Genomic DNA, 49216 nt, shown 5'->3' on the forward strand with positions numbered 1-49216 from the left:
TGACTAATGACTAATGACTAATGACTAATGACTAATGACTAATGACTAATGACTAATGACTAATGACTAATGACTACCCTTCGACTTCGCGAGCGGGTAAAATGACTGATGACTAATGACTAATAACTAATGACTAATGACTAATGACTTCTTCCTTCTGGTATAATCGTGGCAAAATAGGGAACATTGGTATCCGCACTGTTAAGATATGTACGAAAAAATTGTAGCCCCGACAACTGGTTCTAAAATTACATTCAAAGACGGTTTGCCGATCGTCCCCAACGACCCAATTATTCCCTTCATACGCGGCGACGGTACGGGCGTGGACTTGTGGCCAGCATCGCAGAAAGTCATGGATGCCGCAGTAGAACAGGCTTACGGCGGCCAGCGAAAAATTAACTGGTTCAAGATTTACGTAGGCGACGAAGCCTGCGATGTCTACGGTACATACCAATATTTGCCCCAAGATTCCCTAGACGCCATCAAAGAATACGGAGTCGCCATCAAAGGCCCGCTGACAACCCCAATCGGTGGCGGAATTCGATCGCTCAACGTAGCATTGCGGCAAATCTTTGACCTCTACGCCTGCGTGCGGCCATGCAAATATTACGATGGAACCCCATCGCTGCACAAAACTCCTGAACTGCTAGACGTAATTATTTACCGGGAAAATACAGAAGATATTTACCTCGGAATTGAATGGGCAAAAGGCAGCGAAATCGGCAAGAAATTGATTGAATACCTCAATAATGAGTTAATTCCCGCCACACCAGAACACGGCAAAAAACAAATTCGCCTCGATTCTGGAATCGGCATTAAACCAATTAGCAAAAGCGGTTCCCAGCGTTTAGTGCGGCGGGCTATGACCCACGCTTTGCGGTTGCCAAAAGACAAGCAACAAGTAACCTTGGTGCACAAAGGCAACATCATGAAATACACCGAAGGAGCTTTCCGAGATTGGGGTTACGAACTAGCAACCACCGAATTTCGGAACCAATGCGTGACAGAAAGAGAATCTTGGATTCTGGGCAACAAAGAACGCAATCCCGAGATTAGCTTAGAAGACAATGCCCGCCAAATCGATCCGGGATACGATGCCTTGACTCCCGAAAAACAAGCTAAAATCCGCCAAGAAGTTGCCGACGTTCTGTTTGCAATTTGGGACAGTCACGGTAACGGTAAGTGGCAAGAAAAAATCATGGTTAATGACAGAATTGCTGATAGTATTTTTCAGCAAATTCAAACCAGGCCAGGCGAATATTCGATTTTGGCAACCATGAATTTAAACGGCGATTACTTATCCGATGCGGCGGCTGCAATTGTCGGCGGATTGGGAATGGGCCCCGGCGCGAATATTGGCGATGAATGTGCAGTTTTTGAGGCGACTCACGGCACTGCACCAAAACACGCTGGTTTGGATAAAGTCAATCCCGGTTCCCTGATTTTGTCGGGGGTAATGATGTTAGAATATATGGGATGGCAGGAAGCCGCAGATTTAATTAAAAAAGGTTTGGGCGCGGCCATTTCTAACGGTGAAGTTACCTACGATTTGGCAAGGTTGATGGAACCACCTGTGCCGGAACTGAAGTGTTCTGAGTTTGCGGATGCGATTATTCAGCATTTCGCTGATTAGGTTTTAAAGATTTTTTAACCGCAGGTGAACGCGGACAAACTTAGATCTAATTAGTGATATCTTTGTTTGTCTGCGGTTAATTTTTTTGATTTTTACATCGCGGGGACAGCCATGCCGCGCTCAACTGCTGGGCGCTTCTGCAAGGTTTCTACCCAGCGTTTGAGGTGGGGGTGGTTGTCGAGGGTTAATCCTTGAAATTCGTAAATAGCAACCCAGGGATAAATAGCCATATCGGCAATTGAATATTCGCCGCAGATATATTCGGATTTTGCTAGTTGAGTGTCTAATACTCCGTAGAGTCGCAAGGTTTCTGTTTCGTAGCGTTGAATGGCATAGGGAATTTGTTCGGGTGCATAGCGTTTGAAGTGGTTTAGCTGACCGAACATTGGCCCGACACTAGCCATTTGAAACATCAGCCACTCGATAACTTGAAAGTATTTTTCTTTTTCGGTGGGTAGAAATTTGCCGCTTTTTTCTGCTAGATAGATCAGGATGGCGCCGGACTCGAAGACGGTGATGCCGTTATCGCGATCGACTATTGCCGGAATTTTGCTGTTGGGGTTGATGGCGATAAACTCTGGGCTAAATTGGTCGTTTTTTCTGATGTCGATGACGTGCGTGTTGTAGGGTAAACCTATTTCTTCGAGCATAATCGAGACTTTGCGTCCGTTGGGCGTGGTAAAAGTGTAGAGGTCGATCATAAATTGTCCGCCTTTTCTGTAGCAGGTATAAACTATATTATAATCATTTTAGGCAAATCGCTAATCGTAATGGATATTATTCAAGTTATCACCGAGGACTACCGTAGATTTCCTGAAAATCAGACTTACAGCATTTATGCTAAAGATGTTTATTTTGAAGACCCTCTAAATCGATTTACAGGAGTCGATCGCTACCAAAAAATGCTGGGGTTTATGGGGACTTTTTTTCAACAAATTCAACTCGATTTGCACGATATTTCTCAGTCGGGAGATGCCATAGAAACTCGCTGGACTCTGAGTTGGATCGCACCGCTACCTTGGAAACCAAAAATGGCGATTAGCGGGAGAAGCGAACTGAAGGTCAACAGCGACGGTTTAATCGTTTCCCACATTGATTACTGGAACTGTTCGCGCTTTGATGTTCTCAAACAACTTGTATTTCCCGTCGCTACTCAAAAGTGACTGTCGCTTGCTGCGTTCCCTTTGCTTGCTATGCACCAGGTAAAACCTTTTTTAATTTGCCCGATTAAAAGCGATAGATGATTGCCGATCGCGCGATCGCAGAATTTACCAGCCACTACTATGACAGCGCCTCAATTTCTCATCTAGTCAAACAGTCTTGGCTGCAGCGTTATAATGACAGCTTTGGTGGCGAAACCGGCGATCGAACTCAACACTTTAGTCGATCGAGTCAGGCCTCACCACCATCATTTGCTCAATTCCTCTGGCTTTGAGCGATCGAACCTAAAGGCCACCCTGTTGCGCCATCATCCTTGGCTTAATGGCGACAGCGCAGATTGCGCCATCAACTGCATTCTGTAGCAATCAAACCCAGGTGAGACCTTGATACAAATATGCAATGTGTAGAAAAATGTCTTGCTTGAACTGGATAAATCTTAATTCTCGTCGAACTAATTACCTGTGGCACAAAATTGCCTTGGCAATTGGTGCATTCATCTTCCTCTTGGGCGCGTCGATAGTGCCAGTGGTCGGACAACCCTCATCTCCAGAACCACAGCGATTATTCAATATTTATTCCGCCAACGATAGCACTAACTTTGTTGTCGGTGATGTTTATTTAGATGGTCGTTCGATATTTGCTTTGACAGCTCCTGCGCTCAACACCAAGCAGCAAGAAGCAATTTCTCTTTCACCCATTCAGCAAAGAGTAAAAACCGTTACAAATCAGCTTCAAGGAATTGCCAATACCAACTTTGAACCGGGAAAATTAGAAGTCGATTACAGCGTAGACCAAACGAGTCAACTTCCAATTATTTCTGTCAATAAAAACTATTTGATGACCGTTACCACTGACGATGCTCGCCTGTACGGAGTCGAGCTAACCACTCACGCTCAAAACTTGACTCAAATTATTAAAAATGCCCTGCTTGCGTCTCAACGGGAGCATCAGCCAAAGTTTTTAGCAAAACAGGCATTGCGAGCGGGCGGAGTCATCCTATTTATGCTCCTGCTCAGTCTGGGAATGCGCCTCAGACAGCGCTATATCAAAGCCCGTTATGCAGCAGTCTTAACACAAATCGAACAACTCAATGCTTCCCAAGAGCAAGTAGAAGATTTGTCTGAGCAGGAGCAGGATGAAGCTGCAGCGATTGCTTGCAAACAGCAACAAAAAATTGCTCGGAAGCAGCGGCTCAAATTTTGGTATGAAGTGCGACAGCGGTTATTACAACTCGGCCAGCTTGGCCTGTGGGGAGGCGGAATTTCATTTTGTTTGAGCCTGTTTCCGCAGACTCGATGGCTGCAATCACTATTGCTGAAAAGTTTGAGCGTCACCTTACTCAACTTAATCTTAATTGGGGCTGCAACTTACCTAATACTTCGCATCAGCTTCGTTGTAATTGACCATTTTGTAGCAGCTGTCAGTCAGGGGCAATTCCTTCCCGACAGTGCATCAGTCCGAAGGATTCAGCGGCTAAAAACCTTTTCTGGCGTGATGAAGGGAGCTAGCGGTTTCTGTTGTATTGCTGCTGGCGGATTGACTGCTTTGTCAATTTTGGGTGTTAACATTGTGCCGCTTTTGGCAAGTGTGAGTATTTTTGGGTTGGCGATTTCTTTTGGCTCTCAAAGTCTTGTCAAAGACATGATTAACGGATTGTTTTTTCTCTTGGAGGATCAGTATGGCGTTGGCGATATAATCACTGCTAACAATGAAAGTGGAACCGTGGAAACAATGAACCTGCGGGTAACTCAATTACGGAACCAAGATGGCGATCTAATTAGTATTCCAAATGGCAGTATTACTATGGTGAAAAACCATACTAGCAGTTGGTCTCGTGTGAATTTAGGTATTGAGGTTGCTTATAATACCGATATTGACCGTGCGATCGCCGTAATTAAAAAAGCAGCGACTCAAATGAGTTTGGATTCTGAGTGGCAAGAATTAATATTAGAACCTCCCAAGGTACTGGGCGTTGATGCGTTTGGTGAAAATAGCATTACGATTCGCCTCTTGATTCAAACTCAACCCCTGAAAAAGTGGGAAGTCGGACGCGAGTTTCGCCGGCGATTGAAGCAGGTATTTGATGAAGAAAAAATTTCTATGCCATTCCCCCAGCAGTCCATCTGGTTTAAAAATTCGCTGCAGGAAGTCTCAAAGGGCGATCGTAATTCCAATGGATCGCACGCTTTAGATGAAAAGTATGACCAAAAAATGCGATGAGTTCGCGATCGCTCCATCGGACACGATTTAACTTTTATTGCTATTGACATCGCACCGATTTTGTGCTTTGTTGACAATTTGCTGTGTCCAGCGGGCGATCGCCCAAATTAATTCCCCCACTAAATTAATCTCCGTTACATCCCGTTACAATATATAAGTAAAGAATTTTCAGGCGAGCTAAACAATCAATGCGCTTAATATTAATGACCGGAAAAGGCGGCGTCGGCAAAACCTCCGTAGCCGCTGCTACGGGCTTGCGATGCGCCGAATTGGGATACAAAACCCTAGTGCTGAGCACAGATCCCGCCCACTCCTTAGCCGACAGCTTCGACATGGAACTCGGACACGATGCTCGACTGGTCAAACCCAATTTGTGGGGAGCAGAATTGGACGCTCTCAGGGAATTAGAAGGCAATTGGGGAGCAGTCAAACGCTACATTACTCAAGTTTTGAAAGCGCAGGGACTTGAGGGCGTGCAAGCTGAAGAATTAGCCATTTTGCCGGGAATGGACGAAATCTTTGGTTTGGTGCGGATGAAACGCCACTACGACGAGGGCATATATGATGTTTTAATTATCGATTCCGCCCCCACAGGTACAGCATTGCGATTGTTAAGTTTGCCGGAAGTTGGCGGCTGGTACATGAGAAAATTTTACAAGCCATTGCAAGGTATATCTGTTGCCCTCAGACCTTTAGTTGAACCGTTTTTTAGACCACTTGCGGGTTTTTCTTTGCCAGACAAAGAGGTGATGGATGCACCTTACGAATTTTACGAACAAATCGAAGCTTTGGAAAAGATTTTAACTGACAATACTGTGACTTCGGTCAGGTTAATTACTAATCCTGAAAAAATGGTAATCAAAGAATCTTTGCGGGCTCACGCCTATTTGAGTTTGTACAATGTTGCCACAGATTTAATTGTCGCCAACCGGATTATTCCTGAAGAAGTAACCGATCCATTTTTCAAGCGTTGGAAAGAGAACCAGCAGCAGTACAAGCAGGAAATTCACGAAAATTTTCGGCCGCTTCCTGTAAAAGAAGTCCCGCTTTATTCCGAGGAAATGTGCGGTTTGCCGGCTTTGGAACGCTTGAAAGAAACGCTTTATGCAGATGAAGACCCAAGCAAAGTTTATTACACAGAAAATACGATTAGAATTGTGCAGGACAACAATCAATATGTTCTAGAACTGTATTTGCCGGGAATTGCTAAGGATCAAATTCAGTTGACCAAAACGGGAGATGAGTTGAATGTTCGGATTGGGAATCACCGCCGCAATATGGTGTTGCCACAAGCTTTAGCCGCGCTGCAACCTTCCGGGGCGAAGATGGAAGATGATTATTTGAAGATTAAGTTTGCTTGATGCTGCGGGTAAGGACACGGCATTGCCGTGTCCCTACAATTAATCGGCGGTAGTTACATCTCTCGCGATTATTGTGGCTGGGAGTTTTTGCCCGTGCTGCGATTATTTTGATGTAGGTAAACGGCATTGCCGTGTCCTCCGTTACTGCTAGATACAATTAACATGATTTAGCATCAACGACTTCCTTTAATGCCTCATCAATCACTGCATCGCTGACACCTCGACGCTTCAAACTTGCTACTAAGGCTGTGACTGTCTCGCTCTCAAATCGTTCTAAATCAACGCGCAAACCTTGACCGATATAAGCACGAATTAATGGCTGATAACCCGAAAAACCCAACAATGGTGCAACTTTTTTTAAATCTTCCACAACATCTTCGGGCATACGGATTGTTACGCTAGTCATTGGACGGTTGCGATCTAATCGCTGCTTTAATGCTTCAACTTTCATACTCTGCCCTCTCCTGACGAGTTGCTTTACGTCCTGAAATAAGTTGCGGCTCTTGTTGCTCGTAAACAATTCCCTATTATAAGCCCCCGCAATTATCCTAGAACATCAGTAATTTTATGCCATTTCATGACTTCTGCCAAATCAATCGCCGTAAACCCATTCGGATTCTTAATCATTTTATCAGCGCCATACTTTAATAATAATTTAACAGGAGTTAAGTTGCCAGCCAATGCCTCATATTGCAGCATAGTCCAACCATTTTCATCAATTTGATTTACAATAGTAGGATTTTCACTTAATGCACAATCAATTTTTGCAGCCATATTCTCACTCATTGGATGCTCGCCGATTTCATATTCATCCTTATTTCTTGACTCTTTATTTAAATAGCTATCGGGAACAATTCGGATTTCTCTCGGATCGCCGAATTCCAAACCCCAGGCATCATCATGCACACGCCTTCGAGCGCCATTCATTTTAAGCCGCATTGCATTAACAGTATATGCACCATAAACCATCCCATCAAGAGAATATATCCAATCATCGATGTCGTTGAAGCGCATCACAATCCGGTCGCCAGATCCAATTCCATCTATCCATTTCGGATCGTTTAATAAATCTCCACTAACTTTCAGACCATCAAACTTAACATTCCCCACCCACATATGTTCAACTGATGGTGTAGAATCCGTCACCTTTCCAGTCGGAAATCCAAGTTTTACTGCACTTATATCAAGCCCAGGAATTATTCGCCTCTTTTCCCATGACAACTCACGCCAAAAATATTTAAATGATTCGCGTGCCTTATTGCTAGCAAGATTTATATCCGGGTCATTACCCTTAAATCGATAAATATTTTGACTCATTTACCACCCCCTAGTCGATCGTTCGAGTTAGTTCTAACGTTAATATACATCATAAGCAGATATTGAGCTATTCAGCAGACTTACGCCATTCTTGTCCGAGGCGAACTGCTTCGTCAAAGGTAGGATCGTTTTCAAAACTACCCGCAACTTTTAGCCACCAAGGAGATTTTTTCTGAACGAATACAGATAGCATCTGTTTCATCTGTGCTAGTTCTGTTTCTAAAGTTGCAACTCGCGCTTCGAGGTGTCGAGATTGGTCTTCAATCTGTTGGGAAATCATAGGAATTTTTAGCAAGATAGAGTTATACGGTTATTGTAGCAATATCTTTGCGATCGCAAGCCTATCTACTCAATAGACCTTTTGCAAAAATAACTAAGACGGGCTTTCCGGCCCATCCCACAAGAATCATTTTTTATTGTGGGTGTCTCGCCTGCCCTATAAATTGATGAAAAGGACTTTTGCAAGAGGTCTAGTGAGGAGGCGCACTTGGTATCGACTCCCCTTTTGACTGATAACGAGTAAGCAAACGTTGTCTCAGATCGACTAAGTTGTGTTTTTGAGAAAGTTGTTGTCTCAGTTGCTGAGCTTGTTGGCTGCGCTGTTCCAAATAACTGTCAATTTCCTGACGGTGGTTGAGATAATAAGCAATGGTACTGTATATGTCTTCTAAGCGGACAACTGAATACTGAATAGCGATTTCTTCGGGAGTGGAGCCATTGTGATATGAAGCAAGTATGCTATCTAGGGTGACTCGACTCGAACCTATACGGATACCTCCGGCTTCATCCCAACGGAAAGGGGGAGAGGTTGCTGGGAATTTTGCTGGGGCGCTCATTAAGGACATATAGTGCCTGACTTAAACTGTATAAAAACATTTTAGCAAGATGTCTAACGCTTTGCGTCGGTTCTAGCCCTGTCGGTTTTTGAGGTATTTTTCATCGCGTTTGGAATAATAGTAACCCATAACTATTGGCAGATTCCAACGAAATGTCTGGGAGATTGCGAAGCAGATCGTCCCATGTATTCTGTCCTTGCAATGCTTCTATAACGACTGGAAGCGGCTCTGAGAATATGGCTGGAAAATCTGCTTCTTCAGGAAACTGAATCTTAAAAGCTAACTGTTCTTGAGGTGGATTGAATTGAGCGTTTACTCCTTCTTTGTTACCTCTGGCATCAACCCGATACCAACCAACTTCAGGTAAATGAATGGCATTGAAACCGTGCAATGAGTAAGGCGCACCTTTATCATCAATACTCAACCGCTGGTAACAAAGACCTGCTGGAATATCATTGGCTCTTAGTAACGCTGCTAACAAGTGACTTTTCGCATAGCAATAACCTGTTTTGTGCTGAAGAACATCTGAAGCTCGACAGGTAACAGGACTCATTTGATAGTCATAACTGTGACGAATTTCATCTCTAACCCACTCAAAACACGCTTTGGCGATCGCCCTTGATGTCTCATGTCCCGATGCGATTTGTTTAGCACATCCCCTAATTTCGGGATGCTGCCAATCAATAACTTCACTCACTTTCAAGTATTCTTTCATTTCCATGACTATTAGTCCTCATACTTTTGTATGCAGTCGATTCTAGCCCAGTCGGTTTTTGAGGTATTGTTCATAGCGTCTGCATTCATAAAACAGTGACTTTCATAATGAGATACCGTGTCATGTTAGCTATCTGTAAGCACTTCACTTTTTAATCCGCTGAAGTTCTTCTCGTACAACTCTTCGCAAAGTTTGTTCCAAAGGCTCAGAACTCTGCTGGATATATTGACGCAGCGCTTCATTAATCAAGGTTTGGTAGTTCCCTCCATCTGCTAAATGAACTTGTTCGCGAAACCACGCTAAAACTTCATCATCTAACCAGATTGCGATCCGAGTTTTCTCAGGTAATGTTGGATCGATCGCCCCTCGCTTACCCTGACTAAAATCATACTCTGTTTCCATGACTATTCCCCTCCCTCTTCTTTTCCATCCTCTGCGCTCTCTGTGTCCTCTGCAGTTCCTTCACTCTTTCCCGCATTAACCTCAATCTTTTTCTGCTGGCGTTCCGACGCAGTTGTTTTCAACATTTTCAACTTTTCCGGGTCAGCATCCGATCGCCAAAACAACTTATGACCCTTAATTCTCACGCAATTGTCCTCCAAACACTTCACCCATTCCCGATATTTCTTAACGACAGAACCATCAAAAATCCCTAACTTTGCCTCTTGGCGGGTGAGTTTCGCGAACTTTTCGTAATGCGGATAATTGGGATTGACAAAAGCTTCTTTTTTAACTAAAATTGGCGGATTGTACGCATCTGAATAGTCTTCGTAGCTGACAGAAAGGTCGCGCAAATGTATGTGCATAGACCTATGGAGGGCTGGATGCGGGTTAGTGTCAAAATCTGGATAAAATAAATAGGAAATCTGAGGTTTGCGAGCGTAAAATTTGATGATTGTAGCGCCATCAAGTCTACCGATTGTGCGGTTAGCGCAGCCTTCGTAGAGTCGCAGCAAAGGGTCAAGTTCTTCTAAACATGAGACGTGAACTGAAAGGGAACCGGGTTGTTTGTAGCCGATCGCGCTATCCTCGCAACAATCCGCCACAATATCAGCTTTGCCCAAACTATATAGCATTAAATCTGCCAAAGTGCAAGCTTTTTGATAACTGTCAAACAAACCCTTAATGTCATTGCGGATTTGAACTGGAAGCCGGCGCATCGAAGGACGCTCGCCCAAACCGTTGAGAGCGAGATATACTAGCAAATCCTGGCGGCGCTTGTCGGCGATTTTCTCCCAATCATCCGCATCCGTTGCTTGCAAAATCACCCTCCAAGCGCGGTTAAAACTGTGGAATTCCTGCTTAATTGGCGATTCTTCCGCTAATTCGTCTTTCACTGGAAGACGCCCCCGATCGCTCACAAAAGCCATCAAAGGAGCCAGTATTTCCGCATAATCCTCAAATCGCTTGACTTGCGATCGCACTCTGGGAGTCGATAAGCGCGATCGAAACCGAGAAGCCCGAAAACCCTCACCCGCCGTCGCATCCCGAAACACAAAATAAATCCCCAAAGCCACAGGAATCGCATCAACATTCAAAACTTGGTCAATATAAACCTTCAACTCTTGCTGTTCGTAATACTTCTGAAAAGTATTGCGAGAAGTAATCACCCCATCCCCATAAGCAATTTGACCGCGATCGCCATCATCAATCAAAACCTGAGCCGCCACCACCAATAAATTCTTAGTTAATTCCCAAGCATTCAGCAAAGCTTCTCGGCGTTCCGCCAAAGATTCAATTACATTAATCACATAACCAATATTCACAATATCCGCACAAGTTCGCGTAGTTTCCGGCTGATAGTACGGGTCCCAACCCGCAGCCCCATAACCCTCTCCCGCAATATATTTAACATCGCCGCCATAGCCGCAACCGTAATCAAAAAAAGTCATCCCATCCACAAACAAATCCGATTCCAAAACCAAACGCACCGGCTTAGAAACAGAGTTTCGTACCATCGCAGCTTTGTGGCGTTCAATTTTAGGAATTAAAAGCTCGCTATTCTGCTGTTTCAAACGCTCGACAACAGCATGATCTTGAATTTCCACACCGCAATATCCCAAGTATTTCAGCCAACCCTCGCGAGTCCCGATAACGCTAGTATTGTCAAGCAGTCCCCATCCTTCCTCGCAGCGAGTCAGTCGAGCAAACTTTTCGTAATTGGGATAATCCGCAGTTACAAAAGTTTCCTTGCGGTGCAAAACCGGGGGATTTTCGCTGTTGCTATAATCGAAACATTTAACTTCGCCTGTTTCCAGATTAATTTGGATGCTGGTTTGCAAAGCAGGGTGAGCGTCTGTGTCGAAATCCGGGTAAAAAAGATAAGATATTTTAGGTTGCTGGAGTGAAAATTTAACTAAAGTTGCTTCATCAATGTTTTCGAGATTTTGTCTCGCACAATTTTCGTAAATTGCGAGGACAGGATTGAGTGCTGACAAGGCAGAAACGTGAATGTAAAAAGCTGTCGGTAATTTTTTGCCAATTTTGCTTTCCCGACAGCAGCGAGCTACTTTTTCCACAATACAATTTACCGCAACTCCCCCGTTATCGGGCAGATACTGGTCATGCAATTCCAGAGGTTCTGCTTCTGGTTCGTGCAACAAAATTTGTTGAGCAAAAGCCATCAAAGGTGTTAGCCGTTCTCGATCATTTTCTAAGGGTTCGACATCTAAAATAGGGTTGTTACTGATATCGTAGGTCATAGCTAAATTAATTTATTTTTTTAATTAACCGCAGAGAACGCAGAGGACACAGAGTGAAGAAAGAAAGGATTTATTTGTTAGTCCGCTAGGAGTGGACTTTGTTTTTGTAGGCGCGATTTCAATTACTACTACGTTCGACTATGGACGATAGGCTAACATATTATTAACCAAATATTCGAGTTTCTACAAATTCTCGAACCCGCGCTAAATGACTAGACAAACTCACTAATATTTTTTGAACTACCTCAATAGTTGATAATTGAGCCGCTGCGGGTTCAGATTGAAAGCTTCGGGCATAATTCTCTAATTGTGCGGCTAAATCCGACATCAGGGCAACTCCCACATTTGCAGCAGTTCCTTTGAGACGGTGTGCTTGATATTCCACAGTTGGCCAATCTTTAGCTTCTACGGCTATTTTGGCAGCAGCCACATCAGCTTGCGCGTTTCCTACAAATGCTTGCAAAAGGCGATCGGGCAATTTAATATTAACTCGTCGGAGTTGCTCCAATCTGCTTTTGTCGAACAGTCCGTCACAGTCTCCGTTTTCCCAAGTTTGAAGCGCGATCGCCCTTGGTGCCGGCACAGCGGCCACCTCTACTTTTTGGGAGGTTTCTGTATAATATGTTACCGCTATCTCCGGTTCTGCCAAATTAATACTTGGAACTCCATACTTGTTTTGAAAATGAGCGTTTTGGGCTTCATACTTGTTCAGTGCCGCCGCCAAAGCATCTAAATCTACAGGTTTGCTGAGATAATCATCCATCCCCGCCGCCAGACACTTTTCTCGTTCCCCCGGTAAAGCGTGAGCTGTTAAAGCAAGCACAAAAGTATGCCGATCGCCCTTTTCTCGTTCCCTCAACTTTTTCGCCGTTGCGTAACCGTCAAGTACCGGCATTTGACAGTCCATCAATACTATATCGTAGCTATTTTGGGCCAGCAAATCCAGCGCTTCTTGACCGTTGGCGGCGCAGTCAGCACGATAGCCTAAAGCTGCCAATTGTTCGACTATAACTTGTTGATTGATCGGGTGGTCTTCCGCCAGCAAAATTTTCAGCGATGAGGGCGAATTGGGAGTAACGTATTGAGAATTAGCTGCTGGAAAATTGCGAGTATTAGCAGCCTCCAAGCTGTCAAACTCTCCCCTTTCCTGAACGGGGGCCAGCAAAGCCTCAAGCAGGCGGGAAGGCCGCACGGGCTCGATCAAATAGTCGCTAAAACCCACACTGCAAAGGGCTTCTGCTTTCGCTTGTTCCCGCAAAGCAGTCATGGCGATTAACGAGTCAACTGTTGAGAGCGATCGCACTTTCAAACCAAATTCCTCCGCATCCAAATCCGGCATTTGCAAATCCACAAGCACCGCATCGCAGCATTTTTCCCCTTCCCCCGAATCCTCAGAAATCCCGCCCCGAGCATTTTGCAACCAAGTCAAAGCATCAGCAGCAGTTTCTGCTTCATCGCAGCGAGCACCCCAACTTTGAGCGAGCGATCGTACCGCCGCCCTCCTCAAAGCGCTTCCAGATACTACTAACAGCTTCTTACCTGCTAGTTCGGGCGATTGAGGCTGAACTTGCAACTGTTTTTCCAAAGGTACAGCAAACCAAAAAGTCGAACCGCTATCTAGCAAACTGCGAACTCCAATGTCGCCTTCCATCATATCCACTAACTGCTTGCAAATCGCCAAACCCAAACCCGTACCGCCGTAAGGTCTAGTCGGAGAATCATCTACCTGAGAAAAAGATTGGAACAGCTTTGTCTGCCCTTCCGGCGAAATTCCAATGCCAGTATCCCGGACTGAAAATAGCAATTTGATATCTTCTTTGCCCTCTACCAGTTGTTTGCCCCGCTTGACAGTAACGTGAATGAAAATTTGACCGCGATCGGTAAATTTTATGGCATTTACAGTCAAATTTATCAAAATTTGCTTCAACCTTCCCGAGTCGCCCACCAACTTTTTCGGCACCGAACTATCAACTAAAATATTTAATTCAATATCTTTTTCATCTGCCAAAGGCGCTACCATTTCTATCACGGATTCAATGCAGCTATCCAAATCAAAATCAGCTTTTTCCAGCCGCATTTCTCCAGCTTCAATCTTAGAAAAATCTAGGATGTCATTAATCACGCTCAGCAAATGTTCGGCACTGCGGTAAATAGTCTGAGCGCACTCGCGCGGTTTCGGTTCCAGAGGAGCCCGCAACAGCAATTGAGCCATCCCCAAAACCCCATTCATCGGAGTGCGAATTTCGTGACTCATGTTCGCCAAAAATTGCGATTTCACCCGGCTTGCTTCTAGGGCAGTTTCCCGCGCTTCCACCAATTCATTAATCTTGTCCGCTACCATCACCATTCCCGCCACTCTGCCGTCGGGATTGTACCAAGGGTGAGCAGCCCAGCGCAAATATAAAACAGAGCCGTCTGCTCGTTCCCAAGCATCTTCGCTGACAGAAACTATCTCGCCTTTGAACACTTCTTCATACATTACTTTCCAGCGATTTGGCGTATCTGGAAACACTTCGTAATGACTGAGATTAGTCAGAGACTGCCACTCCAAATTAAATTGAGTCAGCCATTTGTGAGAGTTAGCTAAATAGCGCATTTGAGTATCGAACATCGCCATTGCTACCGGCACGCAAGCAATAATTTGTTTCAATTGCTGCATTTCTCTTTCTAGAGCATCTTCGGCTTGTTTGCGCTCGGTAATGTCGCTAATTATGCCGGCCATCCGCAGTGCTTTTCCTTGCAGATTCCGCTGAGCTTTTCCCTGAGAAGTGCAGTAGCGGTAAGCACCGGATGAATGCAGCAGTCGGAATTCTACATTATAGTCAATTCCTTGTTTTAAGTGATGCCCGATCGCCCGAACGATGCCGTCCTTATCCTCTGGGTGCAGGCGGCTGTATAGAGCATCCATCGTGCTACCAAATTGATAGCGCGACAACCCGATCATTTCCAAAAGGCGATCGTTCCAATAAACATCATTTTTACTTAAATCCCAATCCCAAATTCCGTCATTTACCCCCTCTACAACTAACCTGTAGCGTTCCTCACTTTCCTTGAGTTTTTGACTTGTCATAAGCGCCTTATATTCGGCGCGGTAAACGCGAAGTGCATTAAACAAACTGCGCGACAAACTATCTGGAGACATCTTGCCTTTAACGATATAATCAGAAGCTCCAGCCTTCATCAATTCCACTGCAATTTGTTCATCGCCTTGACCTGTGAGGACAATTAAGGGGATTTTGATCCCAGCTTCCCGTATATCTTTCACCAAACTAAGTCCGTCTCCGTCCGGCAAGCCGTAGTCTAGGAATACACAGTCAAAGTTGCACTCAAATATTTGATTTAATAGCAGCGAATTGTCTGTCTCCTCAACGTCCCTTAAATGTGGGGATTGATTTTGTGTGGAGAGTTTCTCGGCCGCTGTGCTAGAATTTTTGCCGATCGAGAGTTTGGCGAGGGCATCGGCACAATCTTCTGCTTCAGTAACTTCTGCCCAAACCCCAGCGGACTTTAGCGAACGTTTGACCGTCATCCGATCGACTTCATCGTCATCAACTATCAGAATTTTAATAAGCTTGTCCATAACAAGAGAATTAGGGATTAATCCGAAAAAGCTGTGGCATACAAAAACTAATAGAATAAATGCACCGCTAAAAAATCACAATAGCCACTTTGAAACTTTTTTGTTAAATTTTCCATAATCTAGGGGATTTCGCTCAGCATCCAGTATCTGTTTAGGGTTCCCATAACTTCCACAAAATTAGAAAAAGTGACTGGTTTAAGAATATAGCCAGCTACATTCAAATTATAGGCTTCTACTTTATCTCTATCTTCATTAGAAGTTGTGAGGACGATCACTGGAATCGATCTCAGATTTTGATCTTGCCGCAATTCTCGTAAAAACTCAATGCCGTTCATTCTCGGCATATTCAAGTCCAGCAAAACCAACCTGCGCGTTTGAGGCATTACAGGTTCTATTTTTTCTTCTTGGCGTAATATAGCCAGAGCTTCTAGTCCGTTGGCAGCCATGTATAGCGGATTGACGATGTTATTTTTTTTGAACGCTCGCTGGACGTTCATCACATCTACTTCGTCATCTTCTACCAAAAGGATATGAATTTTTTTTTCTTCCATCATAAATCAGTCTTTTTATAGATATGTTTTAACCACTCTTGAGCGTTGGGAGTTTCAGTCAGTCGATTTTTGGATTGAAGATTTACCGGAAAAAATGGGTTTAAAGCCTCCCCGCTGTATGGTGCAAGGAAAAATTAATTTCCCTCGCTGACAATTTCCTGGCGCGCGCAATACCAATTTCATTAAGTAGCGTTACATCTCACCCCCCCAAGGCATCGGGGGGCTAGGACTCGATCTATAGCACATCTTTAAAAAAATGGTATAAGTCCGAGGTAATTGTTAACGGTTTGCTGCCAACCTTGATGCTGGCAACTGTTGAACCGTTTTTGGGTTCGGGCGCGGGGAATAGCGAACAAAGCCCGTCTAATCTCTATTTTGCGTTGTCAAGAATCATTTATAGCTAGACCGATCGCAGTATCTATCCACAGAGGTACTCGCCTGTGAGGGGCGGGGGCGGGGCTGCCGAGAGCCAAACACTCGCCAATAATGCGCGATCGAGCTACTGTAAAATCTACAACTCATCTACATTATGAATCGCCATGTCAGCCGGACGCAAACTCTACGAAGGCAAAGCCAAAATCCTCTACTCCACCGAAGAGGGCGAAATTTTGCTGACCCACTTCAAAGACGACGCTACAGCCTTTAACGCCCAGAAACGCGGCAGCATTGTGGGGAAAGGCGAAATCAACTGCGCCGTATCCGCCCACCTGTTTCGGATGCTAGAAGCCAAAGGCATACGCACCCACTTCATAGACACGCCAGCGCCCAACCAAATGCGAGTCTGCCGCGTCCGCATCTTGCCCTTAGAAGTTGTAGTCAGAAACATTGCTGCCGGTAGTCTGTGCAAACAAACCGGAATTGCGATGGGTACAATTGTCAATCCGGCGCTGGTGGAATTTTATTACAAAAACGATGATTTGGGAGACCCCCTGCTGACCCAGGGCCGACTGCAGTTAATGCAGCTAGCCACCCCGGAACAAGTAGAACAACTAGAAATCGCCGCCCGCGAAATTAACGAAATACTCAAAGAATTTTTCACCCAGTGCGGCATCACGCTGGTAGACTTCAAACTAGAATTCGGCATCGACCAACATCAAAACCTGATTCTCGCCGACGAAATCAGTCCCGACACCTGCCGCCTGTGGGACAACGCAGAAACTGACCCCGACGCGCGCGTTATGGACAAAGACAGATTCCGCCGCGACTTGGGATCGGTAGAAACCGCTTACCAGCAAGTTCTCCAGCGGGTTCTAGCTCAGAAAGTTTAGAGCACTTAACAATGCGCTACAATTGCACAGTTTGTCGCCGTTGTGCTTTTGATGAATGTCAGCGGGATCGTCTCAGTTTTGATCTTGTATTAGTGTTGTCCCCGCTTGCTGTATATATAAGCAAGCAGACAAAAGCGGGGACAGCACTGCTACAACAGGTTTTTACTCTCATTGAGATGTTCCCGATGTAATTAGTCATTGACCAATGATTAATGACCAATGATTAATGACTAATGACCAATGACCAATGACTAATGATATCAAGTCCGATCGATTACCATCACAAAAACGGATCGCGCGTGCGGAATGCGAGTCCGCGACAAAGCAAGCGTATGCCAGGACGCACGCGCGAACCCTACTGATTGCGGTTAATCTACCAGACATGATATGACCAATGACCAATGACCAATAACCAATAACCAATAACTAATAACTAATGACTAATGACCAATGACTAATGACTAATGACTAATATCGTGTGTGTGTGATTGCCCAAAAGAGTGAACAAAAATGCGCTTATCTGCTGTATTGGTGGCAGTTCTTACTGTCTCAGCAACATTCGGATTATCAAATTCGGCAAGCGGTCAAACATCCTACTCTGAATCAGCAGAGGGGACTGTGGCGGCCGTTCCTCCGGTTGGGTCGATCGAATTACCCGATCGCCCGGTTCCAGAATTAACCCAAAATCCTTCTCAAAACCCCAAAAAAGCAGCTAAAAGCAGCTTGGCCGAAGACCTCAAAATAGTGGCGGCCCCTGCCAGAGGAGAAGACGACCGCGAACCACCAAACCGAGTCACAGACTCGCCATCCCCGGTTTCGCCCCAGCTTCAACTCAAACCCGAGCTAGCATCCAACCCATCGCCAGCCCCTAGCAGTCAAAACGCGCTGCAAGAGGTACAACCAGACAGCCAACTCCCCCCTTCGGAAGTGGCAGTAACGCCTGCCTGGGTCGCAGTAGAGCCTCGGAAACAGGACGGAGCGGGGACGATCGCCCAAAACCTACAAGTTTCTCCCAGAGCGACCTCGGACGCATCCGGGGCGAGCGGTCAAAACGCCCAAATTCCCAGACCGGCCCCCACCAGACCGCCGGCAAACACAGTTCCCACATTGCCCCCTGGCCCGGCAGAATCGCAGCCCAGACCAACCCCAGCACCCGCCGAAGCGGCCGAACCGCAAGTGCTAGTTGCCGAAGTTACCGTCACCGGGGCAACGGGAGACCTAGAAACCGAGATTTACCGAGTCATCAGCACCCAACCGGGACGCACCACCAACCGCAGCCAACTGCAACAAGACATCAACGCCATTTTTGCCACGGGCTTTTTCAGAAACGTGCGGGCAGTACCGGAAGACACCCCGTTAGGCGTGCGAGTGACTTTTATCGTGCAGCCCAATCCAGTGCTGCAGAAAGTGACAATCACCGGCCAGCAAGTGCTGCCCCAAACCGTAGTTGACGAAAGCTTCGGCGATCAGTACGGCAAAATTCTCAACCTCCGCCGCTTTGAGGAGGGAGTCAAAAAAATTAATGCGTGGTATCAAGACAACGGCTATGTTTTGGGCCAAATCACAGATGCCCCGCAAGTAGCAGACGACGGCACAGTCACCTTGCAAGTGGCAGAAGGCCAGATCGAATCCGTTGATGTCCGTTTCCTGAACAAGGAAGGAGAACCAACCGATCCCACGGGTCAGCCGATTCGAGGCAACACCAAGCGCTTTGTCGTCACCCGCGAAGTAGAACTCAAGCCCGGAGATATCTTTAACCGCACCAAGGCGGAAAGGGATTTGAGACGGGTGTTTGGTTTGGGAATTTTTGAAGACGTGCGGCTTGCTTTGGAACCGGGCACGACTGATCCGCGCAAGGCCAGAGTAATTGTCAACGTCATTGAAAAAAATACCGGTTCTCTGGCGGCGGGTGCGGGTTTGAGTTCCGCTACGGGTTTGTTCGGTACGGTGAGTTACCAGCAGCAAAATGTGTTCGGTAGGAACCAGAAATTGGGGGCTGAAGTACAACTCGGGGAACGCCAAAATCTGTTTGACTTGAGTTTTACAGATCCCTGGATTGCCGGCGATCCTTACCGGACTTCTTATACGGTTAATGCGTTTAGAAGACAATCGATCAGCGTGATTTTTGATGGGGGAGAACGGGAAGTCAGATTGCCCAACAACGATCGACCCCGCATCGTCCGCACCGGTGCCGGCATCAATTTCACCCGTCCCCTGTCGCGCAATCCTTTTGCCGATTCTGAGTGGATTGCTTCACTCGGCTTGCAGTACCAGCGAGTCTCAATTACCGATCGCAAAGGCAGGCGCGAATCCGATGACGAACTCGGCAACCAGCTAAGTTTTAGCAATTCCGGCACCGACGACTTGACAACAATCCAAGCAGGTGCTGTGCGCGATCGGCGCAACGACCCCCTCCGCCCCACTAGCGGTTCCCTGCTCAGGTTTGGGATGGAACAATCCATTCCTGTAGGTTCCGGCAGCATCCTGTTCAACCGCCTGCGGGCCAGCTACAACTTTTACATACCAGTCAAGTACACCAACTTTACCCCCGGCCCTCAAACCCTGGCATTTAGTTTTAAAGGTGGCACCGTATTCGGAGATTTGCCTCCCTACGAAGCTTTTGCCTTGGGCGGTGCTAACTCGGTGCGCGGATACGACGAAGGCGAAGTAGGAGCTGGCCGCAGTTTCCTAGAAGCCAGCGTTGAGTACCGTTTCCCGATTATTTCGTTTATCGGCGGAGCGCTATTTTTGGATGCTGGCACCGATTTGGGTACGGGCAAAGATGTCCCGGGCGACCCGGCCGGTGTCCGCGGAAAGCCCGGTAGCGGTTACGGTTACGGGATCGGCGTGCGGATTCAATCTCCGTTAGGGCCGATCCGGATTGACTACGGCATCAACGACACTGGCGGCAATCAAATTCACTTTGGGATTGGTGAGCGATTCTAATTAACGAAGAGTCATTAGTCAGTGGTCATTAGTCATTGGTCATTAGTCATTAGTCATTAGTCATTGGTCATTGGTCATTGGTCATTAGTCATTAGTTAGGAGTAATCAGTAATGGGTAATTGGTAATCAGTAATGGGTAATTACTAATTCTCCCCGTCTCCCAATCTCCCCCTCTCCCCGTTTCCCCCTCTACTTTATTCCTTCTTCCTGATGACTAATGACTACTGACTAATGACTACTGACTACTAACTAATGACTACGGACTACTGACTACTGACTACTGACTACTAACTAATGACTCAAAGTACCTTAAAATCTGAATTTGAACTGTCAGGAATTGGTTTGCACAGCGGCGAGCAAACTCGCGTCCGAGTTTTGCCTGCGGCAGTTGGGGAAGGTCGCTATTTTGTCAGAATTGACTTGTCGGCCGATCGCAGAATTCCTGCAACAGTTGAGGCGGTTTGTCAGACTGCACTTTCTACTGAACTGGCAAATGCTGCGGGCGATCGAATTCGCACTGTAGAGCATTTATTAGGCGCTTTGGCGGGGATGGGAGCAGATAATGCTCGAATTGAGGTTGATGGCCCGGAACTGCCTCTGCTGGACGGTTCTGCTGAGGTTTGGGTAGAGGCGATCGCCCGTACCGGCTTGGTGTCTCAAGAATGCCAAGAAGACCCCACTGCATCGTTCGCCCTCGCCGAGCCGATTTGGGTGCGTCACGGGGATGCTTTTGTGGCGGCTTTACCGTCGGGCCAAACTCGGTTTAGCTACGGAATAGATTTTGAGGAAGAGGCGATCGGCAATCAATGGTACAGTTGGTCGCCAGAGGTAGAAAGTTTTGCCACGGCGATCGCCCCAGCCCGTACTTTTGGACTTGCTCGCCAAGTTGACCAATTGCGACAAGCAGGTTTAATCAAAGGTGGTACCCTAGATAACGCCCTCGTTTGCGATCTATCCGGCTGGCTCAACCCGCCCTTGAGATTTGCCAACGAACCGGTGCGCCATAAAATCTTAGACTTAGTAGGCGACCTCAGTCTGCTGGGAACTTGGCCAAAAGCTCACTACTTGGCTTACAAAGCCAGTCACAACCTGCACGTCCAACTTGCTCAAACGCTGAAATCTCAAACTTTGGCGGTGCTAGAGACAAGTTAGAAAAGGTTCGAGCATTCGTCACCGTTACAATTCACAAACCAAGGTGCGAACCCTTGCGTTTATCTAGCAACTGCCAAGGCAGTTAGGATATTCTTAATTGCGGAATTCATTGCAGTGAATTGCTTCTCTGGCGACATAACTAAATCATTCCTTCCATCTTCCATCTTACTGATGACGTTGGACGGAAAGCTCGGAGACGACAGCACTAATGACTAATGACTGATGACTAATGACTACTGACTACTGACTACTGACTACTGACTTCTCCCATACCACACTCACAAGTCTTCAAGTAATGTCCACGCTCACCGAAGTTAACACCCTCAACACTGCTAATTCTGAATCCGTTCCAGCCGAAAACGGTGAAGATTCTCCAGCGGTTAAATCTACTTTTACTCTGGAAGAAATTCAGAAAATATTGCCTCACCGCTATCCCCTTGCGCTGGTAGACAAGATTCTCGATTATGTGCCGGGATCGCGGGCTGTAGGAATTAAAAATGTCACTTTCAACGAACCGCATTTTCAAGGGCACTTTCCCGGAAGGCCGGTTATGCCTGGAGTCTTAATCGTTGAAGCGATGGCTCAAGTTGGCGGTATTGTTCTGGCTCAGTTACCCGACATCGAACAAGGATTGTGGATGTTTACCGGGATTGATAAGGTCAAATTCCGGCGTCAGGTTGTACCGGGCGATCGCTTGCTGATGACTGTAGAATTGCTGTGGGTAAAACGCCGCCGCTTCGCAAAAATTCAAGCTCTAGCTGAAGTGGACGGACAAAAAGTTTGTGAAGGAGAATTGATGTTTTCGATGGTAGATTAAATTTGGGAATTGGGCGGAGCGAAGCGGAGGGATTGGGCAAACAGGGCATTGGGCAAACAGGGCATTGGGCAAACAGGGCATTGGGCAAACAGGGCATTGCTGGCAAATGACTAATGACTAATGACTGATGACTACTGACTAATGACTGCTGACTAATGACTAATGACTAATGACTAATGACTAATGACAACAGCCAACAGTCAAAAGACAACGGACAACAGACAACGGACAACTAACAACTGAAAAATGCTTACTTTGATTCACCCAACTGCTGTGATTCATCCCCGCGCCGAACTGCACCCGACTGTAGAAGTGGGCGCTTATGCTGTAATTGGGGAAAGAGTGAAAATCGGGCCAGAGACTAAGATTGGCGCTCATGCAATTATCGATGGGCTAACAGAAATAGGTGCTAACAATCAAATTTTCCCCGGTGCGGCGATTGGCCTGGAACCTCAAGATTTGAAATATGAAGGTTCGCTGACTAGGGTAACAATTGGCGACAGCAATGTGATTCGGGAATACGTGACAATCAACCGCGCTACAGGAGCGGGAGAAAGCACCACAATTGGCGATCGTAATTTGTTGATGGCTTACGTTCATGTCGGTCACAATTGCGAACTCGGAGACCAGGTAATTATCGCCAACGCCGTAGCCTTGGCCGGACACGTCAAAATCGAGTCTCAAGCCAGACTGAGCGGGGTTTTGGGCGTTCACCAGTTTGTCCGCATCGGCCGCTTGTCGATGGTGGGCGGCTTGAGCAGGATCGATCGAGATGTACCTCCTTATATGCTAGTCGAGGGAAATCCTTCGAGAGTGCGAGCAATCAACAAAATAGGCCTCGAACGCGCCGGTTTAACCCCCGAAGATTTGCTAGTTTTGAAGAAAACCTTTCGGATTTTATACCATTCTGGCTACACCCTAAATCAAGCTTTGGAACAGTTGGATTTGTTGCCAGAAAATCCCCACTTGCAGCACCTGCGGAGATTTGTGCAGCAGTCTGTCAGCAAAGGGCGGCGCGGTTTAATTCCTGGTAAAAAGTGAATGGGCTAGAATAAATCTATCCACAGAGCAATGCTGGCCCTATGAATGTATATACTTCAGTCAAATCTACATTTCTTGAAACAGAACAAGATGGCTGCATCAGGTTATCAGATGTTAGCTGGGAGCAATTTGAAGCGATCGAATCAGCCTTTAAAGATATCGGCGGTGTAAAATTTTTCTATCTCGATCGCATCCTGCAACTTATGACTGTCTCGGCGGAACACGAAATCATCAAAAAAACGCTCTGTATGCTGCTAGAAGCATACATGAGAGCAAGCGGGATTCGATTTTACGGCAAGGGCGGGCCGACTCTGGGTAACAGAGAGTTGGGAGGTAGAAAAGAGCCGGATGATTCCTATGATATAGGAACTCCAAAAACAGTCCCAGATATTGCTATTGAAGTGGTAATTACCAGCGGCGGAATAGATACTTTAGAATTTTACAAACGATTGGGAGTTCGGGAAGTTTGGTTTTGGCAAAACAATCAGTTATCTCTCTACTGTTTGAGAGGTAAAAATTACGAGCAAATTACCCGCAGTACATTTCTGCCAGACCTCGATTTAGAATTACTCCTGCGCTGTGCTAATATGCCAGATCAATATGATGCTGTGACTGAGTTGTTACAACAAATTTTACCCGTTTAAAATCAGAGTTGAATTGAAAATATGAAAATTTTTATCAGCACTGGTGAGGTTTCTGGCGATTTGCAAGGAGCTTTGTTAGTTGCTGCCTTAAAACGTCATGCTGTCGCCGCTGGTTTGGATATAGAAATAACAGCTTTGGGCGGGCGGCGCATGGCGGAAGCTGGCGCTACTATTTTAGGCGATACTGTCAGTATTGGTTCTATGGGTCTTATAGAATCTGTGCCGTATATTTGGCCGACAATCCAAGTTCAGCAAAAAGCTAAACAATATCTAAAAAAATTTCCCCCGGATGTGGTTGTATTGATTGATTATTTGACTCCAAATCTCGGTATTGGTAGCTACATTCGCCGCTGTTTGCCAAATTTGCCCGTGGTTTGGTATATCGCACCTCAAGAATGGGTTTGGTCGATTTCTCCTCGCAATACAAATCTGATTGTCAGTATTGCCGATCGCATTTTGGCGATTTTCCCCGAGGAAGCGAGTTATTATCGGGAAAAAGGAGCCGAAGTGAGTTGGGTAGGTCATCCTTTGGTGGATAGAATGCAATCTGCGCCCTGTCGGGAAGTTGCCCGCAAAATGTTGGGAATTGCGCCGGAACAGGTGTCAGTGGCTCTAATTCCGGCTTCTAGACAGCAAGAACTAAAGTACCTGATGCCGGTTATATTTGAGGCTGCTCAAATTATTCAAGCTAAATTTCCCGAGGTTCATTTTTGGATTCCCCTTGCTAACCAAGCTTTCGGCAGTAAAATAGCAGAGGCCATCGAGAATTACGGTTTGCGGGCTACTTTGTTGGAAAATCAAACTCTGGAACTTTTGGCTGCTGCCGATATGGCTATTACTAAATCTGGTACTGTTAATTTGGAGCTGGCTTTGCTCGATGTTCCGCAAGTTGTCGTCTACCGCGTCAGTCGGATTACGGCGATGATTGCTCGCCACGTGCTGAAATTTTCGATTCCTTTTATGTCTCCGCCGAATTTGGTGCAAATGAAGCCCATCGTCCCGGAGTTGCTGCAAGACGATGCTACTGTGGAAAATATCGTCAAACACGCACTGGAATTGCTGCAAAATGCCGATCGACGCCAGCAAATGAAAGCGGGCTATCGCCAAATGCGGGAAAGTCTCGGAGATTTGGGGGTTTGCGATCGCGCGGCTGCCGAAATCGTCAACAATGTTAAATTAAAGACAGCAAATTAAAGCAATTTTATAATTGAAATGTTATGTCAAGCAATCGGAAAAAGCGACCGATCGCTGTTGATTTATTTGCAGGCGCGGGCGGCATGACTCTCGGCTTTGAACAAGCAGGTTTTGATGTACTTGCTTCCGTCGAAATTGACCCAATTCACTGCGCTACACACGAGTTTAATTTCCCGATGTGTTCTATTTTGTGCAAAGATGTCGCACAGCTAACAGGAGCGGAAATTAGGAACAAATCTGCGATCGGCAAGCGGGAGATAGACGTAGTAATCAGCGGTTCGCCCTGTCAAGGATTCTCGCTGATGGGAAAGCGCGACGTAGATGACCCGCGAAATTCTCTGATTTTTCACTTTCTACGCTTAGTTTTGGAATTGAAACCGAAGTTTTTTGTCATGGAAAATGTGCCGGGAATTGTGGCCGGCAAACACAAGGAACTTTTGAATCTTTTAATTAGCTCTTTTGGGGAATCGGGATATCAAGTAGAAGAAAATTATCAAGTTCTGAATGCCGCTCACTACGGAGTGCCACAAGCTCGCAAACGATTGTTTTTGATTGGGTGCAAAAAAGACTTTGAGCTGCCAAAATATCCTCAGCCAACGACTATGCTACCGAAAAAGAAACTTCCTAAACGCTATAAAAAAATTAATTTACCTGCTGTTCCGACTGTTTGGGATGCGATTGGAGATTTGCCGGAAGTGGAAAAGTACAGCGAGTTGCTGCACCGAGATTGGGTAGTGGCAGAGTACGGAAATTGCAGCAGCGATTACGCGAGTTTTTTGCGCGGATTCGATGATTTTGAAAATGATTATGGTTACGATCGCCAGTACGATCGACAAATCCTCTCTTCGAGTCGGCGCACAAAACATTCTCTCGAATGTATGGAAAGATTTGCAGCCTCCGCCTACGGCGAAAAAGAGCCGATCAGCCGTTTTTACAAGCTGCACCCCGACGGAGTTTGCAACACTCTCAGGGCTGGAACCGACAGGGCGAGGGGCGCTTATACTTCGCCAAGGCCGATTCACCCGATCGTCCCTCGGTGCATTACAGTCAGAGAAGCTGCGCGGCTGCATTCCTATCCTGACTGGTTTAGATTTCACGTCACCAAATGGCACGGTTTCCGCCAAGTCGGAAACTCTGTACCGCCGCTATTAGCGAAAGCCGTAGCTGCACAGATTATTGGCGCTTTGGGCCTGAAAGCAATTAAGCCTAGTGTCAAGTTTCCAGTTGGAAATGATTCCTTGCTTAAACTAAATTGGTTAGAAGCGGAACAATATTATTTATCGCGTTTGTAGCGAGGACGAACAACCTTGGCCCCGAACAATATGATCTCAAGTTCGGCTAAATATAGCAATCCTCGCATCAGTTGTGTGATTTTTGTAGGGACAATCCCCCCGCGAAGAGCTCCGATCCGTGGGGCTAGGCACTCTTAGCACTACCCTACATATTTTACGAACCATTTGAGCCAGCGCTATCAAAACCCGGATATTCGAGCACTTACCAGATTTTGAAAATCGGCCGGGAAAAATTTTTGATAAATTTCGCTGAGTTTTGCAACAATTACGAGATTCTTTGGCAATTCTAGAGCTATCTTTGTAAAAAGTGTATTTTCAGGAGACTACTATGGGTTGGTTTAAAAGACTGTTCGGACTCGAAAAGCCTGCACCCCAGGCTGAACCGATGGCACAAGTAGTACAGCAAGCAGCCCAATCGCAATCCATCGCTCCTGCTAAAGTCGGCCCAGACGGAAATTTTGACGAAAGCGGCTTGGCGAAGCGGGTAGCTTTGGCTTTTGACGGCGATTCAGAAGTTGCTGATATCGAGACGGTGTGGGTTGCTCAGCTCAGCAGCACGGTTGTTCTCAAAGGTCAAGTTCCCAGTCAGGAAATTCTCGACAAGTTAGTGGCGATCGCCTCTGCTGAAGAAGGTGCCACAGCAGTCCAAACGGATCAAGTGACAGTCGGGTAGTTCTTCCCAACCGCAGCAGTTTTGCTCTTGATGTCCGTCGAAGGACTCAAAAGCTCGATTAAACCCGCTGTTGCGGGTTTTTTCCTGCTCTTTGGGTTTCACAATATTAATTTATGTAAACTAACGCATTTTTCTTAAAGAACCGTATAATTGAATACAGAAAGTAAAAATTTTTTACGTACAAAAATCACACCAGACCTGACTGCTCTTTTTATCTGAATATAAGGATCGAAAAAAATGCAACTCACTTATCGCGGCGCAAACTACGAATACGACATTCCCACAGTCGATATGATTGAAGGCCAAGCCGCAGGCAAATATAGGGGTCAAGACTGGAACTATCGGTATCCCAGACACATCCCCGTCCCCCAAAAATACGGGGGCGCAAACTCTACCACAAACCGAGATGTTCAAGCCCTGCGGGATGTCGCAGCAGCTAGCAGCCCAGCGGCGGTTCAATCTTCCCCAACAGTTGCGGAAGTGGCGCAAGTCCAGCGGAGGCATATTTGCAGTATTCTCGATCGCAGACAGCAAGTAGCCAAAGCCAAAGGCGACGAAAGATTGATGCGCTTGCTAGAAATTGAGTGGAAGCAAATGGCTTGTTAGCAAATAGCCTCACAAAACAAAGCATTTGTCAACAGGAGGAAATCGAAAGCAACTTGATTTCCCCCATCTTCTCATACACAACTTTTCACCTAAGTCAAGTACAAATAAACCAATTTCTATCACCCCTTAACGCAAACCACTTGCTTCAGAGTCGCCACAACTTCCACCAAATCCGACTGCTGACTCATCACCTCATCAATGGACTTATAAGCCCCCGGAATTTCATCTAAAAATTGCTCATCTTTGCGGCACTCAACCCCCTCAGTCTGCCGCACAAAATCATCAAGAGTAAATACATTTTTCGCCTTAGTGCGAGACATCAACCGCCCAGCGCCGTGACTGCAACTGCAGTAACTTTCAACATTTCCCTTCCCTTTAACAATAAAAGACTTCGCCCCCATCGAACCCGGAATAATCCCGTAATCCTCTACATCCGCCCGCACAGCACCCTTGCGAGTAACATACACATCTTCCCCAAAATGCACCTCTTTTTCCGCATAATTGTGGTGGCAATTCACCTCTAATAACGGCTTAACAGATTTGCCACCCGCAACGTGCTTTTCCACAATTCGCTTAAACCGATTCATCATCACATCGCGATTAAAACGAGCATAATCTTGCGCCCACTGCAAATCGTGCCAGTAAGCAGCAAACTCCGGCGTACCCGCCACAAAATAAGCCAAATCTTTGTCAGCCAGATTAATTTCTGCCAGTTTAGCTAAATCTTTAGCAGTCTCGATATGCTGCTGTGCGAGCAAATTTCCAATGCCGCGGGAACCTGAATGCAGCATCAGCCAAACAAAGTTTTCAGTATCGACGCAAACCTCAATAAAATGATTGCCGCCGCCGAGGGAACCCAATTGTTTTAAGGCTTTATTATCTTGGTGCTGCACGCCTTGATGAAGCTCCTTAAATTCTCCCCATCCTTGCCAATTAGTAACAGTTGTTTCTACTTCCTTGTTTTCGGAAAATCCCACGGGAATTGCGGCTTCGATATCGAGGCGAATTTGTTTAAGTTTACCTTCTAATTTGTTGGCGGTGAATGGCATTTTAATGGCAGCCATCCCGCAACCAATATCAACGCCCACAGCAGCCGGAACAATCGCTTCTTTTGTGGCAATTACTGAACCGACTAAAGCACCTTTTCCTAAATGTACATCGGGCATTAGTGCGACGTGTTTGAATACAAAGGGCAAAGATGCGACATTGGCGGCCATCTTGGTTTCTTTTTCGCCTAGGGCGTGATTTGCCCAAGATAATACTGGTTTTGGGGTTGATATTTCTAATTTTTCGTAGGGCATTTTGGTTTAAGTTTCTTCTGCTAATTTGCGTGTAGTACATATTGTAACATATAAAGTTATGATGTCAAATACACCTGACAGACTAATTCTCGTAGGGTGCGTCATATCAATTCCGGTTTCATGAGCGAGATGATAGGCAACGGAGGACACGGCAATGCCGTTTCCCTACTCCAAAATAATCATCAGCACGACCTCAGAGATTTAACTATCGCCCGATTAATTGTAGGGAAACGGCACTGCCGTGTCCTGATTGTGGGTAATGTTAATTCCGATGCCACCGGATTTGATATCAGTCGCGTTAGGGGCGGGCAGGATGCCCAACCCCTACTCCCCACAATAAAACTGATTCTTTCTTTGTGGAACAGGCCGGAAAGCCTGTTATTGAAAATTGAAAATCCTTAAGAAATGCCTAAAGATTGAATGAATAATTTACTGTAGGGTGCGGATTCTTGTACCTTCGCCAAGGAACCAAACAGCTCTTTTCCCCCGAAGATAACTAATGTCTTCTGTTTAGAGTCAGGCTTTTGACTCGGCAGTTGTGAGTGAACGGAAATAATCCTATCTGAATCAAATCGATAAAAACAGTCCAAGTCGCTGCAAAGCCCTTCTTCAACATCCTTGAGAGTAGGATAAAGTTCTTGAGAAGGACGCGGTTCATGACCGCTTAAAATCAGTTCATCTGATATCTCCATTTTTTCAATATCGATTAGGTACATTCTCCCATTACCAGTGTTAATTAGAAGGCGATCGTCCGATAGGTAGCACATAGAGTAATCAAAACTATCATCCGAATCAGGCCAAGGCCATTGGCATTGACCGAGGAGATTGCAGTCAGGAAAACTGAACCGACTGAGTTCTCTATTAGAATCATCGAGTACCAAAAATTCGCTACCTACGGGGTGAAATACTGGAGGAGTTGTGTCCGCCAAACACGCAACCTCTACAGCATGAATCTTGATACCATCATCATAAAGCCAATAGACTTGCTGTCCGTCCTGACCGGCAGCAGCCCAAATAGCTAAAATTTGATTTTCCGGGTGCGGGTGAAACGAGAAGGAACTCCATCCAAAAGGGTCTTCGAGCAAAAGTTGTCGCTGGATTTGCCACGAACTGGTATCGCGAATTTGAATCTCGACTTCCTTGCCTTCAATTAATTTCATGCACCAAAAACGCACGCCGTCTGCATCAAACCAGCAATCCTGAAATCCATTCTCGTTATCCAAATAATGCTTAACAGGAGGATTAGGTAGCTTTTGTTCGTACACTAGCTGGTTTTCTGATGTCACAATTGCTAAATGATTGCCATTTGCCATAATTGCTGCCAGCAAATCGCCTTTGGGACTAATGGCTAAACAGCTAATTTCGTCGGGAAGCTGGTATTCGTATTTTGGCGACAAGTTGCGATCGACTAAAGTAACTTTTTTGCGATCGCCACTGACAATCGTCGCCCACTCGGAATTAATGGGTTGATTTATATATGAGAACGACCAGTCAATTTGTCTTTCATATTTTGGTAAAATCAGCATAAAGATATTTAGATATGCTGCGTAGATAGACTCTATTTTAACTGAAACCTTGCAGCATTTATCGTAGGGTGCGTCAGTCGGAAATTTAGATCGGGAGTCAGAGAATGTTTGCTGACGCACCTTACCGACTAATTCTCGGCGCGTTAACTTAACATCAAATGCAGTACCGGTATTGTTTGTAAATCCGACATTCCGACAGGGAATGAATTCCCTGTCTCATAGCAAAAGTCCTCTAAAAGAGGACTGATATCAATTCCGTTAGCATCGGAATGATATAAATGGAGGACACGGCACTGCCGTGTCCCTACAATTGATCGTGGTAGGGACACGGCACTGCCGTGTCCTCTATATCATTCCGGTGCAGCCGGAATTGATATGAAATAGATCGTATTTTTCCATCAAAATCTACAGTCGGTTAAAAACCGACTTTCGCTATGAGGCGGGGGTTTAAACCCCTGCCGGATTGGGGGAAAGCGCGTATTTGCTGGCACTCAATCCTATAAATTCGCATTCTTTCTCGCCGCCTTCTGCACAGGAATAGCCACCGTCTGCGGTTTCTTATTCCCTGCAAACATCCCGAAGAAATCGTGCAGCAAAATGTAAAAACACGGAATAATAAACAGCGTCAGCAGCGTCGCCAGCGACAAACCGGAAAACACCACCACACCCAGCGGTTGCAAGAATTCCGAACCGTCTCCAATGCCCAAAGCTAGGGGAAATAAACCCAAAACTGTCGTAATAGTTGTCATCAAAATCGGACGCAAGCGCTGAGGTGCTGCCCTGAGAATTGCTGTGGCGCGATCGACCTTTTCATCTTCCAGAATTTGGTTCGCCAATTCCACCATAATAATCGCATTATTTACCACAATTCCCACCAGCAAAATCGCTCCCACAATCACCGTTGCGCCGATCGCAGTTTTAGTCGCATACAGCCCGAAAATCCCCCCAGCCAAAGCCAGCGGCACCGTTAACATAATCACCAGCGGATCGACAAGCGAATTGTACTGCACCGCCATCACCACAAATACTAAAAACGCCGCCAAAGAGCCCAAAACAATCAGCGAACTTTGCAATTCCCGGTTAGTTTCTGCCGCCGAACTAGGTATCACTCGCACTCCCGGCGGCAATTTGATTTCGGACAAAACTGCATCTACTTGTTTCAAAGCATCGCCCAAACTCGCGCCCTTATTAATATTCCCAGCAATCAGGAAAACTTGGCGCTGGTTAAGCCTTTGAATTTCCCCAGGCGCTTTTCCCAGTTCAATATTCGCCACATCGCTCAAGCGGATAATGCTGTTATCCCTAGCAGTTAAAGGGATAAATTTTAGTGCAGAAATCGATTGGACAGAAGCGCGATCGAACTGTACCCGCACATCAACCAAACGGTTTCCCCGCTGCAATTGCGTGGGAACAGAACCTTGAATTGCTGTCTGAATCGCCTCTCCAATTTGCCTCGCATTCAACCCGTAGATTTCTGCTTGTTCCCAGTTGGGGCGAATCTGCACTTCCGGCTGCTGCGGGTCTGCATCCGGGCGAAAAGTAGCTAAATTTACCTTCTCATCCAAAGTTGCCAATATCTCGCGGCCGGCTTGCTGCAATATTTGTTCGTTTTCGCCCTGAAGCAGAACATCAACTTCAGCGCCGCGCACTGGCGAATTAGTTAAAACCAAACCCCGCACATTTTCTGGATTCAGACGCAAACGAGTATTTTTGGGCAAATCAATTTTTTTATTCAATTCTTGCGTAACTCGCTGCACAAAATCCAATGTATTGGTGCCAGGTTTCAGCGAAATATTGCAGCCGCCGCGCAGCACATTCTCACTCGTACTGTTGCCGAACAACAGCCCGCCCACGGTCGTCAAAGTGTATTGAGTTTCTGGTTGGCTGAGGATAATTTTATCCGCTTCGGCCATGATTCTTTGGTTGGTTGCTAAATTTGTGCCTGCAGGAAACAAGGCAAACAATCTCGCTTGACCGGTATTAATTCTGGGCAATATTTCCTGGGGGATTTGACCGGCCATCAGCCAACTGCCGCCGCCCAATCCAATAATCGCTACTGCAATTATAATCAACCGCCACCGCACTATGCCCGATAAAAATTTACCGTAGCCGGCGGTAGCATTGGTAAAAGCTCGATCGAATGCGCGCAGCGGCCAAAAGTTGCTCAAACCGCTGGATACCCGCAGCGCTAGCAGCCGAGAAGCCATCATCGGTACAACTGTCAATCCGACAATCAGAGAGGCGGCGACGGAAAAGGTGATGGTGAGAATTAATTCGTTGAAAAGTAAGGAAACTAAGCCACCTATTAGCAAAAATGGCAGTACGGCAACTAAGTTAGTAATGGTGGAAGCAAATAAAGCTGATTCTAATTCTTGGCTGCTTTTTTCTGCTTGCTGCATCAACTGCTTGTTACTTAAGCGCTGCTTGCCATTGGCACTGTTTTTATTGCTTGTTCCTTCGACAATATTCTCCAGCATGACGATCGAGTTATCGACCACAATTCCCACACCCAGCGCCAAACCGCCCAAACTGAAAACGTTCAGAGATAGGCCAAAAACTCCCATCAGAATAATCGCCATTAAAGTTGCGAGGGGAATTGCTAGGACAATAATCAAAGTTTGGCGAAGGGAAGCGAGGAAAAGCAATACAGATGCCCCGGCTAAAACAGCCCCGGTTAAACCCGAAAATAGGACGTTGCTAATAGAATCGCGGATGAACTTAGACTCGTCGAAGGTATTGACGATAGTCGTGCCTTCGGGAATTGCCCCGGATTCTTTTAATTCTTCTAGCCGCTTTTTGATGCCGTCTACAACTGAGATTGTATTCGCGTCGGGCTGCTTTTGAATGCTAATTTTTACGGCTGATTTCTGATTGAGAAATACTTTAACTCGTTCTTCTTCTGTACCGTCAATTACCTGAGCAAAATCGCGCAAAAACACTCGTTTTGGCGGATTGGAACCCGATGCTTGAAAAGAAATTTCCTGAATTTCTTTCGCATTCTGAAAGCGCCCGACGGTGCGGGTTAAAGGTTCTGCTGCTTCTTGCCGCAGCCGTCCGCCGGAAGTGTCTAGGTTGCGGGCTTCGAGGGCTGATAAAACGTCGGAAATACTGACCCCTAAAGATTGCAAGCGATTTAAGTCAATATTTACTTGAATTTCTTCTTGCACGCCGCCGGCAACGTCAATTGCTGCTATTCCAGGAATTACGTTTAATTCCCTGGATAATTCTTCGTCGGCAAATACGCGCAAATCAACTCCTTGCAAGGACTCGGAAGTGAGGGCAAATTCGTAAATCGGCTGCTGGGAAGGGTCAACTTTGAAGAGAGTGGGCGATTCAACTGTATCGGGAAGTCGGTTGCGGATGCGGTTGACAGCGGCGGTGGCGTCGTTGAGGGCCTGGTCGATGTTGCCCCCGGGTTTGAAGAATAAATCGACGCTGACTTGTCCTTCGCGGGTGCGCGAGAAAACTTGCATGACGCCTTCAGTGGCGGAAAGTCCTTGTTCGAGGGGGCGAGTAACTTCGTCTATTGCTACTTCTGGGGAGACTCCGGGGGCGTTTAAGCGCACGCCGATGCGGGGATAGGTGATGGATGGTAGCAAGTCAACGGGCAGTTGGGTGATGTAGAAAAAGCCCACGATTATAATAGCAAGTGTCAGCATGAGGGTGCCGATGTGGCGGCGAATTGAGAGGCTGCTGATGCTGAATCCGGGTTTATCGGCGCTCATTTGATTTTAGATTTTAGATTTTAGATTTGAATTTACTGCGTCATATCAATTCCGGTTGCACCGTCAGGTGACTGTTGACTGTTAACTGTTGACTGTTGAGAGTTGACTCGATTTTATTATTCCGATGCAACCGGAAACGATATCAGTCAGCCTGCGAAGGAATGAGTTGGGGGGATTGCAACCAAATTATTTGTATCAAGCTTTATTTTTGATCGGGAACGATCGAGTATTTAGACTTCGCATTTTGCCATTATAATAAATTATAATAAATTTTCAATAAAATTTATTAAATATTTCTTGAGAGGTAGTCGATCGCCCGCAATCAAGATTTGCTAAAGTTGCGATCGACTGACAACTGACAACTGTCAACTGATATCAAGTACGATCGATTGACCATAATATCCTGGCAAGGGCGGGTTTATGAGATGATTGGTTTTAGGCCAGAAGTGTTGGTAAAACTAGCCGCTTGTATTTACAGTCTTATTTCTACTAACCAATGACCAATGACCAATGACCAATGACTACTGCACTTGACTGCCGTGGGTGCGGGGGTCGGAGCTACTTGTTTTCACTGGCCCTGTGGGGGGAGTAAAATCAGAAACTTGACCTGTTGCTTGAGCGTGAGGCAGGGGTTTTCCGGCAATCAAAGCTTCTAAATTAGCTTCCATAATACTGCGCGGCATTTCGCCGATCGTTTCAGCAACTCTGCTGCCTTTATCGTTCAAATAGACAAAGTGCGGTATGCCGTCTACTCGATATTTGGTGATTTCTGGCAGCCATTTAGTGTTGTCTACATTCAGCATGACAAAATTCATCGGTTCGGCATATTTGTCTTTGATTGTGCTCAAATCGCTAGCCATTGCCTGACAGCTACCGCACCAATCAGCATAAAATTCCATGAATGTTGGCTTGCCGTTTGTTAAGGCTGTTTCCAGCGGTACGGATGTTTTTGCCATTTCGGTGAGACTACTTGATGGCGCTTGAGTTCGCAATCCCAACAATACAGATACTGACAGGGCGATCGCTGCTAACACTATCAATAAGTTTCTGACGCGCGCGGCGGTGGTCATGTCGGATTTTTTTGGTTCGTTGGCAGCAGTTGAGTTTGGAGAATTGAGATTCATAAAATAAAGGGCGATGTTATTTTTATGTTTTTTTTAATAACCGCTTCAAATTTTACCACATTTTGAGATGCTCTGCTAAATTTGAGATAAAATTTGCCTGATACCAATAATTAAATTACGTGTACGTGCGATCGAACATAATATAAGAAAGATTGTGTTTGTAGATTACCGAGGTAAAAGTGAAAAAACGGGTAACGCTGACGTTTCCCCAACGATCGATCCAAATGCCTGTCACCTACCGACTGGCAAAGGATTTTAATGTTGCAGCCAACATTATCCGCGCTCAGGTGGCTCCGAATCAAGTGGGCAAACTGGTGCTAGAGTTATCGGGGGACATCGACCAACTAGAAGCGGCGATCGACTGGATGCGATCGCAAAATATCGGCGTTTCCCTCGCCAGCAGGGAAATCCTTATAGATGAAGATATCTGCGTTCACTGCGGCCTGTGCACGGGGGTATGCCCCACGCAAGCCTTGACCCTAGACCCAGAAAGCTTTAAACTAACCTTTGCTCGATCGCGCTGTATTGTTTGCGAGCAGTGCATCCCTACTTGTCCGGTGCAAGCTATTTCTACTAACCTCTAGGCCGGCGGCGAACTTCTCGGTGCAAGTCGATGGCACAATTGAAGAATGGAAGAATGAGAGATTTTCTGGCAGCTTGCGATGTGGAAACTTGAACTTTAGTCTAAAATTTGGGAATCGACCGTTAGTCCTGTCGGGGACTTCCGTTTTTGGGCGGGGTCGTCTTTTTTGCATGGTTTCCCTAATCTTTTCATCAACATGAAAAAAAACTATTCGCTTTCCCTAACCCTACTTTTTGTTACCTATTTCATTTTTGGCTGGAAATTATCTGAGTTTGATGTTCCCCCGCACCTGACTTGGTTTTTCGCCGTAGCCGCTGTTTTAGTGTTAGCTATAGCTTTGTCGTTCCCGCTCAAGAGAATAAAAAAAAATATTATGCGGTGGATTTCGAGTGATGCCGGAGCTTTTATTTCGATTATTGTAGGAGCTCTTTTGGCAGTTATAGTTTTTACTTGGATGCACCTTTTTGTAACTGGTTTAGTCTTAACTTCAGCCGGAGCTTTGGCAAGATTAGACATTCAATTATTTGGCCACCACAGATGGCGGACTTTTGTGATATTAACTGCTGTTTCTATGAGTGGTTTGGGGTTGGGCGGAGGGATAGAATTTTTGGCAAAAACAGGCCAGCTCGTATTACCTTAATCGGGAAGGGGAAATTCACCCAACCAAATTCTACAATTAATTGGCAGCGGATATTTAGCTGAAAACTATGCGATCGCCCTTGAAGAAATATAGCTCTGGTTTTTTCAAAACCTTACCTCTGACCGATCGCCCCATCGGCGCAATTATAGCAGTTTTCCATCTTCGCGATGTTGTGTCCGGTCGGATCGCGCGTGTGGCGGAATGCGAGTCCGCACGCGCGATCCGTTTTTGTTACGATCGTGCGATCGCCCTAGGATATCACGTACAGATGCTCTATGACCGATTTTTGCTCAATAAAAAAGCAGCTTTCGGGAGCTGCTCGTCAGAATGCATGAGGTATTATTTTTAGAATAGGACAAGTTGAAGTCGATCGATCTCAGGTTACATTTTTTGATACAGGAGAATTGATGAGTGAATGGACGATCGTGAAATCGTCACATAGGAGGATAGCATTGATGCTAAATTTTCCGATAATCAGGTTAGCGTTTAACTGTCCTTGCGCCCTACAGCCCGACCGCGGTGGGGCCATTTTATTTTTTGGCACAACTCACACCATTTTCGCATTCAAAATTGATAATGCGTGATGATATAAAACTTAAGCCCCACATCCGCTCAAATCCGCTTCATATCAATTCCGGTTGCACTCATACATGATGTTAACTGTTAACTGTTAACTGTTAACTGTTAACTGTCAACTTACTATTCCGATGAAGAGAGGATTTGATATAGCGGATATCAAAAAAGTGAGGTATACCCTATGCCCTATGCCCACGGAGGCCTATGCCCTATGCCCACGGAGGCCTATGCCCTATACCGGATAGTACCTCCTATGAGAGCAAAGAAAGGCTATATCATTCCCAAACATTCTGCAGTTAAACGGACACAATCAGACAAAAATCAGTATTTTTACGGTATTCAAAAGTCCTCAGAAACCTGATTGTTTTACCATAAACCAGGTTTCTGAATGTATCAATTGATATCGGGTTTTGTTTCGGGTTTGATAATTTTTTTGATTTCCTCGATCGCGCGACGGGCCACTTCTTCAGGCTTTTCGCCTCCACTGGTGGAAACTCGGACATCTGCTCCAGCGTAGAAACGCTCTCGTTCGTTTAAAATGTTTTGCAGCTTAGATTTGAGATCGCCCTCCCGCAGTAGGGGGCGAGTGCTGTCCGAGCTCAGTCGATCGCACAATCTATCTACAGGTACATCCAGCCACACCACTATACCGTAGTGCAAATGACCCCAATTTGTCGGTCGCGTCACAATGCCGCCGCCCGTAGCCACGATCGAATTTTTATAAGCAGACAATTCGGCGAGCACCTTAGCTTCTAATTCCCGAAAAGCCTCTTCCCCTTCGCGATCGAAAATCTCAGCAATTGACTGATTCGCAACTCGAACAATGAGCTCATCAGTATCAAAAAAACGGTATTTTAATTCCCTTGCTAAAATCCGCCCCACCGTCGTTTTTCCCGAACCCATCATCCCGACGAGATAGACATTAACTCCCCTCAACAAATCCACCGCCAAATCCTCCCTATTTTTATTTGACTATTTTTTCAAATTAATCGGCCCGCCGCTGGGTGGCGAGTCCTCATCAAATACATCATCCTCATCCAATCCCCAATCATCCTCTGATTCTGCACTAGGATTTTGAGGTAATTTCGCGTCACCCGATTGAAGTATGGTGTCTTGCGGTGGAACCACCACCCGATACTCCGCATCGTAGATAGACTCAGTTTTCCCCACCCCAGATTGATTCGGATCTCGATAGCCGTAAGAGTATACCGACCCAGCCCAAGACTTACTTTTCGGTTCTTGTTTCGTTTCGTAATCCCTCGGATTTGCCCCTGCAACGTCATTTACCTGCGGTCGATCGGCAAAATCGCGATCGTCCCCCCAATCATCATCGCTGCCGTCAGAACCGGATTTTGAGCCATCAGAAACCCAATCATCCTCATCGTCTGTGGCTCGATCGATTCCAAGTCGATCGTCATCCTTCGCAGGCCGAGGGTTAGGAATTTCTTGCTGGAAAGTCTGGGCGCTGTAACCCGCCGGTGTCCCGTACTGAGTTCGATAGGAAGTTTGGCTATTTTCCGTATCAAAATCCGGGTCAATCTCCTGTTTTCTGGGAGGGGGAGGCGCGGCGTAAGCTGTTCTCCTGTCTGCTGAGACAGCATCACGGCTGGGAATGTCGCGGCCGGTGCGGTTTTCCCTTTGAGATAGGTAATTGGAAAAAGCCAGCATACCAGAAATAAATAAAGACGTGACAGCACCCGCCGCCATGCCGAGCAAAATCCAGATAGATAAGGGTAATGCGGGCGATCGAATTCCGAGAAATACCAGCGATAAAACCGGCTCCACATTTTGCAAGGCAAAAATAGTTAGCCCTACCACAATTACTAGCAATAATATAGGACGCATATCAATAATATTGGTTATTGGTTATTGGTTATTGGTTATTGGTTATTGGTTATTGGTTAGTGGTTAGTGGTTATTGGTTATTGGTTGTTGGTTAGTGATTAGTGGTTATTGGTTATTGGGAATTGACTAATGACTAATGACTAATGACTAATGACTAATGACTAATGACTAATGACCAATGACTAATGACTAATGACTAATGACTCCCTTCTTCTTCCTTCCAGCGTTTGAGAGGAACGCAATCAATTCCTAACTGGTCTAAAGCGCGAGCCACTACAAAGTCTACCAAATCTTCAATAGTTTGAGGATTGTGATACCAAGCGGGAATCGCTGGCACAATTCTAGCCCCTGCTTCGGCTAAGGTAGTCAAATTTCGCAGGTGAATCAAGCTAAAAGGAGTTTCTCTAGGTACAAGTACCAATTTTCTCCCTTCCTTAAGCTGAACGTCGGCCGCTCTTTCGAGCAAATCCGAGCTCAATCCGGCGGCTAACTTGCCTAGTGTACTCATGCTACAGGGAATAATCATCATTCCTTGGGTGCGAAAGGAGCCGCTAGCAATATTAGCACCAACATCTTGCCACGGATGGCAGCGAAGTTTGCCAGAATTGGGTACTCCTGCTTTTTCCCGCCAGAATTCTTCTTGAAGCGTCGGTTCTGCGGGCATTCGGATGTTCTGTTCGCTTTGCCAAACCATGTAGGTAGATTTTGATGCTACCAGTTCCACGGCGCGATCGGCTTCCAAGAGATATTTTAATGTTCGCACCGCGTAAATCAGTCCCGATGCTCCAGTCACTCCTACAATTAGAGGTTGGGCGGGGACTGAAACAGAATTAGTCATGGGCAATTATCCAGGAATAAGCTCACTAATTATATCGCGATCGAATAACCCCCATGCTGTCGGCTCGATATTACTTATCTACTTCTTCCTTCTTGCTTCTCTTTTCTTCCTTCGCGTGCTTCGTGTCTTCGCGGTTCAACAATACTAATTCTTCCAGCACAAAAGCACTAAAGTTAGCAATGTCGCCTTACTCCTGAATATTTTTTGGCTTAATTTTATCTACAATCAACCACAAGCCATATCCAGCCAGCAGACAGATGATTGGCATAATAGCAAGGCGAAACCTATGGCTGCCAACTATCCCACCTGATACAGTCAGGAAGTAGACAGCGACGCTGACAAGCGTAATCATTGACCAATTATTCAGGAATCTCTTTGATAGTAATGCTATAGCTGCACTTAAAAGATATACGCCTGAGAATAATGACAGGCTTAAATTAGTCCAAAATATGATAGAGCTGTATCGATCGAGATTTTGATATGAAGGAGTGATCGATCGATCGAACCGCCCCACGAATAATGGTACATATCGGTTGGCTGGGGTCTGAACTAAAGTCGCGAACATTCCTTTTAAATGGATTATTGAGTAAGTGAAAGGCTGACTCAAAATCATCTTTTTTCCTTCTTTACCCATGTAACGGTAAATTTTAGCCTGACTCCACTCTCGCTGTTCAGGATGAAGCATAAAATATTTCTCGTGTTTAGTACACCCCAATTGTTCGTGGCTATCTTCAAACTCTATTCTTTTTTGATCGGCGATTAAAGCAGCTCCATTATAGCAATATAAGTTGTAATCAGAAACAGCAGCAAATCCAGAATATCCTGCTTTTACATAGTTTCTAATTTGCCAAATACCAAGGCTACCCATCGACACGATCAAAAAAATACAGGTATGAATAATTAAAAGTTTCCTTGCCTGCATTTTTTTTAAATTCCAGACTAGGAGGATAGCAGTTATCAGAAAAGGCAAATAATATCCGATAGGTCTGACATAAATAGATGCTGCTAAAGTCATAGCTGCCAAAGCTAGGTGTTTTCCTGACTTATTCTTGAAGTATTCTAACAGCAGCTTCAAAAACAAAGTTAATAAAGTTGTATGTAAAGTCTCAGACATTAAAAAAGCTGACCTGAGTATTGGTAAGGGTTCAATGGCATATAGTAAAGCACATACAATGGCAATTTCATCTTTTTTAAAGAGGAGTAAAGCAATTTTGTATATCAGATATACAGTCAAACAATCTAGAATTATTTGAATAAAAACAGTCACATTTCCCACATAGCCTAGTAATATTCCGGGGATTAGTAGTAAAGGATAGCCAGGAGTGCGAAATAGTTCTGGTTGATTATCAATGTTTAAAAACTGACCGAATTCTATGAGCTTATTTGCAGGGATTATGAAGGACAATGTATCACCTCGATTAAACATTTCTAAATTTTGGGTAATACTCAAAGCTAAAACAGGCAGTAACAATCTCATCAATAATGCGACTAACAGCAATGAAAAAATGGTAAATTTAGGCCGGAATTTTTTGGTATTTTTTATCATCTTAACAATTACCTATTTTCAATTGTAAAATTATGGTACGCGGTCTATTAAGCATTAAAGTTATTAGCTATATATCTCCTTACTCATGAATATTTCTTGGCTTAATTTTATCTACAATCAACCACAAGCCATATCCAGCCAGCAGACAGATGATTGGCATAATGGCAAGACGAAACCTATAGCCACCTGCAACGCCGCCGGATAGAGCAAGGAAGTATGCGACTATGCTAACAAGCGCGATAATTGCCCTATTTTTCAGGAAATTATTCGATAGTAAAGTTGCGGTAACACCTAGCAGATAGACTCCTGATATTAATAACAAGCTTAAGTCAGTAAAAAAGACTAGAGGCGAAAGGTGAAAATTACTAAATATTGCTGTCCAGGTTGTTTGACCAGTTAAAAGTTTAGGAATTTGAGAGGAAAGGCTTAGAGCCGGATTACGTTGCCTAGTGAATCGTTTTAGGTACAGCTTTGCGGGTGTCTCAATCAAGGTTCTAAGAGTTCCTTCTAAATGAACAATTGAGGCCTCCCAAGTGTGGCTGAAAATCATTTTCTTTCCTTCTTTCCCCATGTAACGGTAAATTTGGCTCTGACTCCATTCTTGTTGTTCTGGATTAAGTTTTAAATACTTGGCACGACTATTACATCCGAGCTGTTCAGCCATTTTTTCAAAAGCTATATTTTTTTGTTTGGCAATTACAGATAGCCCGTTATAGCAATATAGATTGTAGTCAGAAACAGCCGCGAATCCCGAATATCCAGTTTTTACATAGTTCCTGACTTGCCAAATGCCAACGCTACCCATCGTCACTATAAAAAAGACGCAAGCATGAATTATCAAAATCTTATTCTTTTGAATCTTTGTTAAGCTATCTATCAATAAGATGGCAGCGATAATCAAAGGTAAATAATACCCTATAGGTCGGACATATATAGATGCCACCAGACTAATTGCTGCACAGAGTAAATATTTACACGACCTTTCAGTAAAGTATTTTATCAGTAAATAAATGAATAAGGTGATTAAAGCCGTAAACAGGGTTTCAGGCATCAGCAGCGTCAGCCATAGGATAGATACTGGTTCAACTGCATACAGCAAGGCACAAAAAGTTGCAATTTTGCTTTCACCCCAAATAGCCAATGCAATTTTATATATTAGAAATATCGTGAAGCAGCTCAGCAGTATTTGAATAAAGATTGCCACAAGTTCTTGCTGACCCAATAAAATTCCTGGTATTAATAATAGTGGATAGCCAGGAGTGCGAAATATTTCCGGCTGTACGCCAGTTGCAAACTGACCTGACTCTATTAACTTTTTGGCTGTTATCAGGTATGATTCGGTGTCTGGAGTGTACGCTCCTGATGTGTGGTTAATAGCAAGCATCACACTTGTCAATAAGCACCTCAGCAAAAAACCTATTATCAGCACTCCCCTGATTGTAAAATTAAAGCCATATATTTTTGTACTTTTCATCTATTTAATCCTCATTGACAGCAATAAATGCTCTGTTAATACTGCAGATTTGATCGGGACTTACGCAGGGGTAGTCAGAAACCGGGTTTTTTACCAAGTCTGTGGGTTATAACGCGTCTTGTCGTAAAAAAGCCGGTTTCTCAGTCCCAATGCGTCCAGGACTATTTGATATTGAAATTACCAGCTACAATCTATTCTTTGATATTCGTTGCTTCAACAAATGTATGATTTTCTGTCGCCTACCAACACCAGCTAGCCTAGCGGGAGTAGTCGCAGCATCAACACTCGCTTCTTCGACATATTCACTGTCAGAATTGACCTCCCAAAGGTCATGTTTACCTGGGTTCAATACATTCTGGGCAGCTAAAATTCCCATCAGCAAACTGTGGTCTTGGTTGTTATACTTAAAAGCACCGTAACGACCCACAACTTGCAAATTCTCAAATTGCTTGATATAAGTTTGAATTTCTGATAAAATGTGTTTGTAATTGCCTGCATAAATAGGGTAAGTACGTGGCAAGCGCACGACAAAACCTCCCGCAACCTTCTCATCGCGAAGCAGCCCAATTTTTCTCAATTCTTGTTCTGCCAAACTCAAAAGTTCAGCTTCCGGCTGCCGCCACATCGGTTCGTCGAGGTTACACCAATATTCGCAGCATAAAGGCGTTTGGTGCTGGTTCGGCAGCATTTGGGGCGACCAATTGGCAAAATTAGTTACCCTCCCGACGCTGACACTGGGCTCGTTGATATAAAGCCAGTTGTCAGGGAATAACTGGCTGCCTTCAATTATTAGATAAACGAGAATTGTGTTGCGAAACTTGAGCGATCGCGCCAATGATAAGATTTCCTTACGGGGGGGGGTAGAATCATTTGTTCTACTAATGTATTCAGGGGTACTGAGGAAATCACTGCACTACAGCCAACCGTTGACTCTACTCCGGTGTGGCGATTTCTCAGAGTGAGTTGAGTAACGCGACTGTTGTGTTCGTGCACCCGCACTACTTCTGTATTCACGAGAATTTCCTGATTTTTCCCCAGTAGATATTCGCTGATTTTGTCGTATAATTGGCCTGAGCCTAAACGGGGAAATTGAAATTGATCGATTAGGCTTTTAACTTTGCCATCACTACCAAAAAAAGCGGTGCAAAGTGCTTTTAGCAGCGAAAGTCCTTTAATCCGCTGGGCGGCCCATTCAGCACTAATTTCAGTGCAGGGAATCCCCCAAAGTTTTTCTGTATAAGCTTCAAAAAATATCTCAAATAAACGCTTACCAAATTTAGCTGTAACCCATTCTGAAAAGTTTTTTGGGTGGCGGTTGGGTAACAGTTTTGCTGCTAAATAAGAAAAAAAGATGCGTACATTTTCAACTATACCGAGAGCAAATAAGACTTCTAAGGCTTTGAGGGGATAGCTAAAGTATTTGCCGTTATAGTAAATGCGGGTAAGGCGGCTGACTGTGACTTGTTCGGTGTCCAAAACTTCGTTCCAGAGTTTGAGGACGGGGGGAATCTTAGTGTAAAAGCGGTGGGGGCCGAGGTCGAGAATAAATCCTTGGTACTTGATGCTTTTAGCGAGTCCGCCAACTTGCGATTCTCGCTCGACGACGACAACTGTTTGACCTTGCTGTGTTAGCGTATAAGCGGCAGCTAGACCGGCTGGCCCAGCCCCAAGTATGTATATTGGGGACACGTTTTGCTGTTGATGAAGTTTTTATAACTAACGTTTTAGAGTAGCACAGTTTGTCAATAAAACAACCGATTTATCCTAATTTTAGAGCCGATCGAGCTTATGCAGATTTTCTAAGTATAGTTGGGTTTCGCTATCGCTCTACCCAACCTACAAAATAAAAAGGGTTAACAGTCAACAGTCAACCGTCAACTGTCAACCGTCAACAGTCAACAATCAACTAACTAATCATCATCATCAAAAGCTTGACTACCGCCGCCAACAGCAACTAAATCAATTTGCTGGCGGTAGTAGTCAACGCTTTTGACTTGAACTTCTACCCGATCGCCCAAACGGTACTGATTGCGGTTTTTGCGACCAACTAGAGTTTGCTGGCGCGATCGATATTCATACCAATCATCCTTCAGCGAAGAAACGTGTACCAATCCTTCCACTCGCAACAGTTCGCTCTCCGGCGGCCGCACCTCAATTTCCACAAAGAAACCGTAAGACTGCACCCCTGTAATCAAACCCTGGAAAGTTTGACCGGTGCGCTCTTTCATCAATCCGGTTTTCTTCAATCCCTGCAAATCGCTTTCGGCATCTTCCGCAACCCTTTCGCGTTCCGTCAGATGTACCACCGCCGCTGCAAACTCTGTCTCAAATTCGTGGTGCAAATCTGGGGGGAGAACGTTCCAAGTAATTTGACCGTGACAGGAGGAATGGTGCAGGTTGACTTTTTCCTTAGCCCGAGTTGTGCGGCTGCTGCGGCCTTGCTCGAACACCGCTTGCAACACCCGCAGCACCAGCAAATCGGCGTAGCGGGAAAGCGGGGAAGTACAGCGCGTGTAACCGTCTTGCAGCGCTAAACCGAAGTGTGGCTTGGGAGTTGTGCTGTAAACAGCCGGCTTCATGGTGTCTTCCAGCAGGTAGGTGAGAACTCTTTCGGACTTGAGGTCGGCAAATTGCTGGGTAAATCGCTGGAAGTCCAAGGGCAGAACTTCTTCTTCGTTTTCGAGATACAGTTCGCCTCCGAGGTTGTTGGAGAGTTTGATGAACTCTTGAATGTCCGCAGGGTCTGGCATCGGCTGGACGCGATAGATTGCTGGGACTCCCAAGGCTTGCAGGTGGGTGGCGACAGCTTGGTTGGCGAGTACGACCAATTCGGAGACCGCCGACTGGGCGGGGGTAGCCGTTGTAAAAGCTCCTAATTCGCCTTCGTCGTCGAAGTGAGAGTTAGCATCCGGCAAATTTAGTTCAAAAGCTCCCCGCTGGAGTCTCGTCTGTCTAACAGCCTGTGAGGCAGCCCTGATTTGATCTAGGAAAGGACGGAGGGCGGAGGATAAAGGGTGATCTTCGGCATCGGAGTCTGGTTCGATAATTGCTTGAGCTTGTTCGTAGCTGAGCTGGTAGTCAATGTGAATGACGCTGGTTTGAATCTCGTATTCTGTGAGTTCTCCCGATGCGTCTAGGGTCAGCAGTATGCTGAAGGCCAGCCGTTCGGTGTCTGGTTGCAGCGAGCATCGATCGTTGAGGATTTGTGGCTGTACGGGGATGATTTTTTCTCCGAGATGGGCGCTGGTGCCTCGTTTGCGGGCTTCGCGGTCTAGGGGGGTTTCTGGCTGCACGTACTCGGCTGCGTCGGCGATGTGGATTGCTACTTGCCAGCCGCCGGATTTGAGGGTTTCGATCGACAGTGCGCGTTCTATGGGCGGATCGCACAAAAATGAGGTCGGGTCGAATTCGTTTTCGAGCTCGTTTTCGGCTGTTCCCTCGGAGAAATTTTCCTCTGGAACTTGAGGGGCTTCGTTTTGGGTGTTGGTTTCTCCCTCTTCGTTTTTGCTAAAGGTGACTGTCAGGCTGTTCCGCAAATCTAACCGTTTTTTGATGTCGGTTTTTTTGAGTTTGCTGGGCAAGTTTTCGGCTGCTTTGATGACGGCGGCGGGGAAGGAGCGCGGCAAGTCGTGTTTGCAGCATACGATGTCGAGGTCGTCTGCTGCTTCGGCGTCGGAACCGAGTACCTGTACTACTTTGCCGACTGGCCGATGGGTGCCGAGGGGGTAGCGTTTGACTTCGACGTGTACTAAATGGTCGATCGCCTCTTGCAGGTTTGTGCCGTTGGCGAGCAAGTCTAGTTCAAACAACAGGCGATCGTCCAGGGGAATTGCTCTGTAGCTGACGCGGCCGGTGGGGGTGGCGGTTTGCTTGACTCGCGCCAGTACCGAGGGGTTGGCGCGTTCGAGGATCAGCATGACTTCGCCTTCGGGCGATCGGCGGCGGCTGCCTTCTTTGATGATTTTGACTAATACTCGATCGCCATTCCAAGCTGTCGAGAGGTGACTTTCTCGCACGTAAACGTCTTCTGAGCCTTCGGCATCTTGAATTGCGAAACAAAATCCTTTGCTCGAACAGCGGAGTTTTGCTTCTACTACGTCGTCTTCAGCTACTCGGCGGTAGCGGCCTTTGTCTTTGACTAATATGCCAATTTTCTCTAGAGCTTCTAATGCGATTTGAAGTTTGAGTTGACTGGTGGCGTCGTTGCAATCGAGTTTTTTCTCTAATGCTTTGGGAGCCACTAATTTGTCTTCTGTAAAATTTGCCAGCAGTGCAGCGATAGAAAATTCCATGTAGCGATCGATCCTCTTGTTTCCAGCAATTAGTCTAAATTTTGGCGAAATCAGCCGCACCCTTTCTTACCCTCGCTGTGCCTGCTTCCCAACAAATGCGCGGGTTAGTAGGTGGAGATGCCAGCACAGTCGGTGCTACCTGCAGCCAGGGATTTTTTCAGATTTTTTCCCGACACCGGCAGTCGCTAATTGTCTGCTGTTTGTCTGCAACTGACCGATGGCGGTGCAGACAAAGGCCCCGCACCCTATTCCCCAATACAAGTTTTTAGCGTTGGTTCCTTGGCTTTTGGCTGGCAGCGCCGAGTTCTTCGCTAATAAGTAGAAAGCCCCTGTCGGTTCTTAAAAGATGACTCGATGCTGAAAGCGACGGGTTGAGTCGGGGATGGGGAGATGGATTTGGAGAGGAGAAAATTTGCATTTGGGCCTCCTGCATTTTTCCGTCTGCCTTGTTCCTGCTTTCTTCTTGCTTTTGAAGTGCCTTTTGCCTTTTGCTAAAGCCAAAGATTTTACTGGCGATCGGGCAAAATTGCTAGTTGCTTACCGCAAGAAATGCCCTGTTTTTTGCAAGCGCTCTGTCCTTGCGGACAGAGGTACAACCAGCGGGTCTGGAGCAATCTGTGCTGTAGAAAGTGCAAGGTACACAAAACCGGAGACTTTACTACTTTTGCTTAGTTGCTGTTTCATACCCGCTGCTTGCTAGCTTAAACGGCAGGATGTGGGATAGGGTTTAGTCGGGTGAAAGGTTGCGCTGATGATTCACCTTTTATTTATTGTATGTTGAATAGGTGCTTTCAGAAAATTGTTTTCTGTGGGTTGTACTAAACTGAAGTCATCAGCCCCCTTCTGGTTTCGGGGTCAAAAAATTATGTTTGCTCAATTTCGCGCCCTTTATCCCACTGGACAGTTAATCTGTGAGTTGCTGACTATTCATCACGGTAAGTTTGTGGTTCGCTGTCTGGTTCAGGTTGACGGTAAAACTCTCGCTACGGGTATGTCGGCTGCTGAGTCTGTTGAGGGTGCTGAAGACCGCGCCCGATCGAGGGCGATCGCCGTCCTCGGATTTTCCGAACCCGCTGCTGCTGTTGTTGCCGTTTCGCCTGCGCCCGTGCCACCTCCGCCGACCCTTGGTGCGGAGGCGGAGGTGCTGGTGCCAGTGCCGCCTCCGCCGACCGTTGCTGCTGCGCCTGGGCCGGCCCTTGCTCCTCTTCCTGTTTTAGAAATGCCTGTTGCCGAAAAAGTTGAATTACCACATCAAAGCAATTTTGTCAATACTGAATCTAAATTAAATGCAGAGCCGATCGCACCTGTAGCGGAACCGGAACCGCCTGCGGTCGATCGAGTTCCGGCGGCTGGATTTGTACCGAAGCAAATAGACTCGGATGCTTGGCTTTCTTCCAGCTACGGGGAACCAATGGAGGAACTGTCGGTAGCGCCGGCCCAAATCAGCGAACTGTCGCAGGGTGCTGCTGAAATTAGGGAATTGCAACCGATCGCGGTGGGAATTCCCAGTGATGCGATCGAGGACGATTCTGATACGATCGCCAACATAGACGGCATCCTCAAACGCCAGGGATGGAATAAAAAAACGGAAATGGACTGTCTCCAACAACTTTATGACAAGTCGTCGCAGAGAGAGCTTTCTAGCGAAGAGTTGGCAGATTTCCTAGAATATCTGGAAATTTACAGCAGAACCACTGACGAAATCAAGCGGTTAAGCTGGACTGCCAGCCAAGGAAAAGATTATCTCAAACAAGCTTATGAGAAAGCAGCGCGGCATTTATTAAACCCAGAACAACTGCTCGATTTCCTGCAATATCTCGAATCTTTAGCCTAGGAATTCGGAAACTAAACAAGGCGCTGGAGGCTATTAGATTAAAGAAACCGGGTTTTTTACAGATATTAAGGTTGAGAACCAAAGATTTGGGTAAAAAACCCGGTTTCGACGCACCCGTTTATCCAGGATTAAAGAAACCGGGTTTTTTACAGATATTAAGGTTGAGAACCAAAGATTTGGGTAAAAAACCCGGTTTCGACGCA

Annotated in this window: 44 protein-coding genes; 21 read left to right on the forward strand and 23 right to left on the reverse strand. The window is 45.8% G+C overall.

Annotation, left to right across the window (positions count from 1 at the left end):
* The first annotated feature begins 208 nt into the window (after positions 1-208).
* On the forward strand, positions 209-1633 hold the full coding sequence (locus QUA97_RS17420) for an NADP-dependent isocitrate dehydrogenase (protein ID WP_194070580.1): 1425 nt from the start codon (positions 209-211) through the stop codon (positions 1631-1633).
* Between the two features lie 92 nt (positions 1634-1725).
* Here QUA97_RS17420 and QUA97_RS17425 read toward each other — a convergent pair whose 3' ends face one another.
* Positions 1726-2334: a glutathione S-transferase N-terminal domain-containing protein gene (locus QUA97_RS17425; RefSeq protein ID WP_194070581.1), complete on the reverse strand. Its 609-nt coding sequence runs from the start codon at positions 2332-2334 to the stop codon at positions 1726-1728.
* A gap of 69 nt (positions 2335-2403) precedes the next feature.
* Between QUA97_RS17425 and QUA97_RS17430 the strand changes: the two genes are divergently transcribed.
* From QUA97_RS17430 to QUA97_RS17445, 4 genes are all read left to right on the forward strand, one after another.
* Complete coding sequence (locus QUA97_RS17430; RefSeq protein WP_194070582.1) at positions 2404-2796, forward strand: DUF2358 domain-containing protein; 393 nt, start codon at positions 2404-2406, stop codon at positions 2794-2796.
* A 77-nt stretch (positions 2797-2873) separates the two neighbouring features.
* On the forward strand, positions 2874-3068 hold the full coding sequence (locus QUA97_RS17435; protein ID WP_228050302.1) for a hypothetical protein: 195 nt from the start codon (positions 2874-2876) through the stop codon (positions 3066-3068).
* Positions 3069-3205: 137 nt separating this feature from the next.
* Positions 3206-5014, forward strand: coding sequence for a mechanosensitive ion channel family protein (locus tag QUA97_RS17440; RefSeq protein ID WP_333195331.1), 1809 nt, complete (start codon positions 3206-3208; stop codon positions 5012-5014).
* 188 nt (positions 5015-5202) lie between these two features.
* Positions 5203-6375 carry a TRC40/GET3/ArsA family transport-energizing ATPase gene (locus QUA97_RS17445; RefSeq protein WP_106148286.1) on the forward strand — a complete coding sequence of 391 codons (1173 nt, stop codon included), beginning with the start codon at positions 5203-5205 and terminating at the stop codon, positions 6373-6375.
* A gap of 157 nt (positions 6376-6532) precedes the next feature.
* Here QUA97_RS17445 and QUA97_RS17450 read toward each other — a convergent pair whose 3' ends face one another.
* From QUA97_RS17450 to QUA97_RS17490, 9 genes are all read right to left on the reverse strand, one after another.
* Positions 6533-6826: a hypothetical protein gene (locus QUA97_RS17450; protein ID WP_194060355.1), complete on the reverse strand. Its 294-nt coding sequence runs from the start codon at positions 6824-6826 to the stop codon at positions 6533-6535.
* Positions 6827-6918: 92 nt separating this feature from the next.
* Positions 6919-7692: a DUF2314 domain-containing protein gene (locus QUA97_RS17455; protein WP_194070586.1), complete on the reverse strand. Its 774-nt coding sequence runs from the start codon at positions 7690-7692 to the stop codon at positions 6919-6921.
* Positions 7693-7759: 67 nt separating this feature from the next.
* Positions 7760-7972: a hypothetical protein gene (locus QUA97_RS17460; protein ID WP_194070587.1), complete on the reverse strand. Its 213-nt coding sequence runs from the start codon at positions 7970-7972 to the stop codon at positions 7760-7762.
* A gap of 190 nt (positions 7973-8162) precedes the next feature.
* Positions 8163-8537 carry a DUF433 domain-containing protein gene (locus QUA97_RS17465; protein ID WP_194070588.1) on the reverse strand — a complete coding sequence of 125 codons (375 nt, stop codon included), beginning with the start codon at positions 8535-8537 and terminating at the stop codon, positions 8163-8165.
* Between the two features lie 91 nt (positions 8538-8628).
* The gene (locus QUA97_RS17470; RefSeq protein WP_228050304.1) at positions 8629-9249 is read right to left on the reverse strand and encodes a transglutaminase-like domain-containing protein; all 621 of its coding nucleotides are present in this window, start codon (positions 9247-9249) and stop codon (positions 8629-8631) included.
* A gap of 138 nt (positions 9250-9387) precedes the next feature.
* On the reverse strand, positions 9388-9645 hold the full coding sequence (locus tag QUA97_RS17475) for a BrnA antitoxin family protein (RefSeq protein ID WP_194070589.1): 258 nt from the start codon (positions 9643-9645) through the stop codon (positions 9388-9390).
* A gap of 2 nt (positions 9646-9647) precedes the next feature.
* Positions 9648-11945 (reverse strand): DNA phosphorothioation-associated putative methyltransferase, encoded by a 2298-nt coding sequence (locus tag QUA97_RS17480; protein ID WP_333195334.1) that lies wholly within the window; start codon positions 11943-11945, stop codon positions 9648-9650.
* Positions 11946-12108: 163 nt separating this feature from the next.
* Positions 12109-15525: a response regulator gene (locus tag QUA97_RS17485; RefSeq protein WP_333195336.1), complete on the reverse strand. Its 3417-nt coding sequence runs from the start codon at positions 15523-15525 to the stop codon at positions 12109-12111.
* Between the two features lie 119 nt (positions 15526-15644).
* Entirely contained in the window at positions 15645-16079 is a 435-nt protein-coding gene (locus QUA97_RS17490) for a response regulator (protein WP_333195337.1), read from the reverse strand.
* A 536-nt stretch (positions 16080-16615) separates the two neighbouring features.
* On the opposite strand from QUA97_RS17490, the gene purC reads away from it, so the two are divergent.
* The 10 genes from purC (at position 16616) to QUA97_RS17540 (ending at position 27709) form a co-directional block, all read left to right on the forward strand.
* The gene (gene purC, locus QUA97_RS17495) at positions 16616-17344 is read left to right on the forward strand and encodes a phosphoribosylaminoimidazolesuccinocarboxamide synthase (RefSeq protein WP_333092722.1); all 729 of its coding nucleotides are present in this window, start codon (positions 16616-16618) and stop codon (positions 17342-17344) included.
* Between the two features lie 510 nt (positions 17345-17854).
* Complete coding sequence (locus QUA97_RS17500; RefSeq protein ID WP_333195339.1) at positions 17855-20290, forward strand: BamA/TamA family outer membrane protein; 2436 nt, start codon at positions 17855-17857, stop codon at positions 20288-20290.
* 294 nt (positions 20291-20584) lie between these two features.
* Positions 20585-21442, forward strand: coding sequence for a UDP-3-O-acyl-N-acetylglucosamine deacetylase (gene lpxC, locus QUA97_RS17505; protein WP_333195341.1), 858 nt, complete (start codon positions 20585-20587; stop codon positions 21440-21442).
* A gap of 295 nt (positions 21443-21737) precedes the next feature.
* Positions 21738-22259 (forward strand): 3-hydroxyacyl-ACP dehydratase FabZ, encoded by a 522-nt coding sequence (gene fabZ, locus QUA97_RS17510; protein ID WP_194008348.1) that lies wholly within the window; start codon positions 21738-21740, stop codon positions 22257-22259.
* A 246-nt stretch (positions 22260-22505) separates the two neighbouring features.
* A complete protein-coding gene (gene lpxA / locus QUA97_RS17515; protein ID WP_194069583.1) occupies positions 22506-23300 on the forward strand; it encodes an acyl-ACP--UDP-N-acetylglucosamine O-acyltransferase in 795 nt (264 codons plus the stop codon).
* 41 nt (positions 23301-23341) lie between these two features.
* On the forward strand, positions 23342-23944 hold the full coding sequence (locus QUA97_RS17520) for a Uma2 family endonuclease (RefSeq protein ID WP_194069585.1): 603 nt from the start codon (positions 23342-23344) through the stop codon (positions 23942-23944).
* Between the two features lie 21 nt (positions 23945-23965).
* Positions 23966-25138: a lipid-A-disaccharide synthase gene (lpxB, locus tag QUA97_RS17525; RefSeq protein WP_333195345.1), complete on the forward strand. Its 1173-nt coding sequence runs from the start codon at positions 23966-23968 to the stop codon at positions 25136-25138.
* A gap of 23 nt (positions 25139-25161) precedes the next feature.
* The gene (locus QUA97_RS17530) at positions 25162-26430 is read left to right on the forward strand and encodes a DNA cytosine methyltransferase (protein ID WP_333195346.1); all 1269 of its coding nucleotides are present in this window, start codon (positions 25162-25164) and stop codon (positions 26428-26430) included.
* A 328-nt stretch (positions 26431-26758) separates the two neighbouring features.
* On the forward strand, positions 26759-27103 hold the full coding sequence (locus QUA97_RS17535; RefSeq protein ID WP_194008353.1) for a BON domain-containing protein: 345 nt from the start codon (positions 26759-26761) through the stop codon (positions 27101-27103).
* A gap of 237 nt (positions 27104-27340) precedes the next feature.
* Complete coding sequence (locus tag QUA97_RS17540) at positions 27341-27709, forward strand: DUF4278 domain-containing protein (protein WP_333195347.1); 369 nt, start codon at positions 27341-27343, stop codon at positions 27707-27709.
* 119 nt (positions 27710-27828) lie between these two features.
* Here QUA97_RS17540 and QUA97_RS17545 read toward each other — a convergent pair whose 3' ends face one another.
* Positions 27829-29010: an RtcB family protein gene (locus tag QUA97_RS17545; protein WP_333195349.1), complete on the reverse strand. Its 1182-nt coding sequence runs from the start codon at positions 29008-29010 to the stop codon at positions 27829-27831.
* 120 nt (positions 29011-29130) lie between these two features.
* Here QUA97_RS17545 and QUA97_RS17550 point away from each other — a divergent pair, with 120 nt between their 5' ends.
* A complete protein-coding gene (locus QUA97_RS17550) occupies positions 29131-29412 on the forward strand; it encodes a hypothetical protein (RefSeq protein WP_194069594.1) in 282 nt (93 codons plus the stop codon).
* On the opposite strand, the gene QUA97_RS17555 is transcribed toward QUA97_RS17550, so the two are convergent.
* From QUA97_RS17555 to QUA97_RS17565, 3 genes are all read right to left on the reverse strand, one after another.
* Positions 29409-30536: a hypothetical protein gene (locus QUA97_RS17555; protein ID WP_333195351.1), complete on the reverse strand. Its 1128-nt coding sequence runs from the start codon at positions 30534-30536 to the stop codon at positions 29409-29411. The two genes, QUA97_RS17550 and QUA97_RS17555, sit on opposite strands and share 4 nt — an antisense overlap.
* A 497-nt stretch (positions 30537-31033) precedes the next feature.
* Positions 31034-34261 (reverse strand): efflux RND transporter permease subunit, encoded by a 3228-nt coding sequence (locus QUA97_RS17560; protein ID WP_333195353.1) that lies wholly within the window; start codon positions 34259-34261, stop codon positions 31034-31036.
* Between the two features lie 521 nt (positions 34262-34782).
* Entirely contained in the window at positions 34783-35385 is a 603-nt protein-coding gene (locus QUA97_RS17565) for a thioredoxin family protein (protein WP_194069600.1), read from the reverse strand.
* Between the two features lie 179 nt (positions 35386-35564).
* On the opposite strand from QUA97_RS17565, the gene QUA97_RS17570 reads away from it, so the two are divergent.
* From QUA97_RS17570 to QUA97_RS17580, 3 genes are all read left to right on the forward strand, one after another.
* Positions 35565-35969 (forward strand): NIL domain-containing protein, encoded by a 405-nt coding sequence (locus tag QUA97_RS17570; RefSeq protein ID WP_193976335.1) that lies wholly within the window; start codon positions 35565-35567, stop codon positions 35967-35969.
* A 195-nt stretch (positions 35970-36164) separates the two neighbouring features.
* Positions 36165-36608: a hypothetical protein gene (locus tag QUA97_RS17575; protein WP_194069602.1), complete on the forward strand. Its 444-nt coding sequence runs from the start codon at positions 36165-36167 to the stop codon at positions 36606-36608.
* A 67-nt stretch (positions 36609-36675) separates the two neighbouring features.
* Positions 36676-36957, forward strand: coding sequence for a hypothetical protein (locus QUA97_RS17580; protein ID WP_194069604.1), 282 nt, complete (start codon positions 36676-36678; stop codon positions 36955-36957).
* 620 nt (positions 36958-37577) lie between these two features.
* On the opposite strand, the gene QUA97_RS17585 is transcribed toward QUA97_RS17580, so the two are convergent.
* The 8 genes from QUA97_RS17585 to QUA97_RS17620 all read right to left on the reverse strand — a co-directional run bounded on the left by QUA97_RS17585 (position 37578) and on the right by QUA97_RS17620 (position 47179).
* Positions 37578-38129, reverse strand: coding sequence for a shikimate kinase (locus tag QUA97_RS17585; protein ID WP_194069605.1), 552 nt, complete (start codon positions 38127-38129; stop codon positions 37578-37580).
* 27 nt (positions 38130-38156) lie between these two features.
* The gene (locus QUA97_RS17590) at positions 38157-39029 is read right to left on the reverse strand and encodes a LapA family protein (RefSeq protein WP_333195356.1); all 873 of its coding nucleotides are present in this window, start codon (positions 39027-39029) and stop codon (positions 38157-38159) included.
* Positions 39030-39225: 196 nt separating this feature from the next.
* Positions 39226-39867, reverse strand: a complete 642-nt coding sequence (locus QUA97_RS17595; RefSeq protein WP_333195358.1) for a flavin prenyltransferase UbiX — start codon at positions 39865-39867, stop codon at positions 39226-39228.
* A 187-nt stretch (positions 39868-40054) separates the two neighbouring features.
* Positions 40055-41413: a glycosyltransferase family 39 protein gene (locus QUA97_RS17600; protein ID WP_333195359.1), complete on the reverse strand. Its 1359-nt coding sequence runs from the start codon at positions 41411-41413 to the stop codon at positions 40055-40057.
* 79 nt (positions 41414-41492) lie between these two features.
* Positions 41493-42887 carry an ArnT family glycosyltransferase gene (locus tag QUA97_RS17605; protein ID WP_333195361.1) on the reverse strand — a complete coding sequence of 465 codons (1395 nt, stop codon included), beginning with the start codon at positions 42885-42887 and terminating at the stop codon, positions 41493-41495.
* Between the two features lie 184 nt (positions 42888-43071).
* A complete protein-coding gene (locus tag QUA97_RS17610; protein WP_333195363.1) occupies positions 43072-43722 on the reverse strand; it encodes a hypothetical protein in 651 nt (216 codons plus the stop codon).
* On the reverse strand, positions 43677-44576 hold the full coding sequence (locus QUA97_RS17615; RefSeq protein ID WP_333195365.1) for an FAD-dependent oxidoreductase: 900 nt from the start codon (positions 44574-44576) through the stop codon (positions 43677-43679). The genes QUA97_RS17610 and QUA97_RS17615 overlap by 46 nt, the downstream gene beginning before the upstream one ends.
* A 221-nt stretch (positions 44577-44797) precedes the next feature.
* Positions 44798-47179: a ribonuclease R family protein gene (locus tag QUA97_RS17620; protein ID WP_333195367.1), complete on the reverse strand. Its 2382-nt coding sequence runs from the start codon at positions 47177-47179 to the stop codon at positions 44798-44800.
* Between the two features lie 189 nt (positions 47180-47368).
* Between QUA97_RS17620 and QUA97_RS17625 the strand changes: the two genes are divergently transcribed.
* On the forward strand, positions 47369-47494 hold the full coding sequence (locus tag QUA97_RS17625) for a hypothetical protein (RefSeq protein WP_255515911.1): 126 nt from the start codon (positions 47369-47371) through the stop codon (positions 47492-47494).
* 222 nt (positions 47495-47716) lie between these two features.
* On the opposite strand, the gene QUA97_RS17630 is transcribed toward QUA97_RS17625, so the two are convergent.
* Positions 47717-47863 (reverse strand): hypothetical protein, encoded by a 147-nt coding sequence (locus QUA97_RS17630; RefSeq protein WP_194069614.1) that lies wholly within the window; start codon positions 47861-47863, stop codon positions 47717-47719.
* A gap of 181 nt (positions 47864-48044) precedes the next feature.
* On the opposite strand from QUA97_RS17630, the gene QUA97_RS17635 reads away from it, so the two are divergent.
* Positions 48045-49013, forward strand: coding sequence for a hypothetical protein (locus QUA97_RS17635; RefSeq protein WP_333195369.1), 969 nt, complete (start codon positions 48045-48047; stop codon positions 49011-49013).
* Positions 49014-49216: the final 203 nt, after the last annotated feature.

Source organism: Microcoleus sp. CZ3-B2, assembly GCF_036705055.1.
GTDB lineage: Bacteria > Cyanobacteriota > Cyanobacteriia > Cyanobacteriales > Microcoleaceae > Microcoleus.

Bases quoted from the DNA above. Each gene is read 5' to 3' on its own strand.
- QUA97_RS17460 (WP_194070587.1), bottom strand. From the start codon at position 7,972: ATGATTTCCCAACAGATTGAAGACCAATCTCGACACCTCGAAGCGCGA.
- QUA97_RS17475 (WP_194070589.1), bottom strand. From the start codon at position 9,645: ATGGAAACAGAGTATGATTTTAGTCAGGGTAAGCGAGGGGCGATCGAT.
- lpxB (WP_333195345.1), top strand. From the start codon at position 23,966: ATGAAAATTTTTATCAGCACTGGTGAGGTTTCTGGCGATTTGCAAGGA.
- QUA97_RS17540 (WP_333195347.1), top strand. From the start codon at position 27,341: ATGCAACTCACTTATCGCGGCGCAAACTACGAATACGACATTCCCACA.
- QUA97_RS17635 (WP_333195369.1), top strand. From the start codon at position 48,045: ATGTTTGCTCAATTTCGCGCCCTTTATCCCACTGGACAGTTAATCTGT.
- QUA97_RS17420 (WP_194070580.1), top strand. From the start codon at position 209: ATGTACGAAAAAATTGTAGCCCCGACAACTGGTTCTAAAATTACATTC.
- QUA97_RS17580 (WP_194069604.1), top strand. From the start codon at position 36,676: ATGCGATCGCCCTTGAAGAAATATAGCTCTGGTTTTTTCAAAACCTTA.
- QUA97_RS17590 (WP_333195356.1), bottom strand. From the start codon at position 39,029: ATGCGTCCTATATTATTGCTAGTAATTGTGGTAGGGCTAACTATTTTT.
- lpxA (WP_194069583.1), top strand. From the start codon at position 22,506: ATGCTTACTTTGATTCACCCAACTGCTGTGATTCATCCCCGCGCCGAA.
- QUA97_RS17490 (WP_333195337.1), bottom strand. From the start codon at position 16,079: ATGATGGAAGAAAAAAAAATTCATATCCTTTTGGTAGAAGATGACGAA.
- QUA97_RS17465 (WP_194070588.1), bottom strand. From the start codon at position 8,537: ATGTCCTTAATGAGCGCCCCAGCAAAATTCCCAGCAACCTCTCCCCCT.
- QUA97_RS17500 (WP_333195339.1), top strand. From the start codon at position 17,855: ATGCGCTTATCTGCTGTATTGGTGGCAGTTCTTACTGTCTCAGCAACA.
- purC (WP_333092722.1), top strand. From the start codon at position 16,616: ATGTCAGCCGGACGCAAACTCTACGAAGGCAAAGCCAAAATCCTCTAC.
- QUA97_RS17450 (WP_194060355.1), bottom strand. From the start codon at position 6,826: ATGAAAGTTGAAGCATTAAAGCAGCGATTAGATCGCAACCGTCCAATG.
- QUA97_RS17575 (WP_194069602.1), top strand. From the start codon at position 36,165: ATGAAAAAAAACTATTCGCTTTCCCTAACCCTACTTTTTGTTACCTAT.
- fabZ (WP_194008348.1), top strand. From the start codon at position 21,738: ATGTCCACGCTCACCGAAGTTAACACCCTCAACACTGCTAATTCTGAA.
- QUA97_RS17600 (WP_333195359.1), bottom strand. From the start codon at position 41,413: ATGATAAAAAATACCAAAAAATTCCGGCCTAAATTTACCATTTTTTCA.
- QUA97_RS17565 (WP_194069600.1), bottom strand. From the start codon at position 35,385: ATGAATCTCAATTCTCCAAACTCAACTGCTGCCAACGAACCAAAAAAA.
- QUA97_RS17530 (WP_333195346.1), top strand. From the start codon at position 25,162: ATGTCAAGCAATCGGAAAAAGCGACCGATCGCTGTTGATTTATTTGCA.
- QUA97_RS17445 (WP_106148286.1), top strand. From the start codon at position 5,203: ATGCGCTTAATATTAATGACCGGAAAAGGCGGCGTCGGCAAAACCTCC.
- QUA97_RS17480 (WP_333195334.1), bottom strand. From the start codon at position 11,945: ATGACCTACGATATCAGTAACAACCCTATTTTAGATGTCGAACCCTTA.
- QUA97_RS17605 (WP_333195361.1), bottom strand. From the start codon at position 42,887: ATGAAAAGTACAAAAATATATGGCTTTAATTTTACAATCAGGGGAGTG.
- QUA97_RS17545 (WP_333195349.1), bottom strand. From the start codon at position 29,010: ATGCCCTACGAAAAATTAGAAATATCAACCCCAAAACCAGTATTATCT.
- QUA97_RS17595 (WP_333195358.1), bottom strand. From the start codon at position 39,867: ATGACTAATTCTGTTTCAGTCCCCGCCCAACCTCTAATTGTAGGAGTG.
- QUA97_RS17430 (WP_194070582.1), top strand. From the start codon at position 2,404: ATGGATATTATTCAAGTTATCACCGAGGACTACCGTAGATTTCCTGAA.
- QUA97_RS17455 (WP_194070586.1), bottom strand. From the start codon at position 7,692: ATGAGTCAAAATATTTATCGATTTAAGGGTAATGACCCGGATATAAAT.
- QUA97_RS17520 (WP_194069585.1), top strand. From the start codon at position 23,342: ATGAATGTATATACTTCAGTCAAATCTACATTTCTTGAAACAGAACAA.
- QUA97_RS17435 (WP_228050302.1), top strand. From the start codon at position 2,874: ATGATTGCCGATCGCGCGATCGCAGAATTTACCAGCCACTACTATGAC.
- QUA97_RS17440 (WP_333195331.1), top strand. From the start codon at position 3,206: ATGTCTTGCTTGAACTGGATAAATCTTAATTCTCGTCGAACTAATTAC.
- QUA97_RS17620 (WP_333195367.1), bottom strand. From the start codon at position 47,179: ATGGAATTTTCTATCGCTGCACTGCTGGCAAATTTTACAGAAGACAAA.
- QUA97_RS17470 (WP_228050304.1), bottom strand. From the start codon at position 9,249: ATGGAAATGAAAGAATACTTGAAAGTGAGTGAAGTTATTGATTGGCAG.
- QUA97_RS17425 (WP_194070581.1), bottom strand. From the start codon at position 2,334: ATGATCGACCTCTACACTTTTACCACGCCCAACGGACGCAAAGTCTCG.
- QUA97_RS17485 (WP_333195336.1), bottom strand. From the start codon at position 15,525: ATGGACAAGCTTATTAAAATTCTGATAGTTGATGACGATGAAGTCGAT.
- QUA97_RS17535 (WP_194008353.1), top strand. From the start codon at position 26,759: ATGGGTTGGTTTAAAAGACTGTTCGGACTCGAAAAGCCTGCACCCCAG.
- QUA97_RS17550 (WP_194069594.1), top strand. From the start codon at position 29,131: ATGAGCGAGATGATAGGCAACGGAGGACACGGCAATGCCGTTTCCCTA.
- QUA97_RS17630 (WP_194069614.1), bottom strand. From the start codon at position 47,863: ATGAAACAGCAACTAAGCAAAAGTAGTAAAGTCTCCGGTTTTGTGTAC.
- QUA97_RS17555 (WP_333195351.1), bottom strand. From the start codon at position 30,536: ATGCTGATTTTACCAAAATATGAAAGACAAATTGACTGGTCGTTCTCA.
- QUA97_RS17560 (WP_333195353.1), bottom strand. From the start codon at position 34,261: ATGAGCGCCGATAAACCCGGATTCAGCATCAGCAGCCTCTCAATTCGC.
- lpxC (WP_333195341.1), top strand. From the start codon at position 20,585: ATGACTCAAAGTACCTTAAAATCTGAATTTGAACTGTCAGGAATTGGT.